General features: G+C 69.9%; 54 protein-coding genes (2 of these 54 running past the window's edge). 28 read left to right on the top strand and 26 right to left on the bottom strand.

The annotated features are described in order from the left end of the window. The 3 genes in view from WAE60_RS17680 to WAE60_RS17670 are tightly spaced (at most 57 nt apart) and all read left to right on the top strand, a layout consistent with a single transcriptional unit that may run on beyond the window. Positions 1-287: the 3' portion of a dicarboxylate/amino acid:cation symporter gene (locus tag WAE60_RS17680; RefSeq protein WP_337687719.1), read on the top strand. 1,093 nt of this gene lie to the left of the window's left edge; only the last 287 of its 1,380 coding nucleotides appear in the window; its start codon lies off the left edge, out of view; it ends in the stop codon at positions 285-287. A 57-nt stretch (positions 288-344) separates the two neighbouring features. After that, positions 345-653 carry a hypothetical protein gene (locus WAE60_RS17675; RefSeq protein WP_156035864.1) on the top strand — a complete coding sequence of 103 codons (309 nt, stop codon included), beginning with the start codon at positions 345-347 and terminating at the stop codon, positions 651-653. 48 nt (positions 654-701) lie between these two features. Next, positions 702-848, top strand: a complete 147-nt coding sequence (locus tag WAE60_RS17670) for a hypothetical protein (RefSeq protein WP_337687718.1) — start codon at positions 702-704, stop codon at positions 846-848. A gap of 61 nt (positions 849-909) precedes the next feature. Here WAE60_RS17670 and WAE60_RS17665 read toward each other — a convergent pair whose 3' ends face one another. The 4 genes from WAE60_RS17665 to WAE60_RS17650 all read right to left on the bottom strand — a co-directional run bounded on the left by WAE60_RS17665 (position 910) and on the right by WAE60_RS17650 (position 5,067). Further along, a complete protein-coding gene (locus WAE60_RS17665) occupies positions 910-2,253 on the bottom strand; it encodes a sorbosone dehydrogenase family protein (protein WP_337687717.1) in 1,344 nt (447 codons plus the stop codon). A 73-nt stretch (positions 2,254-2,326) separates the two neighbouring features. Next, the gene (gene trxC, locus WAE60_RS17660) at positions 2,327-2,770 is read right to left on the bottom strand and encodes a thioredoxin TrxC (protein ID WP_337687716.1); all 444 of its coding nucleotides are present in this window, start codon (positions 2,768-2,770) and stop codon (positions 2,327-2,329) included. Between the two features lie 49 nt (positions 2,771-2,819). Further along, entirely contained in the window at positions 2,820-3,965 is a 1,146-nt protein-coding gene (locus tag WAE60_RS17655) for a glycoside hydrolase family 88 protein (protein WP_337687715.1), read from the bottom strand. Between the two features lie 340 nt (positions 3,966-4,305). Further along, positions 4,306-5,067, bottom strand: coding sequence for a FadR/GntR family transcriptional regulator (locus tag WAE60_RS17650; RefSeq protein WP_029916073.1), 762 nt, complete (start codon positions 5,065-5,067; stop codon positions 4,306-4,308). 146 nt (positions 5,068-5,213) lie between these two features. On the opposite strand from WAE60_RS17650, the gene manD reads away from it, so the two are divergent. Both manD and WAE60_RS17640 read left to right on the top strand, forming a co-directional pair. Next, entirely contained in the window at positions 5,214-6,425 is a 1,212-nt protein-coding gene (gene manD, locus WAE60_RS17645; protein WP_337687714.1) for a D-mannonate dehydratase ManD, read from the top strand. 181 nt (positions 6,426-6,606) lie between these two features. After that, positions 6,607-8,484 (top strand): hypothetical protein, encoded by a 1,878-nt coding sequence (locus WAE60_RS17640; RefSeq protein ID WP_337687713.1) that lies wholly within the window; start codon positions 6,607-6,609, stop codon positions 8,482-8,484. A gap of 233 nt (positions 8,485-8,717) precedes the next feature. Here WAE60_RS17640 and WAE60_RS17635 read toward each other — a convergent pair whose 3' ends face one another. The 5 genes from WAE60_RS17635 to flgF all read right to left on the bottom strand — a co-directional run bounded on the left by WAE60_RS17635 (position 8,718) and on the right by flgF (position 12,392). After that, positions 8,718-9,227, bottom strand: coding sequence for a hypothetical protein (locus tag WAE60_RS17635; protein ID WP_337687712.1), 510 nt, complete (start codon positions 9,225-9,227; stop codon positions 8,718-8,720). Between the two features lie 129 nt (positions 9,228-9,356). Next, positions 9,357-10,073: a flagellar basal body L-ring protein FlgH gene (gene flgH / locus WAE60_RS17630; protein WP_029916080.1), complete on the bottom strand. Its 717-nt coding sequence runs from the start codon at positions 10,071-10,073 to the stop codon at positions 9,357-9,359. A 14-nt stretch (positions 10,074-10,087) separates the two neighbouring features. Further along, complete coding sequence (gene flgA, locus WAE60_RS17625; RefSeq protein ID WP_337687711.1) at positions 10,088-10,849, bottom strand: flagellar basal body P-ring formation chaperone FlgA; 762 nt, start codon at positions 10,847-10,849, stop codon at positions 10,088-10,090. A 4-nt stretch (positions 10,850-10,853) separates the two neighbouring features. Then, positions 10,854-11,642, bottom strand: coding sequence for a flagellar basal-body rod protein FlgG (gene flgG, locus WAE60_RS17620; RefSeq protein WP_029916082.1), 789 nt, complete (start codon positions 11,640-11,642; stop codon positions 10,854-10,856). 12 nt (positions 11,643-11,654) lie between these two features. After that, the gene (flgF, locus tag WAE60_RS17615; protein WP_029916083.1) at positions 11,655-12,392 is read right to left on the bottom strand and encodes a flagellar basal-body rod protein FlgF; all 738 of its coding nucleotides are present in this window, start codon (positions 12,390-12,392) and stop codon (positions 11,655-11,657) included. A gap of 224 nt (positions 12,393-12,616) precedes the next feature. Here flgF and fliL point away from each other — a divergent pair, with 224 nt between their 5' ends. The 6 genes from fliL (at position 12,617) to WAE60_RS17585 (ending at position 19,210) form a co-directional block, all read left to right on the top strand. Further along, on the top strand, positions 12,617-13,231 hold the full coding sequence (fliL, locus tag WAE60_RS17610) for a flagellar basal body-associated protein FliL (RefSeq protein WP_029916084.1): 615 nt from the start codon (positions 12,617-12,619) through the stop codon (positions 13,229-13,231). Between the two features lie 27 nt (positions 13,232-13,258). Further along, positions 13,259-14,395, top strand: a complete 1,137-nt coding sequence (gene fliM / locus WAE60_RS17605) for a flagellar motor switch protein FliM (RefSeq protein WP_029916085.1) — start codon at positions 13,259-13,261, stop codon at positions 14,393-14,395. Further along, positions 14,392-15,015, top strand: a complete 624-nt coding sequence (locus WAE60_RS17600; RefSeq protein ID WP_337687710.1) for a DUF6468 domain-containing protein — start codon at positions 14,392-14,394, stop codon at positions 15,013-15,015. The genes fliM and WAE60_RS17600 overlap by 4 nt, the downstream gene beginning before the upstream one ends. After that, on the top strand, positions 15,012-15,785 hold the full coding sequence (locus WAE60_RS17595; protein WP_337687709.1) for a MotE family protein: 774 nt from the start codon (positions 15,012-15,014) through the stop codon (positions 15,783-15,785). The genes WAE60_RS17600 and WAE60_RS17595 overlap by 4 nt, the downstream gene beginning before the upstream one ends. A gap of 21 nt (positions 15,786-15,806) precedes the next feature. Next, the gene (locus WAE60_RS17590) at positions 15,807-18,731 is read left to right on the top strand and encodes an endoglucanase (RefSeq protein WP_029916092.1); all 2,925 of its coding nucleotides are present in this window, start codon (positions 15,807-15,809) and stop codon (positions 18,729-18,731) included. 71 nt (positions 18,732-18,802) lie between these two features. Then, positions 18,803-19,210 carry a hypothetical protein gene (locus tag WAE60_RS17585; RefSeq protein WP_337687708.1) on the top strand — a complete coding sequence of 136 codons (408 nt, stop codon included), beginning with the start codon at positions 18,803-18,805 and terminating at the stop codon, positions 19,208-19,210. A gap of 19 nt (positions 19,211-19,229) precedes the next feature. On the opposite strand, the gene WAE60_RS17580 is transcribed toward WAE60_RS17585, so the two are convergent. Beyond that, positions 19,230-20,093 (bottom strand): sigma-70 family RNA polymerase sigma factor, encoded by an 864-nt coding sequence (locus WAE60_RS17580; protein WP_337687707.1) that lies wholly within the window; start codon positions 20,091-20,093, stop codon positions 19,230-19,232. A 175-nt stretch (positions 20,094-20,268) separates the two neighbouring features. Between WAE60_RS17580 and WAE60_RS17575 the strand changes: the two genes are divergently transcribed. The 7 genes from WAE60_RS17575 (at position 20,269) to pyk (ending at position 28,656) form a co-directional block, all read left to right on the top strand. Further along, positions 20,269-20,571, top strand: coding sequence for a hypothetical protein (locus WAE60_RS17575; RefSeq protein ID WP_029916097.1), 303 nt, complete (start codon positions 20,269-20,271; stop codon positions 20,569-20,571). A gap of 242 nt (positions 20,572-20,813) precedes the next feature. After that, positions 20,814-22,277 (top strand): glucose-6-phosphate dehydrogenase, encoded by a 1,464-nt coding sequence (gene zwf, locus WAE60_RS17570; protein ID WP_337687706.1) that lies wholly within the window; start codon positions 20,814-20,816, stop codon positions 22,275-22,277. 11 nt (positions 22,278-22,288) lie between these two features. Next, on the top strand, positions 22,289-22,981 hold the full coding sequence (gene pgl / locus WAE60_RS17565) for a 6-phosphogluconolactonase (protein WP_337687705.1): 693 nt from the start codon (positions 22,289-22,291) through the stop codon (positions 22,979-22,981). A gap of 4 nt (positions 22,982-22,985) precedes the next feature. Further along, the gene (edd, locus tag WAE60_RS17560; protein WP_029916102.1) at positions 22,986-24,800 is read left to right on the top strand and encodes a phosphogluconate dehydratase; all 1,815 of its coding nucleotides are present in this window, start codon (positions 22,986-22,988) and stop codon (positions 24,798-24,800) included. 13 nt (positions 24,801-24,813) lie between these two features. Beyond that, entirely contained in the window at positions 24,814-25,803 is a 990-nt protein-coding gene (glk, locus tag WAE60_RS17555; protein ID WP_029916104.1) for a glucokinase, read from the top strand. 146 nt (positions 25,804-25,949) lie between these two features. Further along, positions 25,950-26,969 carry a LacI family DNA-binding transcriptional regulator gene (locus WAE60_RS17550; RefSeq protein WP_029916106.1) on the top strand — a complete coding sequence of 340 codons (1,020 nt, stop codon included), beginning with the start codon at positions 25,950-25,952 and terminating at the stop codon, positions 26,967-26,969. A 256-nt stretch (positions 26,970-27,225) separates the two neighbouring features. Continuing rightward, complete coding sequence (pyk, locus tag WAE60_RS17545; RefSeq protein ID WP_029916108.1) at positions 27,226-28,656, top strand: pyruvate kinase; 1,431 nt, start codon at positions 27,226-27,228, stop codon at positions 28,654-28,656. A gap of 151 nt (positions 28,657-28,807) precedes the next feature. On the opposite strand, the gene WAE60_RS17540 is transcribed toward pyk, so the two are convergent. From WAE60_RS17540 to WAE60_RS17515, 6 genes are all read right to left on the bottom strand, one after another. After that, positions 28,808-29,110, bottom strand: a complete 303-nt coding sequence (locus tag WAE60_RS17540) for a hypothetical protein (RefSeq protein WP_029916110.1) — start codon at positions 29,108-29,110, stop codon at positions 28,808-28,810. Between the two features lie 38 nt (positions 29,111-29,148). Continuing rightward, positions 29,149-29,883 carry a Crp/Fnr family transcriptional regulator gene (locus WAE60_RS17535; protein WP_231499532.1) on the bottom strand — a complete coding sequence of 245 codons (735 nt, stop codon included), beginning with the start codon at positions 29,881-29,883 and terminating at the stop codon, positions 29,149-29,151. A gap of 234 nt (positions 29,884-30,117) precedes the next feature. Further along, a complete protein-coding gene (locus WAE60_RS17530) occupies positions 30,118-30,618 on the bottom strand; it encodes a pyridoxamine 5'-phosphate oxidase family protein (protein ID WP_337687704.1) in 501 nt (166 codons plus the stop codon). A gap of 66 nt (positions 30,619-30,684) precedes the next feature. Continuing rightward, on the bottom strand, positions 30,685-31,818 hold the full coding sequence (locus tag WAE60_RS17525; protein WP_029916113.1) for an acyl-CoA dehydrogenase family protein: 1,134 nt from the start codon (positions 31,816-31,818) through the stop codon (positions 30,685-30,687). A gap of 1 nt (position 31,819) precedes the next feature. Then, a complete protein-coding gene (locus tag WAE60_RS17520) occupies positions 31,820-32,446 on the bottom strand; it encodes a 2-hydroxychromene-2-carboxylate isomerase (protein ID WP_337687703.1) in 627 nt (208 codons plus the stop codon). 4 nt (positions 32,447-32,450) lie between these two features. Next, positions 32,451-33,656: an acyl-CoA dehydrogenase family protein gene (locus tag WAE60_RS17515; protein WP_337687702.1), complete on the bottom strand. Its 1,206-nt coding sequence runs from the start codon at positions 33,654-33,656 to the stop codon at positions 32,451-32,453. 207 nt (positions 33,657-33,863) lie between these two features. Here WAE60_RS17515 and WAE60_RS17510 point away from each other — a divergent pair, with 207 nt between their 5' ends. Continuing rightward, on the top strand, positions 33,864-35,537 hold the full coding sequence (locus WAE60_RS17510; protein ID WP_337687701.1) for a bifunctional lysylphosphatidylglycerol flippase/synthetase MprF: 1,674 nt from the start codon (positions 33,864-33,866) through the stop codon (positions 35,535-35,537). On the opposite strand, the gene WAE60_RS17505 is transcribed toward WAE60_RS17510, so the two are convergent. Next, positions 35,497-35,709, bottom strand: a complete 213-nt coding sequence (locus tag WAE60_RS17505) for a hypothetical protein (protein ID WP_029916117.1) — start codon at positions 35,707-35,709, stop codon at positions 35,497-35,499. The two genes, WAE60_RS17510 and WAE60_RS17505, sit on opposite strands and share 41 nt — an antisense overlap. A gap of 297 nt (positions 35,710-36,006) precedes the next feature. On the opposite strand from WAE60_RS17505, the gene WAE60_RS17500 reads away from it, so the two are divergent. Both WAE60_RS17500 and WAE60_RS17495 read left to right on the top strand, forming a co-directional pair. Continuing rightward, positions 36,007-38,916 carry a peptidoglycan-binding protein gene (locus tag WAE60_RS17500; protein WP_337687700.1) on the top strand — a complete coding sequence of 970 codons (2,910 nt, stop codon included), beginning with the start codon at positions 36,007-36,009 and terminating at the stop codon, positions 38,914-38,916. 172 nt (positions 38,917-39,088) lie between these two features. After that, the gene (locus tag WAE60_RS17495; protein WP_029916120.1) at positions 39,089-39,568 is read left to right on the top strand and encodes a DUF3429 domain-containing protein; all 480 of its coding nucleotides are present in this window, start codon (positions 39,089-39,091) and stop codon (positions 39,566-39,568) included. Here WAE60_RS17495 and WAE60_RS17490 read toward each other — a convergent pair whose 3' ends face one another. The 3 genes from WAE60_RS17490 to WAE60_RS17480 form a co-directional block, all read right to left on the bottom strand. Continuing rightward, entirely contained in the window at positions 39,569-40,045 is a 477-nt protein-coding gene (locus WAE60_RS17490) for a hypothetical protein (RefSeq protein WP_029916122.1), read from the bottom strand. Between the two features lie 68 nt (positions 40,046-40,113). Next, positions 40,114-40,818, bottom strand: coding sequence for a ligase-associated DNA damage response endonuclease PdeM (gene pdeM / locus WAE60_RS17485; RefSeq protein WP_337687726.1), 705 nt, complete (start codon positions 40,816-40,818; stop codon positions 40,114-40,116). Positions 40,819-40,843: 25 nt separating this feature from the next. Beyond that, positions 40,844-43,411, bottom strand: coding sequence for a ligase-associated DNA damage response DEXH box helicase (locus WAE60_RS17480; protein WP_337687699.1), 2,568 nt, complete (start codon positions 43,409-43,411; stop codon positions 40,844-40,846). 161 nt (positions 43,412-43,572) lie between these two features. Here WAE60_RS17480 and WAE60_RS17475 point away from each other — a divergent pair, with 161 nt between their 5' ends. After that, positions 43,573-44,511 carry a tetratricopeptide repeat protein gene (locus tag WAE60_RS17475; RefSeq protein ID WP_337687698.1) on the top strand — a complete coding sequence of 313 codons (939 nt, stop codon included), beginning with the start codon at positions 43,573-43,575 and terminating at the stop codon, positions 44,509-44,511. 10 nt (positions 44,512-44,521) lie between these two features. On the opposite strand, the gene WAE60_RS17470 is transcribed toward WAE60_RS17475, so the two are convergent. Continuing rightward, positions 44,522-45,295: an SIMPL domain-containing protein gene (locus WAE60_RS17470; RefSeq protein WP_337687697.1), complete on the bottom strand. Its 774-nt coding sequence runs from the start codon at positions 45,293-45,295 to the stop codon at positions 44,522-44,524. 104 nt (positions 45,296-45,399) lie between these two features. Between WAE60_RS17470 and WAE60_RS17465 the strand changes: the two genes are divergently transcribed. The 4 genes from WAE60_RS17465 to WAE60_RS17450 all read left to right on the top strand — a co-directional run bounded on the left by WAE60_RS17465 (position 45,400) and on the right by WAE60_RS17450 (position 49,767). Continuing rightward, positions 45,400-48,216 carry an ATP-dependent DNA helicase gene (locus tag WAE60_RS17465; RefSeq protein WP_337687696.1) on the top strand — a complete coding sequence of 939 codons (2,817 nt, stop codon included), beginning with the start codon at positions 45,400-45,402 and terminating at the stop codon, positions 48,214-48,216. Positions 48,217-48,307: 91 nt separating this feature from the next. Further along, the gene (locus tag WAE60_RS17460; RefSeq protein ID WP_337687695.1) at positions 48,308-48,778 is read left to right on the top strand and encodes a hypothetical protein; all 471 of its coding nucleotides are present in this window, start codon (positions 48,308-48,310) and stop codon (positions 48,776-48,778) included. 92 nt (positions 48,779-48,870) lie between these two features. Beyond that, positions 48,871-49,137 carry a hypothetical protein gene (locus WAE60_RS17455; protein ID WP_029916135.1) on the top strand — a complete coding sequence of 89 codons (267 nt, stop codon included), beginning with the start codon at positions 48,871-48,873 and terminating at the stop codon, positions 49,135-49,137. A 72-nt stretch (positions 49,138-49,209) separates the two neighbouring features. Then, complete coding sequence (locus WAE60_RS17450) at positions 49,210-49,767, top strand: sugar O-acetyltransferase (protein WP_337687694.1); 558 nt, start codon at positions 49,210-49,212, stop codon at positions 49,765-49,767. A gap of 146 nt (positions 49,768-49,913) precedes the next feature. On the opposite strand, the gene WAE60_RS17445 is transcribed toward WAE60_RS17450, so the two are convergent. The 4 genes from WAE60_RS17445 to WAE60_RS17430 all read right to left on the bottom strand — a co-directional run bounded on the left by WAE60_RS17445 (position 49,914) and on the right by WAE60_RS17430 (position 54,539). Further along, positions 49,914-50,750: an AraC family transcriptional regulator gene (locus tag WAE60_RS17445; RefSeq protein ID WP_337687693.1), complete on the bottom strand. Its 837-nt coding sequence runs from the start codon at positions 50,748-50,750 to the stop codon at positions 49,914-49,916. Between the two features lie 72 nt (positions 50,751-50,822). Next, complete coding sequence (locus WAE60_RS17440; protein WP_337687692.1) at positions 50,823-51,572, bottom strand: DNA polymerase III subunit epsilon; 750 nt, start codon at positions 51,570-51,572, stop codon at positions 50,823-50,825. Positions 51,573-51,629: 57 nt separating this feature from the next. Next, positions 51,630-52,061, bottom strand: a complete 432-nt coding sequence (locus WAE60_RS17435; protein WP_337687691.1) for a hypothetical protein — start codon at positions 52,059-52,061, stop codon at positions 51,630-51,632. 84 nt (positions 52,062-52,145) lie between these two features. Then, entirely contained in the window at positions 52,146-54,539 is a 2,394-nt protein-coding gene (locus WAE60_RS17430) for a UvrD-helicase domain-containing protein (RefSeq protein ID WP_029916142.1), read from the bottom strand. Between the two features lie 122 nt (positions 54,540-54,661). Here WAE60_RS17430 and WAE60_RS17425 point away from each other — a divergent pair, with 122 nt between their 5' ends. Continuing rightward, on the top strand, positions 54,662-54,862 hold the full coding sequence (locus WAE60_RS17425; protein ID WP_029916145.1) for a hypothetical protein: 201 nt from the start codon (positions 54,662-54,664) through the stop codon (positions 54,860-54,862). 12 nt (positions 54,863-54,874) lie between these two features. Continuing rightward, on the top strand, positions 54,875-55,108 hold the full coding sequence (locus tag WAE60_RS17420; RefSeq protein ID WP_029916147.1) for a hypothetical protein: 234 nt from the start codon (positions 54,875-54,877) through the stop codon (positions 55,106-55,108). Here WAE60_RS17420 and WAE60_RS17415 read toward each other — a convergent pair. Then, positions 55,105-55,177: the 3' portion of a ribbon-helix-helix domain-containing protein gene (locus WAE60_RS17415; protein WP_337687690.1), read on the bottom strand. The gene runs 155 nt beyond the window's last position; only the last 73 of its 228 coding nucleotides appear in the window; its start codon lies beyond the right edge, outside the window — the gene reads right to left on this strand; it ends in the stop codon at positions 55,105-55,107. The genes WAE60_RS17420 and WAE60_RS17415 overlap by 4 nt on opposite strands.

Below are 55,177 nucleotides of genomic sequence, written 5' to 3'. Positions count from 1 at the left end.
ACGGCCTGATCGTCTTCGTCTCGGTGCTGGGCTCGGCGGCGACGGCGGGCCTGACCGGGGCGGTGGTCATGCTGACCCTGACCCTCTCGACCCTCGGCCTGCCGTTGGAAGGCGTGGGCCTGCTGCTGGCCATCGACCCGATCCTCGACATGGGCCGCACCGCCGTGAACGTCGCCGGCCAGGCCTTGGTGCCGACCATCGTGGCTAAGCGCGAGGGCATCTTGAACGAGACCGTCTTCAACGCCCCGCCGCGCGAGGTCGGGACGGAAGAGGCGGTGGCGGTCTAACACCCTTAAGGGATGACGGGACTTCGCAAGCCGCGCGTCCCGACCTAGAACTTGGCCATGGCGCGCGCTTCGATCAGAACGAGCTGGCTGGCCTGGAGCGTGGCGCTCCTGGGCGCGCTGCTGCTGGTCGCCGGTCCGCTGGCCCCCGCCATGGCCGCGCCCATGGACTGCTGCCCGGACGCGCCTTGCCGCGACATCGACAAGTCGGCCTGTCCGCAGACCTGCGTGGTCGCCTGCCAGGTCATCGTCGCCCGCGAGCACGCCTTGTCCGAACCGGTCCGTCGCGACGCCCCGGCCATCGCGCCCGAACCCGCGGCCATGCCGCCGGGACGGGCCCTGGCGCCGGACCTGCCCCCTCCACGGTGACTTCCGACTTCAGAAGACCTTCCTCAATCTGAAAATCGGAAACTCATCATGAAACGTATCTTCTCCACCGCGGCGCTGATGCTGCTGGTCTCGGCCACGGCCGCCTACGCCGCCGCGCCCGCCGCCGTGACCAAGGCCGTCCAAGCCTGCTGCGCCCTGGGCGCGGCCTGCTGCAACGGCGGTCCTTGCTGCTGATCTAGCCTGACCGGCTAGGTCGGACGCCCGCCTCGCGAGGGGCGGGCGTCTTGCGTTCGGCTCAGGGCGCGGGCTTGGGCGCCGGCGGCGGCGTGTTGGCCGCCACCCGCCAGACGGTGTTGCCGACGTCGTCGGCCACCAGCAGGGCGCCGAACCGGTCGACCGCCACGCCCACCGGACGGCCCAGGGCCTGGCCCTTGGGGTCGAGGAAGCCGGTCAGGAACGGCTCGGCCGGGCCGGACGGCATGCCGTTGGCGAACGGCACGAAGGCCACGCGATAGCCGTTGACGGGCTTGCGGTTCCACGAGCCGTGCTGGCCGACGAAGGCCCCGCCCTTGTAGCGGGCCGGGAACGCGTCGGCGTCGTAAAAGGTCAGGCCGAGCGAGGCGGTGTGGGCGCCCAGGGCGTAGTCCGGCTTGATCGCCCGGGCCACCAGGTCCGGCCGCTGCGGCTTCACCCGCGCGTCCACCGTCTGGCCGTAATAGCTGTAGGGCCAGCCGTAGAAGCCGCCGTCCTTGACCGAGGTCATGTAGTCGGGGACCAGGTCGTTGCCGATCTCGTCGCGCTCGTTGACGCTGGTCCACAGGGCGCCGCTGGTCGGCTGCCAGCCCATGCCGTTGGGATTGCGCAGGCCAGAGGCGAAGACGCGGCTGGCGCCGGTGGCCGGGTCGATCTCCAGGATCGCGGCGCGGCGCTCCTCGGCGGCCATGCCGTTCTCGCCGACATTGCTGTTGGAGCCGACGGTCACGTACAGCTTCGCGCCGTCCGGACTGGCGATGACGTTCTTGGTCCAGTGGTGGTTGATCGGCCCGGCCGGCAGGTCGGCGACTTTGCGGGGCGCGGCGGTGATCCGGGTCTGACCCGTCTGGTAGGGGAAGGCCAGCAGGGCGTCGCTGTCGGCCACGTAGAAGGTGTTCCCCACCAGGGCCATGCCGAACGGCGAGTTCAGACCCGACAGGAAGACGGTGCGGGCTTCCAGCACGCCGTCGTTATTGGCGTCGCGCAGCAGGGTGATCCGGTTGGCCGAGGGCACGGTCGCGCCGGCCTTGCCCATGATCTGCTTCTCGAACCAGCCCTTGATGCCCTTGCTGTCCTCGGGCTTGGGCGGGGCGTTGGTCTCGGCCACCAGCACGTCGCCGTTGGGCAGCACGTACAGCCAGCGCGGATGGTCCAGGCCCCGGGCCAGGGCGGTGGCGACGAAACCGGGAGCGGCGTCGGGCGTCTGGCCGTCCGCCCAGCCGACCGCCGGCGCGATCTTCATCACCGGTATGGCCTGCTTCTTGGCGGCGGGCAGGACGGGGTTGGGCCCATAGCCCTGCTCGGGCGGCAGGGACGGGCCGGCGCTGCAGTTCGACAGCAGCAGGGCCAGGGGCGGCAGGGCGATTAGGCCGAGTTCTTTGAGCATCGCGATCGTCCGACGGTGGATGCGGGAGACTTGAAGAACGCGCCGCCGCGTCCCCGGGTCCGGAAGCGCCAGTTCAGCTTACGGGAGCGTGCTCGTCCAGCCAGCGGCGGAAGAAGCCGGGATCGGGCAGGCCCGCCTGGTTGGCCGCCACCTTGCCGTCCTTGAACAGGAACAGCGCCGGGATGCCGCGCACGCCGTAGGCCTGGGCCAGGGCGGGTTCGGCGTCGACGTCGACCTTCACGAACCGGGCGCGGGGCTCCAGCTCGGCGGCGGACTTGGCGAAGATCGGGGCGATGGCCTTGCAGGGCCCGCACCAGGCCGCCCAGAAGTCGGCGACGATGGGGACCTGGCTGTTGGCGACATGCTTGCGGAAGCGGGCGGTGGTCAGGTCGATCGGCTGGCCGGTGAACAGCGGCTGGCCGCAGCGGCCGCACTTGGCCGCCCTGGCGTCGCGCGCGGCCGGCAGGCGGTTTGTGGCGTCGCAATGCGGGCAGACGATGTTGACGGTCTCGGCCATGGCTTTGTCTCAACGAAGCGGGAAACGCTTCGGTTCTGTCTTTGGGGTTCTATCGCCTGCCGACCTCGGACGCCGCCAGAAGGAACGCGCCCACGCCGTAAAGCTGGGTGTCGTCGGCCTCGACGTGGTCGGGGGCGTAGCCGATCTGCTGCACCCAGCCCAGCTTGCCGTCGGGCTGGACCGCGACGGCCAGGGCCGACCAGCCCTTGGCCATCGCCGTCTCGTACTTGGGCCCCTTCAGCAGCCCGTGGTTCAGGCCGTAGGCCAGGCCGTAGACGAAGAAGCCGGTGCCGCTGGTCTCGGGCGGGGTGTTCTCGGGCGCCAGCAGGGACGGGGGCCAGTAGCCGTCCGGCTTCTGCAGCGTGATCAGCCGGTCGGACATCCGGCGGAACAGGGCCTCGTAGCGCGACCGCGAGGGATGGTCGGCGGGCAGGGTCTTCAGGATGTCGACGATCCCGGCATAGACCCAGCCGTTGCCGCGGCTCCAGAAGATCTTGCGGCCCTTGTCGTCGCGGCGGTCGAAATAACGGCTGTCGCGGTAGTAGAGGCCTTCCTGCTTGTCGAGCAGCCAGTCGGTCGCGGCCCAGAACTCCTTGTCGCCATAGGCGGCGTAGCGCGGGTCGCCGGCAGCCTGGGTCAGGCCGGTCCAGGCGGCGGGACCCATGAACAGGGCGTCGCTCCAGCACCAGCGGACCTGGCAGGGCTGGTCCTCGGTCCCGTCGATGAAGGTCAGGTCGGCCTTGGGCGGATCGGCCAGGATGGCGTCGAAGCGGGCCTTCAGCGGCGCGATCTGGGCCGGGTCGTGGTCGCGGGCGTAGGTCCAAAGCCAGGCCTGGCCGATCACGTGGTCGTCGGCGTGCAGCGGGCGGCGACCCAGGTTCCAGTCCTGCTGGACGCCGTGGTCGCGGACGGCCTGGACCAGGGCCGGGTCGCCGGCGCGCTCGGCGAAGGCGGCCAGGCCGACGAACAGCGCGCCCTGCACCCAGCCGCGCGGATCGGGCGTGGCCCGGTGGCCGTGGGTGTAGTCGAACTTGTCCATGTGGCTCAGCTGCCAGGCCGCGACCTGGCGGCCCAGCGTCAGGGCCTGGGCGGCGGTCGCCGTCCGAGCGGCCGCCGGGCGTTCGGCGGGCGCCGCCGTCGCCGTGCCGAAGGTCAGAGCCAGGGCCGAAAGGGCGATGATCAGGCTGGCCCGCATGGACATGCTTCTCCCCAAGGCGCGTGGCTGTGCCGCCACGTCGCCGGCCAGTGCTAGGTCGGTTTAGCCGCTGGTCAAGTCAATACGGGCGGTTTTGGCGGTGTGAGCGGTATCGGTCTGGCCACATAGCGGTGTTGTACGATAAATGGTCAGGCCAATTTGCTTGCATAGCGGCGCGGCTCAGCTATGGTGGCGTTCGACGAACCTCGTCGGCCTGGCGATGAACTTGTCCTTCATCGCACCTCCTCCCGGGGCCGGCCGGCGACGGGCGGCTGGATCCTTACCTCCAGCCGCCCATCCTCTCAGCTTCGATTCGCCCAGGTCTTGCGGGGATTTGCGCCTAGATCAGCGAGCGGCGCGCCAGCTCGTTGCGGCGGGCGGCGACCTCGCTGCGGGCCTGCTGCATGGCGTCGATCTCGGTGGCGGTCAGCAGGTTGTCGATCACCCGGCCCAAATGCTCGCGCATGGCGTTGCGGGCTTCCTTGGGGTCGCGGGCCTTCAGGGCGCTGAGAATTTCCTGGTGGTCGTCGATCAGCGGCCGCACGCCCACCTGGCGGGCGCGTTCCAGCATCGCCCGGCACAGCGGCGACTTGTAGCGCAGGTCCCACAGGTTCTCGATCACGGTGACCAGGGCGCTGTTGCGGGTGGCGCGGGCGATGGTGACGTGGAACCGGCGGTCGGCCAGGTCGCCGCGCACGTCGTGCTCGTTCTCCTCGACCATGTCGTCGAGGATCCGCTCCAGGTCGATCAGTTCCTGGTCGGTGATGGTGGTGGCGGCCAGGGCGCAGGACTCGCCCTCGATCAGGCGGCGGGCCTCGGTCAGCTCGAAGGCGCCGATGTCCAGCTCGGGGGCGGGCGCCTCGACCGGCGCGGCCTCGGTCACATAGACGCCCGAACCGTGACGCGCCTCGACCAGGCCGCGGATTTCCAGGGCGATCATCGCCTCGCGCACCGTGGGACGGCTGACCTTGTATTCCTCGGCCAGGTCGCGCTCGGAGGGCAGGCGGTGTCCCGGCTGGAAGGCGCCCTCGCGGATCGATTCGGCGATCGCGTTGGCGACCTGTTGGTAGAGCTTGCGGGTTTCAGCGGTCGACGTGGTCATGAGACTTTCCCGCCCCGCGCGCATCGCCGGGCCGAAGGCAGCCTAGAGCAAGGTCGCGAAAGACGCCACGTCGCACTGGCGCATTTGTAATATGTTGTCTATGGATTGGTCAGGCCACTTAAGCGACCCAGGTAGACCAACACTCCATGCTCAAGATTATCGACGCCAAGGTTATCGTCACCTGCCCGGGGCGCAACTTCGTCACCCTCAAGATCACCACCTCGGACGGCGTCACCGGCGTCGGCGACGCCACCCTGAACGGGCGCGAGATGGCCGTGGTCAGCTATCTGCGCGACCACATGATCCCGTGCCTGATCGGCCGCGACGCCCACCGGATCGAGGACATCTGGCAGTTCTTCTATCGCGGCTCGTACTGGCGCGGCGGCCCGGTGGGCATGACCGCCCTGGCCGCGGTCGACATGGCGCTGTGGGACATCAAGGCCAAGGTGGCCGGCCTGCCGCTGTACCAGTTGCTGGGCGGCGCCTGCCGCGAGGGCGTCACCGTCTACGGCCACGCCAACGGCGAGACCATCGCCGACACCATCGCCGAGGCCCAGAAGTACAAGGCCATGGGCTACAAGGCCATTCGCCTGCAGACCGGCGTGCCCGGCCTGGCCAGCACCTACGGGGTGTCGGGCGACAAGATGTTCTACGAGCCGGCCGACGCCGACCTGCCCAGCGAGAACGTCTGGTCGACGGCCAAGTACCTCAAGCACGCCCCCAAACTGTTCGAGGCCGCGCGCGAGGCGCTGGGCGACGACGTCCACCTGCTGCACGACGTCCATCACCGCCTGACGCCGATCGAGGCGGCCCGCCTGGGCAAGGACCTGGAGCCCTACCGCCTGTTCTGGCTGGAGGATGCGGTGCCCGCCGAGAACCAGGCCGGCTTCCGCCTGATCCGCCAGCACACCACCACCCCGCTGGCCGTGGGCGAGATCTTCAGCCACGTCTGGGACGCCAACATCCTGATCCAGGAACAGCTGATCGACTATCTGCGGGCCACGGTCCTGCACGCGGGCGGCATCACCAACCTGCGCAAGATCGCCGCCTTCGCGGACCTGCACCACGTGCGGACCGGCTGCCACGGGGCCACCGACCTGTCGCCGGTGACCATGGCCGCGGCCCTGCACTTCGACATGTCGATCCCGAACTTCGGGCTGCAGGAATACATGCGCCACACGCCCGAGACCGACGCGGTGTTCCCGCACGCCTACAGCTTCAAGGACGGCCTGCTGCATCCGGGCGAGGCGCCGGGCCTGGGCGTCGGCATCGACGAGGCCCTGGCCGAGCAATACCCCTACAAGCGCGCCTACCTGCCGGTGAACCGGCTGGAGGACGGGACCATGTACAACTGGTGAGGCCTCTTCGCGCCGCCTCGGGGCGGCGCGGATTTTCTAGGTTTCCAATGGGTTGATATTGGTCTGACCGTCGTCGCTCGTATCCGCAAATTGGCTTGACAACTTGTGTGGCGCGGGTAGCTAGATGGCCTGGCCACATAAGAAATCGTCTCCGCCTAAGGCTGACGAGGGCGGGGAAACCATGTCGTTCAAGTCCATCCGCAAGCGCCTGTTGCTGGCCGCAGCTCTGGCGGCGGTCGCATCGCCGGCGCTGGCCGTCGCGGCGTCGGTCGCCGACCCCGGCGGGCGGGGGCAGGCCTACGCAACCGTCCCGCCGATGAACCGGACGGTCGAGACCCGCCTGCTGCCCCAGATGGCCGTGCTGCTCGACAAGCTGATGGTCGAGAAGCGCGACATGACGCTGGACGGCGTGCGGGTGTTCGACGCCGACGACAAGTTCCTGCCGGGCAAGGTGGCCATCGGTCTCGCCTACCTGCTGATCGACACGCCGCGCGACGACCCGAAGTTCGCGACCTACCTGGCCGGCTACCGCCAGATCGCCGACATGACGGCGGACGACACCAACAACACCTGGGGCATCTATTATTACTGCCAGGCCCTGCACATGCTGCAGCAGGCCGGCCTGCTGCAGCAGGCGGTGTCGCCCCAGACCCTGGCCAAGCTGAAGGCCAAGCTGGACTGGCGCCATTTCGTCCGCACCGACGACCTGACCCTGATCGACCTGCCCAACAACTATTACGGCGTGGCCTTCAGCGTGGCGCGGCTGCGCTACCAGCTGGGCTGGGAGGACGCCTCGGCCAGCGAGGCCCTGCTGGAGAAGACGCTCGACCACTACCGCAAATATTCCGGCGAGTACGGCTTCGCCGACGAGACCGACGGCGACGGGCGGTTCGACCGCTACAGCGTGCTGCTGATCGGCGAGATCAGCCACCGCCTGATCGAGGCGGGCATGCCGGCGACCCCGGAGGTCAAGGGCTGGCTGCGCAAGTCGGTCGACCTGATGCTGCCGCGCCTGAACCTGCGGGGCGAGGGCTTCGAATACGGCCGCAGCATCGGGACCTATGGCGAGACGGCCTTCCTGGAGGTGCTGACCGCGGCGGCCAAGCTGGACGTGCTGACGCCCCAGGAAAAGACGATGGCCTACGCCTTCTCGTCGCGCGTCACGGCCCGCTACATGGACTTCTGGTTCGATCCCAAGATGGGCTCGGTGAACCTGTGGGAGCACGGCCGGCGCACCGACGAGTATCGCGGCAAGCACCGGATCCTGGGCGAGAACCTCAGCCTGGCCCGCCAGCACATCTACACCAGCGCGATCTGGGACGAGCTGGGCTTCAAGGACAAGGAGCCCGACCCAGGCTACGCCGCCTGGCTCGATACGCTGCCCAAGCGCCGGGTGACCTGGTTCGCGCGCGGCCGGCACGACCGGCTGGTGGTCACCCTGCGCGACCGTGGCCGCGTCGTTGGCCTGCCGATCATCAACGGCGGCAAGAGCCAGCACGAGAACACGCCCTACTACCCGATCCCGTTCTCGCCCGGCATGCTGGCCGGCGTGGCCGACGGCGAGTTCCCGCAACTGCTGCCGCGCCTGACCCTGGCCGACGGCGCGCGCGTGACGCCGCTGGCCTATGCCCGGAACGTCAAGGTGACGGAGCAGGGGGCGCGGACCGTCGTCACCTACGACCAGGACCGGCTCGACAAGCTGGGGACCAGCGCGCCCATCGCCGACGATCGGGTCTCGGTGAAGACCACCTACGTCCTGGAGCCCGGCAAAATCCGCCGCACGGACGTCTTCACGCCCAAGGCGGGGCAGGGGATCAAGGCCGTGGACCTGTCGTTCGCGGGCTTCTCGTCGGCTCCGGCCACCAAGGGCGGGGCCACGACCTACGGCCAGGGCGACGTGCGGCGCTTCACGGTGACGGGACTGGGCTGCACCTCGCGGCCGCTGAAGGACGAGAAGGCCTACCGCACCCCGACCGGGGCGTTCCAAAGCCTGGTGGAATGCACGAGCGGACCGAAGGCGGGCCCGCTGACGGTCAGCTGGACGCTGAACTACAGGTAGGCCGAGGACATGCCTTTGGGCGTGTCCCCACCAAGGACTCCGTCCCTCCCCCTTGTGGCGAGGGGGAGGCGTGGGATCACACCCACTTGCCCCCACCTGACCGCTTCGCGGTCTGTCCGCCCCCGTAGGGGGCGGAGCCTCGCACCAGCGCTCTTCCCCCTCCGGGGGAAGACGACCGCGAAGCGGTCCGTAGGGGGCAAGGGTTCGGTGCAGGGCCTTCCCTGCAGGGCGATCTACTTCACACGCGTCAGGATCAGCGTCTGGTCCGGCGGGCCGGGTTTGCCGTCGATGTCCTGTTCGACCAGCAGGGTGTCGGCGTCGGTGCGGGTGACCTTCATCGACTGGCGGCGCGAGCCCTGCTCGCCGTGGGTGGTGACGGTGACGGCGGCCTGGCCGACGCGCTGCACGCTGATGGTCACCAGGTTCAGGTTGACCACGGCCTGGGTCGTGGGGCCGTCGAGCACGGCGTGGGCGAACTGCAGGGCGGCGACGCCGGCCTCATCCACCTCGACCAGGGTCCAGGCCAGGCTCTTGCCGTCGTCGATGGTGACGTCCAGCTCGCCGCTCAGCGGCGGCGGGCCGGTCAGGGCGGCGTTGAACTTCGAGCGCGGCAGGTCGATCGCCCAGCGCCCGGTCACGCCCATCGGGCCGCTGAACGGCTGGGCGTTGGCGACGACCGGCAGGGCGACCGCCAGCAGGGCGGCGCCGACCAGGGCGGAAAAGGCGCGAGCGGTCTTGCTCATGGGGTCGGCTCCGGATTCAGGCCCGACGAGTCCGGGCGAGCGCTGTGACGCAGGGTAATCTGGCCCCGCGCGCCCGCCCGATCAAGGCGTCGGCCCCAAGTCGCCCCCGGGGCGGCCGGAGCCAAGCCCTTAGAACGGCGAGAATTTCTCGACCAGGGCCTGGCCGCCCGGGACCTTCTGGACGCGGCTGATGTCGCCGCGGCCGCCGTAGCTGATGCGGGCTTCGGCGATCTGGGTGTGCTTGATGGTGTTGGCCGAGGAGATGTCTTCCGGACGCACGATGCCGGCCACGGTCAGCTGGCGGACCTCGGCGTTGGTGCGCACTTCCTGGGTGCCCTGGATCACCAGGTTGCCGTTGGGCATCACGCCCGAGACGACGGCGGCGATGGTCAGGCTGATCTTTTCCGAGCGGTTCACCGCGCCGGCGCCGGCGTTGGACGAGCCCGACTTGGTGTTGATCATGTTGGCCGGGTCGTAGCCGCCCGGCAGGATCTTCCCGAGGCTGGATTCCAGGCCCAGGAAGTTCGGCACGCCCAGATTGCTGTTCGAGGTGCGCGAGGTCGAGGTCTGGTTCTTGGTGGTGGCGCTGTCGTCGATGTCGATGTTGACGGTCAGGATGTCGCCGACCTTGCTGGCGCGCTGGTCGTTGAAGAAGGTGCGCGCGCCGGTGCGCCACAGCGAGTTGGCCGAGGCCGCCTGGGGCGGGGCGGCGTATTGCTGGGTCATCGGGGCCAGCTGGGCCGGATAGCCGACGGGGGCCAGCTCGGGGCCCTTCACGGCTTCGGTGACGGTCGAGCAGGCGGCGAGCGGGGCGAGCAGCAGGAGGGCGGCGAGGGCGGGGCGCATCGTGTGTGACCTTCTCAGCGAGCGGCGTAGCGCAGCGTGTTGTTACGGTTGGCCTTCAGGCGCATCGCCTGGGGGCCGACGGCGGTCGAGCCGGGTCCGGTGACCACGGTCTCGATGATCTTCTTGCTGGCGGTGTTCTGGACCATCAGGCTCTCGCCGATGGCCGCCGCCGACATGGCCTTGCCTTGCAATGTCAGGGCCACGCCGTCGTCCTCGTAGGTGACTGCGACGATATCGCCCGCCTTGATGACCTGCGGGGTCGAGACGTCGCGCAGGCTGGCGGCCGCGCCCTGGCGCAGCGGGCGTTTGACGGTCATGCCGATGACGTCGTCGGCGTCGCGCGGGGCGTCCGAGGGGGCCGCGGCCATCTTCACCCAGACCAGGTCTTCCGGCTGGACCATCTCGCCGGTCGCCAGGCTGCGGGCGTAGGCAAGAACTTCCACGTTGCCGCGCGGCGCGCCGGCCAGGCCGGCGTCCGAGCCCTGGCGGACGATGATCCGGCGCACGCCGTTGGCGTTGTCCCAATCCAGGCCGGCCCGGCGGGCGGCGATCTGCACCGCGCCGGCGTCCAGCACGGCCGAGGGGCCCACGCGGGTGGCGACCACCACGCTCGAGGCCGCGCCGGCCCCGTCGAACAGCTCGCCCAGGGTGATCTTGCCGTCGGCGTCGGTGGTGTCGGGCCGCAGCGAGACGCTCGCGCCGGCCAGGGCCGGGGTGGCGATCAGCAGGGCGGCGAGGGAGGAAAGGAGCATCGAAGAAAAGGCGGGCGCTTTCATGAGCTTACGACCTCAGGTTCGAAGTGGCCTGGAGCATCTGGTCGGCCGTGGTGATGACCTTGGAGTTCATCTCGTAGGCGCGCTGGGCGACGATCAGGGCGGTGATTTCGCTGACCGAGTCCACGTTCGACGCTTCGGTGTAGTTCTGCAGCAGGGTGCCGAAGCCGGGCTGGCCGGGGGCGGCGATGTTAGCCGCGCCCGAGGCCGCGGTTTCCATGAACATGTTGTCGCCGATGGCTTCCAGGCCGCCTTCGTTCATGAAGTTGGCCAGTTCCAGCTGACCGACGGTCTGCGGGTTCGGGTCGCCATCCAGCTTCACCTGCACCAGGCCGGTCTTGCTGATCGTGGTGGCGACGGCGTTCTGCGGGATCGTGATGCCCGGCTGGACGGTGTAGCCGTCCTCGGTCACCAGCTGGCCCTGGTCGTTGGTCGAGAAGTTGCCGGCGCGGGTGTAGGCGGTCTCGCCCGAGGGCAGCAGGATCTGCAGAAAGCCCTTGCCCTGGATGGCCACGTCGAACTCGTTGTTCGTCATGGTGGGCGTGCCCTGCTCGTGGATGCGGTAGACCGAGCCGGCCTTCACGCCGCCGCCGATCTGCACGCCCGTCGGGACCACGTTGCCGTCGCCCGACGACTGCGAGCCGGCGCGCTCGATCGTCTGGTAGATCAGGTCCTGGAACTCGGCCCGTTGGCGCTTGAAGCCCACGGTGTTCATGTTGGCGATGTTGTTCGAGATGACCTCGACGTTCAGCTGCTGGGCGGCCATGCCCGTGGCGGCGGTGCGGAGCGCTTGCATCTTCGTAGTTCCTTACTGGACCTTGCCCATCCGCTCGACGGCGGACCGGGACAGTTCCGAGGTTTGATCCATCATCTTGGCCACGCTCTCGTAGGCGCGGTTGACCTCGATCAGCTTGGTGATCTGGGTGATCGACTGGACGTTGGAGGCCTCAAGCATGCCCTGGTGGATCGCGGCGTCCGGGGCGGCCTGGGGGGTGTCGTTGGTGGTGTTGCGATAGAGGTTGTCGCCGTCCTTGCGGAAGGCGGCCAGGTCGGTGGGGCGCACCACGGCGATCTTGCCGGCGCGCTCGGCGCCCTGGCTGACCGTGCCGTCGCGGGCGATGGTGACGGGGCCCTTCAGCGGGTCCAGCAGGATCTCGCCGCCGCCGTCGTCCAGCACCGGCTGGCCGTTCTGGGTGACCAGCTTGCCGTCCGGGGCCATGGTGAAACGGCCGTCGCGGGTGTAGCGCTCGCCGCCGACGGTGGAGACCTTGAAGAAGCCCTGGCCTTCCAGGGCCAGGTCGAAGTCGCCGCCCGTCTGGGTCAGGGCGCCCTGGCTGAAATCGCGCGCCACGCCGTCGTCCAGCACGAACTTGACGGGGTTCGTACCGCCGGCGGTGCGGGCCGGCTTCGCCGGCTCGGTGCGGACCATCAGCTCCTCGACCTTGAAGCCGGTCGTGTTGGCGTTGGCGATGTTGTTCGCGACGATGTCGAGTTCGCGGCGCAGGGTCATCTGCCGCGAAAGTCCGACGTAAAGTGCGTTGTCCATGACCGGTTACCGAGACGGCTGGCGCGACAAATGCGCCGCAATCCTGCTAGCAACCCTCGTGCCAACTCGAAAAGTTCTGTAAAAACAACGAATATGAAGGTTAACGGGCCGTCGGTGACGGAGTCTGCCGGGCAGATTCAGCCTGCGGCGAAATGGCCTTCAAAAGACATCGTTAACCATGTCCCACGCATGAGTAGACCCGTAGATTCCAAGGAACCGCGCGCGTGGCCAACAAACCCCCCAAGGATGCTCCCGCCCCGGAAGGCGAAGAGGGCGCTGTCGAGGGCGAAGCTCCGGCTAAGAAGAAGCCGCCGATGATGATCATCATCGCGGCCGCGGCGGCCGTCGTCCTGGTCGGCGGCGGGGTGACCACGTTCCTGCTCCTGAAGCCCAAGCCCGAGGCCTCGGCCGAGAAGGGCCACGAAAAGCCGAAGAAGAAGGAAAAGAAGAAGGAAGAGAAGGGCGGCCATGGCGGCGGCGGCGAAGGCGCGGCTCCGGCCGCCGGCGCGCCGGTGATCAAGGAAGGCCCCGACGGCGTGGTGTTCTACACCCTGCCGGACATCGTCGTGAACATGCAGGCCGCGGACGGCCGCTCGACCTTCCTGAAGCTGAAGCTGACCTTCGAACTGCCCGACGAGGAGACGGCCGAGGCCCTGACGCCGAACCTCCCGCGTCTGCAGGACATGTTCCAGACCTTCCTGCGCGAACTGCGTCCGGAAGACCTCAACGGCAGCCAGGGCAGCTATCAACTGCGCGCCGAGCTGCTGCGTCGCGTTAATCTGGTCGCCGCGCCTTCCCACGTGAACGCGGTGCTGATCGAGGAGATGCTGATCAACTAGCCCTCGGGCTGGTTGAGGCGAACCGACATGGCTGACGAAATCGACGATCAGGCCGCGATGGCCCAGTGGGCCTCGGAGAATCCGCCGAACGACTTCGGCGGCGAGGCCGGCGGCAACGAGTTTGGCGACTTCAGCGGCGGCATGGGCGGCTGGGACGACGGCGGCGGCGACGGGATGGGCGCCGAGCGCATCCTGAACCAGGACGAGATCGACAGCCTGCTGGGCTTCGACATGTCCGGCGACGGCAACGACGACCGCACCGGCATCCGCGCGATCATCAACTCGGCGCTGGTCTCGTACGAGCGCCTGCCGATGCTGGAAATCGTCTTCGACCGCCTGGTGCGGTTGATGACGACGTCCCTGCGGAACTTCACGTCCGACAACGTCGAGGTCAGCCTCGACAACATCAGCTCGATCCGCTTCGGCGACTATCTGAACTCGATCCCGCTGCCGGCCATCCTGGCGGTGTTCCGGGCCGAGGAACTGGACAACTACGGCCTGCTGACGGTCGACTCCAACCTGATCTACTCGATCGTCGACGTGCTGCTGGGCGGCCGTCGCGGCACCGCGGCCATGCGCATCGAGGGCCGTCCCTACACCACCATCGAGCGGGTGCTGGTGCAGCGGATGGTCGAGGTGGTGCTGCACGACGCCAAGGCGGCGTTCGAGCCCCTGCATCCGGTGTCGTTCAGCCTGGACCGCCTGGAGACCAATCCGCGCTTCGCCGCCATCGCCCGGCCGGCCAACGCCGCGATTCTTGTGAAGCTTCGGATCGACATGGAAGACCGCGGCGGCAGAATCGAGCTTCTGCTGCCCTATGCGACCCTCGAACCCATCCGGAAGATGCTGCTGCAGCAGTTCATGGGCGAGAAGTTCGGCCGCGACAACATCTGGGAAGGCCACTTGGCCACCGAACTCTGGACCACCCAGATGGAGGTGCGCGCCGTGCTCGACGAGCAGCAACTGCCGTTGTCCAAGGTGCTGAACCTGCAGGTGGGCGACACCCTGATGCTAAACGCCACGCCCGACAGCCCGGTGGAGCTGCGCGCCGGCTCCATCCCGCTGACCCGCGGGCGCATGGGCCGCCGCAACCACTCGATCGCCGTGCGCGCCGACGCGCCCCTGACCCCGGCGGCCAAGAAGGCGGTTCAGAAGCTGAAATGAGTCTGACGGCCATCGTCCTCAACGGTCTGCTCGCGGTGCTGCTGGTGGTGGCGCTGGGCTACGGCATGCGCCTGGAGCGCCGGCTGAAGGCCCTGCGCGACAGCCACGAGGGCTTCGCCAAGGCCGTGGCCGACCTCGACCGCGCCGCCATGCGCGCCGAGCAGGGCCTGGCCGACCTGCGCGCCGCCACGGACGAAGCCGCCGACACCCTGGGCGACCGCATCGCCAAGGCCCACGCCCTGGCGGCCCAGCTGGACGAGCGCCTGAACCAGCCGATGATCACGCCGCCGCCCGCCGCGACGGGCCGCGCCGCCGTCGAGCGGCGTCTGTCGGCCGAGCCGCGCCATTCTGTCGAACAACGTTTGGCCGCCGAGCCGCGTCCGATGCGCGCACCCGAACCCGAGCCGGAGCCGCAAAGCCAACGCCGCCTGCGGGCCGAGGACTTCGAGAAGCTGCTGGACCGCGAGGCCCGCATCCCCCGCGACGCCCCGCCGCCTTCCGCCGCGCGCCCTTCCGCGTCAAAGGAAACCCCGCGTTCACGGGCGCGAATAGATGATGACTTGTTCGAGGGCCCGGAAGATCCGCCGCGCCCCGGTTCGACCTTTAGGGGCCGTCGATGAAAAATGTTCCGCGCATCCTGCCGATCGTCGGGGTCGCCGTGGTCGGCGTGCTGGCCGTCAACGCCCTGGCCGGCGCGAAATCCCTGCCGGACATGATCAGCGGCGCCAAGGCCTTCGCCGAGGGCGTGGCCAAGCCTGACGCCAAGGACGGCGACAAGACCGCCTCGGCCGCCGACGCCGGCAAGGACGCCGCCGCCAAGGCCGCGCCTCCGGCGGTCTGCGCGCCGTCGTCCAGCGAACTGGCCAAGGAAGCCGGCCTGTCGCCGGCCGAACTGCGCGTGCTGCAGAGCCTGGGTCAGCGCCGCGGGCAGCTGGACCAGCGCGAGCAGGACATCGACGTCCAGCTGCAGCTGCTGGCCGCCGCCGAGGCCAAGCTCGACGCCAAGATGAAGGCGCTGAACGGCATGAAGGGCGAGATCCAGGGCCTGCTGGGCCAGGCCGACGCCCAGAAGGAAGCCGAGGCCAACCGCATGGTGCTGGTCTATTCGGCCATGAAGCCCAAGGACGCCGCCGCTCGCATGAGCGTGCTGGACGACAGCGTGCGCCTGCCGATCGCCTCGAAGATGAAGGAGCGCACGCTCAGCATGATCCTGGCCAACATGTCGCCCGGCGACGCCAAGATCCTGACCGAGCGCCTGGCCAACCGCTTGTCGGCCGACGCCATCGCCAAGCAGCGCGCCGCCCTGGCCGCCGCCGACAAGCCCGCCGCCGATCCCTCGGCCCAGGCGGCGGCCGCGCCGCCCTTGGCCGGCGGCAAGAAGGCCGGATAGGACAGGAACGGAAGCGGGGGCATGAAGCTGGGGGGGATCCTGAGATCGACCGTCGCGGCGATCTGCATCCTCGGGGTCGCGACCCCGTCGGTGTCGATCTCGGCCGCGCCGCGTCACGTCTCGAAGTCCGCCCAGCATAAGCCCGCGCCCCGCAAGGCGGCCGCGCGCAAGCCCGCCGCCAAGCCGGCTCCGGCCGCGCCCGCCGGCCTCCAGGTCCGCATCGCCCAGGCCCCCGACTTCACGCGGCTGGAATTCCCGGGCTCGCGCGGCATGCAGGCCCATCGCGAAGGCACGGCCGTCGTCCTGCGCTTCCCGCGCGACGCCAATCCCAACCTGTCGTCCCTGAACGTCGGTCCGCCGCGCTGGGTGAAGGGCGCCCAGGCGCGCCATGTCGGCGGCGTAGTCGAGATCGTGGTCGCGCTGAGCGACGACGCCGACTTCCGGGCCGGCAACGCCGACGGCGACGACTTCATCAACCTGTTCGCCCGCCAGGCGCCCGCTCCGGCGCCGGCGGCCGCCGCGCCCGTGGTCGCTCAGCGTCCCAACCCGATGCCGGCCGGCGGCGTCGTGCCGGTCAAGTTCTCCAAGGTCTCGGGCCAGGTCCAGCTCAGCTTCGACTGGGCCAACCCGGCCGGGGCGGCCGTGTTCCGGCGCGGCGAGGCCGTCTGGGTGGTGTTCGACGCGCCCGCCCGGCTGGACATCGGCAAGCTGCCCGTCAGCACGCCGCAATACCGCAACATCCAGGCCTTCAAGGGCCCCGATTACGCGGCGCTGCGCATCAGCACACCGCAGGGCGCGCCGTTCTACGCCGAGGGCGTCGGCTCCAACTGGACGATCGCCTTGGGCGCGGGCAGCCAGGACGCGCCTGACCTGGTCCACGTGGCCCGCGACGACAACGCCAGCCCGGCCACCCTGACCGCCACCGTGGCCGGCACCACCAGGATCGTCTGGGTCGGCGACCCGGCCGTCGGCGACCGCATCGGCGTCGCCACGGCCCTGGCCCCGTCCAAGGGCCTGCCGTCGCGCCGCGACTATGTCGAGATGGCCCTGCTGCAGTCGGCCACCGGCCTGGCGGTGGAAAGCTATTCCGGCGACCTGCAGATGAGCGCCGACGGCGACATCGTGCGCATGGGCCGACCCAAGGGTCTCCTGCTGTCCTCGACGTCCAGCGGCCAGGCCCAGGCCGACGCCGGGGCCGGCGCGCCTCAGGCCATGTCGATGCCGGCCCTGATCGATCCCGAGCACTGGTCCAAGACCGGGTCGGGCGGCTTCATCGCCCGCTACGACGCCCTGCTGGGCGCGATCCCCGCCGCGGGCGGCCCCGACGGCAAGGGCGACGACACCGCCGCCCGCATGGCCTTGGCCCGCTTCCTGGTCGGCTCGAACCTGTCGTTCGAGGCCATCGGCGTGCTGAACGCCGCCGGCCGCGCGCACCAGACCCTGATGGGCGACGGCGAGTTCCGCGGACTGCGCGGCGTGGCCAAGGTGATGGCGCGCCGCTACGCCGAGGCCGAGGCCGACTTCTCATCGCCCGTGCTGACCGACGACCCCTCGGCCGCCCTGTGGCGCGGCTATATCGCCAGCAAGACCGGCCAGTGGACCGACGCCAACCAGCGGTTCGTCGAGGGCGCGCGGGCCCTGAACATGTTCCCGGCCCTGTGGCAGGCCCGCTTCCTGGGCGCCCAGGCCGAGGCGGCCGTGGGCGTCGGCGCGCCCGAGACCGCCATCCGCCTGATCAACCAGGCCCTGAAGCTGCCCAACATCCCGGTCGAGGACCAGCTGGAGCTGCGCCTGACCCTGGCCAAGGCTTTCGAGGCCAAGAACGACGCCCGGGCGCTGCCGGTGTTCCAGGCCATTTCCAAGTGCGGCATCGACCGCCTGGCCGCGCCGGCCACCCTGCACGCCATCCAGCTGCGCCTGGCCAAGAACCAGATCAGCGCCGACGTCGCCGCCAAGGGCCTGGACGCCCTGCGCTTCCGCTGGCGCGGCGACGGGGTCGAGCTGGACACCATCCGCGCCCTGGGTCAGCTGCAGATCAAGCAGGGCCGCTATCGCGAGGCGCTGGAGGTCCTGCACTCGGCCAACAACGTGCAGTCCGACCTGCCGCAGGCCGTGGCCCTGCGCAACGACCTGAACGGCGCCTTCCGCGCCCTGTTCCTGGACGGCCTGGCCGACGGCATGCAGCCGATCCAGGCGGTGGGCCTGTTCTACGACTTCCAGGACCTGACCCCGATCGGCGCCGACGGCGACCAGATGGTCCGCAACCTGGTGCGCCGCCTGGTCGACGTCGACCTTCTGGACGAGGCCGCCAAGCTGCTCAAGTACCAGGTCGACAACCGCCTGAACGGCGTGCCCAAGGCCCAGGTCGCCACCGACCTGGCCTGGATCTACCTGATGGACCGCAAGCCCGAGACGGCGCTGGACACCATCAACGCCACCCGCACCACCATCCTGCCGCCGGCCCTCAACGCCGAGCGCCGCCTGGCCACCGCCCGCGCCCTGATGGGCCTGGGCCGCTACGACGCGGCGCTGGAGGTGATCGAGGCCGACAAGACCCGCGACGCCGAGGACGTCCGCGCCGAGATCGCCTGGAAGCAACACACCTGGCCCCAGGCCGGCGCGCTGTACGAGCGTTCGCTGGGCGACCGCTGGAAGACGCCGGGCATCCTGAGCCCCGCCGACGAGTCCAAGCTGCTGCGTTCGGCCGTGGCCTTCAGCCTGGCCGACGACGACGCCTCGCTGGGCCGCCTGCGCCAGCGCTACGGCGGCTTCGTCGAGAACGCCCGCAATCCCGACGGCCTGCGCGTGGCCCTGGCCGGCGCCGACCCGGGCAGCCTGTCCAGCAGCGACTTCAGCAAGGTCACCGCCGACAACGAGGCCTTCAACGGCTGGGTGGCCAAGATGAAGGATCGCTTCCGGGCCCAGGCCAGCAGGAAGCCAGCCTAGGCTATACCTCCGCCATTGTGGAGATCGCGCCTTTGGCTAGGCTGGTTGCGATCGATATGTCGGGGGGCGTCATGAGATTCCAGACCGTGCTGCTCGTCGCGGCCGCGACAATGCTGAGCGCCTGCGGCGGCAAGCCGTCGTTCGTGTGGTGGAGCTCGTGGCGACCAAGCGACGCCTATGTGGCCAAGGCGGACGCCGCCTTGGACCGCTTTCAGGCCGATCCGCGGTACGCCTCGACCGGCTTCGGACCCCGCGCGGCCTATCACCGGCTCTACTATGGCGTCGTGGAGCACGGGGAGCCGACGATCCACGTCTTGTTGTCGGCCCAGCGCGTGCGACCGCTAGTGCCCAACACCCATTATCGGACGCGTAACCAGCCTCCGCCGTCGCCAAGCGCGTGTCCACGCTATTCAGTGACCTACCGCCTGATCAACGACGCGGTCAGCGAAGAGCTGTGCCTGTCGGAAATGGCCCGATAGCGTCCTATCCCCTGGCCGGTCACGCGATCGCCAGGCTCTCGGCCACGTACGGCGCGTAGAAGTAATCCTGGATCCTGGCGATCTCGCCGTCCCGCCAGTCCAGCAGCACCACGTAGCGGAGCGGCGCGCCCGGCGCGGCCCGCACCAGCAGGGCGGGGCGGCCCTCGGCCAGGCCGGGCTCGAGCCACCAGCCGGTCGTATTGCCGTAGTGCGTGAAGTACATCGACACGTCCGTGCGGCCGTCCAGGCGGCGGCGATTGGCCAGGTCCAGCCGGACGTCCTCGCTGAGCAGGGCGCGCAAGGCGTCGAAGTCGCGGGCGTTGAAGCGGTCGGCATAGGCCCGCAGGCGGTCGCGCTCGGCGGCGTCCAGGCGGGGAGGGGACGCATCCGGCGCCTCGGCCAGGCCCTTCAGGCGCTCGCGGCCGCGATGCAGGGCGGCCTTGGTCGCGGCCAGGGTCAGGTCCAGCAACTGGGCGGTCTCGTCCGCCGAGTGGCCCAGCACGTCGATCAGCGCCACGCACGAGCGCTGGGCGACGGGCAGGCGCAGCAGCACCGCCAGGCTGGCGGTGGCCGCCACCCGGGCGTCGGCGGCGGCGGCCGGGTCGACGATCTCCTCGAACGCCTCGTCGAAGGTGGCCTGGCGCTTGCGGGCGCGCAGGGCGTCGAGGGCCGTGTTGTGGGCGATGCGGAACAGCCAGCGGTCAGGGCGCTCGATCGGCTCGGCCGACGGGAAGGCGATCGCCGCCTTGGTCAGGGCCTCCTGCACCACGTCCTCGCCCTCGAAGGCCGAGCCGACCATGCGCGCGCAGTAGCGATGCAGGCTGGGGCGCAGCTCGGCCATCAGCTGGCTGAACGCCTCGGGGCCCAGGTTGCCGTCGGCCATGTCTCGTTCTCCCGCGCCGGCCCGAACGGCGGCCTCATCCCCAAGACGTCCGGTGAGCGCCAAAGGATTCGCGGCCCCGGGAATCTTTTTTCGACCGAATCCTTCGCGGCCGCCGCCGCGTCCTTTGCCCATGACGGCCGCATCCCGCGCCGTTCCAAGCCAAGGACCAAGGATCATGCAGAGGGTTACACTGGTGCGCTACGCCGCCAAGCCGGATCGCGCCGACGAGAACGAGGCGCTGTCGCTCAAGGTGTTCGAGGAACTTAAGACCGTCCGGCCCGACAACGTCGCCTACGCGCTGTTCCGCGACGGCGTCGACTTCGTCCACCTGTTCGTCAATCTCAGCGAGGACGACGCCGGCGTCCTGATCGACCTGCCCACGTTCCAGGCGTTCGCCAAGGACGTGAACGAGCGCAGCGAAGCGCCCCCGGATGCGATGCGTCTGAGCGTGAAGCTGCTGGCCTCCTACGGCCTCTAGGGGCGATTCCACCGTTCCACCCTGTCCGCGCGGTCGCCTCTTGCCGAGGCGGCCGCGTTTCGCCTGCCCAGAGGTGAACCTTCGCGCGCGAAAAGCGATTGGTCTTCTGGCGGCGGCGCCCCAAACCCCTTAGTTAGTCGCCGCGCGCGCGGTCCTGTCGGAAGGTCGACACCGACTTTCCGGAGGCCGCTTGCATTGCTCCGACGGGCGTGTCATGACAACGTTGTCATAGGGTGGAAGCATTGACCAAAGAGACGAACGCCGACCAAGCGGGTCGAGAAGTGCTGGTGCTGCTGGGCGGCGCGGGCGACCTGGCGCTGCGTATGTTGTTGCCTTCGCTGTACTTTCTCGAAGTCGACCGCCTCCTGCCGCATGACCTGCGGATCATCGGCCTGGCCCGTCACGACCACACCCCCGACAGCTACCGCAAGCTGGTCCGCGAGCAGCTGGGCAAGCGCGCCACCGTCGAGGAATCGGCCTGGAATCGTCTGGCCGCCCGCCTGGACTACCTGTCGGTCGACATCACCAAGGAAGAGGGCGCCAAGGCCCTGGCCGAGAAGGTCGGCAAGCACGGCGACCTGGTGGTCTATTTCGCCCTGTCGCCCAGCCTGTACGGCTCGGTCTGCACCGCCCTGCAGGCGGCCGACCTGACCGGTCCGAAGACCCGGCTGGTGCTGGAAAAGCCGATCGGCAAGGACTTCGCCAGCTCGTGCGTGATCAACGGCGCGGTCGGCGCGGTGGTCGACGAGAGCCAGATCTTCCGCATCGACCACTATCTGGGCAAGGAGACGGTCCAGAACCTGACCGCCCTGCGCTTCGGCAACGTGCTGTTCGAGCCCCTGTGGGACAACAAGCACATCGACCACGTGCAGATCACCATCGCCGAGACCGAGAAGGTCGGCGAGCGCTGGCCCTATTACGACGAGTACGGCGCGCTGCGCGACATGCTGCAGAACCATCTGCTGCAGCTACTCTGCCTGGTGGCCATGGAGGCCCCGTCGGGCTTCGATCCGGACGCCGTCCGCGACGAGAAGGTCAAGGTGCTGCGGTCCCTGCGGCCCTTCACCAAGGCCAATGTCGCCCACGACACCGTGCGCGGCCAGTACGTGGCCGGCGTGGTCGAGGGCACGGCCCGCGAAGGCTATCTGGAAGAGGTCGGCAAGGCCTCCAAGACCGAGACCTTCGTGGCCATGAAGGTCGACATCGACAACTGGCGCTGGGCCGGCGTGCCGTTCTTCCTGCGGACCGGCAAGAACCTGCCCGACCGCCGCACCCAGATCGTCGTCCAGTTCAAGCCCGTGCCGCACAACATCTTCGGCGCCGCCGCCCAGGCCGAGACCAAGGCCAATCGCCTGGTCATCGACCTGCAGCCGGACGAGGACATCTCGCTGACCGTGATGACCAAGCGTCCGGGCCTGTCGGAAGAGGGCATGCGACTGCAGTCCCTGCCGCTGTCCCTGGCCATGAGCTCGGCCGGCAGCCGCCGCCGGATCGCCTACGAGAAGCTGCTGCTGGACGTGTTCCGCGGCGACCGCACCCTGTTCGTGCGCCGCGACGAGGTCGAGCAGGCCTGGAAGTTCGTGGACGGCGTGTCGGCCGCCTGGGCCGAGGCCAAGATCGAACCGGCGCCCTACGCCGCCGGCACCTGGGGCCCGCACGGCGCCAACGCGCTGATCTCGCCGCAGGGCCGGGCCTGGAACGAATAGGCGTGGAGACGATGACCCTTCCCAAGATCGAGGCCTTCCCGACCCGCGAGGCGCTGTACGACGCCGCCGCCTCGGTCGTGGCTTCGGCCCTGACCGACGCCGTGGCCAAGCGCGGCCAGGCCGGGTTCGCGGCCACCGGCGGCTCGACGCCGGCGCCGGTCTATGACCGGCTGGCGACCATGACGGTTCCCTGGGACAAGGTCGTGGTCACCCTGACCGACGAGCGGTTCGTGCCGCCGACCGACCCCAGCAGCAACGAGGGCCTGGTCCGCCGGCACCTGCTGCAAGGGGAGGCGGCCAAGGCCGGCTTCGCGCCGCTGTTCTTCGACGGCGTCGCCCAGGACGCGGTGGCGGCCAAGGCCGAGGCCGGGGTCGCCGCGATCCTGCCGTTCGGCGTCACCCTGCTGGGCGTGGGCCCCGACGGCCACTTCGCCTCGCTGTTCCCGGGCAACCCGAAGTTGGCGGAAGGCCTGGACCCCAAGTCGGCGCGCACCGTCATCGCGGTGCCGGCCGGCCAGCCGGCGCCGGACCTGCCCCGGATCAGCCTGACCTTCCAGGCGTTGATCCGGTCGTCGCTGATCGTCCTGCTGATCACCGGCGGCGCCAAGAAGACGTTGCTCGAAGGCCCGGTCGATCCAAGCCTGCCGATCGCCGCCATCCTGAACCAGGACCGCGCCCCGGTCCGTATCCTGTGGGCGGAGTAGCACCATGGTCGCCTTGAACCCCGTCATCGCCGAAGTCACCGCCCGGATCATCGAGCGCAGCCGCGACAGCCGCGCGACCTATCTGGCCAATCTGGACGCCGCCGCGGCCGCCCAGCCGGGCCGCGCCAAGCTCAGCTGCGCCAACTGGGCCCACGCCTTCGCCGCCTCGCCGGCGGTGGACAAGGTCCGCGCCCTGGACGTCAACGCCCCCAACCTGGGCATCGTCTCGGCCTATAACGACATGCTGTCGGCCCACCAGCCGCTGGAGGAGTATCCGGCGCTGATCAAGGAAGCCGCGCGCGAGGTCGGGGCCACCGCCCAGTTCGCCGGCGGCGTGCCGGCCATGTGCGACGGCGTCACCCAGGGCCGTCCGGGCATGGAGCTGTCGCTGTTCTCGCGCGACGTGATCGCCATGGCCACGGGCATCGCCCTGACCCACGACGCCTTCGACGGCGCGCTGTATCTGGGCGTCTGCGACAAGATCGTGCCGGGCCTGCTGATCGGCGCCCTGACCTTCAGCCACCTGCCGGCGGTGTTTGTCCCCGCCGGTCCGATGACCTCGGGCCTGCCCAACTCGGAGAAGGCGCGCATCCGCGCCCTCTACGCCGAGGGCAAGGTCGGCCGCGAGGAACTGCTGGCCGCCGAGAGCGCCAGCTACCACGGCCCGGGCACCTGCACCTTCTACGGCACGGCCAACACCAACCAGATGCTGATGGAGCTGATGGGCCTGCACCTGCCGGGCTCGGCCTTCGTCCATCCGCACACCCCGCTGCGCACGGCCCTGGTCAAGGAAGCCGCCAAGCGGGTGGCCGCCATCACCCACAAGGGCAACGACTGGCTGCCCGTGGGCCGGATCATCGACGAGAAGGCCGTGGTCAACGGCGTGGTTGGCCTGATGGCCACCGGCGGCTCGACCAACCTGGCCCTGCACCTGGTGGCCATGGCCCACGCGGCCGGCATCATCCTGACGCTGGAAGACCTGGACGACATCTCGAAGAACACGCCGCTGCTGGCCAAGGTCTATCCGAACGGCTCGGCCGACGTGAACCAGTTCCACGCCGCCGGCGGCATCCACTTCGTGGTCAGGGAACTGCTGAAGGCGGGCCTGGCCCACGAGGACGTCCTGACCGTCGCCGGCCCCGGCCTGTCACGCTACACCCAGGAGCCGGTCCTGGTGGACGGCGAGCTGTCCTGGCGCGAGGGCGCCGAGGAGTCGCTGGACCTCAACATCCTGCGCCCGGCTTCGGATCCGTTCAGCCCGGAAGGCGGCCTGCGCCTGCTGACCGGCAACCTGGGGCGCGGCGTGATCAAGGTCTCGGCCGTGAAGCCCGAGCATCAGGTGATCACCGCTCCGGCCGCCGTGTTCCAGGAACAGGAAGACTTCATCGCCGCCTTCAAGCGCGGCGAGCTGGACCGCGACGTGGTCGTGGTGGTCCGCTTCCAGGGGCCGTCGGCCAACGGCATGCCTGAGCTGCACAACCTGTCGCCGTCGATCTCTGTGCTGCTGGACCGCGGCTTCAAGGTGGCCCTGGTCACCGACGGCCGGATGTCGGGCGCTTCGGGCAAGACCCCGGCGGCCATCCACGTCACGCCCGAAGCCGCCAAGGGCGGCGCCCTGGCCTATGTCCAGGACGGCGACGTGATCTCCCTGAACGCCCACACGGGCGAACTGAAAATCCTGGTGGACGAGGCGGTCTTGCGCGCTCGCACGCCGGCGAGCGTCCCGGCGTCCAAGCCGGGCTTTGGGCGGGAATTGTTCGGCTGGATGCGGGCGGGGGTCGGCGCGGCCGACCACGGCGGCTCCGTGCTGTTTGCTTAGGAAGAAGACGAAGATGAGCGGCTTGAACTCCATCGGGCTTGGCCTGGTCGGCGATATCGGCGGAACCAACGCGCGGTTCGCCCTGGTCGATTTCGACGGGGCCGACCCCAAGCTGATCGAGCCGACCTCGTACAAGGGCGAGGACTACGGTCAGGCCGAGGACGCGGTCGAAGCCTATCTGGCCAAGATGGGCCTCAAGCACGCCGACCAGGCGGTGGTGGCCGTCGCCGGTCCGATCGAGCACGGCTCGGTGCACTTCACCAACAGCGACTGGAAGCTGTCGGAAGACAGCCTGCGCCGGGCGGGCGGCTTCCGCTCGGCCAAGCTGATCAACGACTTCACGGCCCAGGCCCTGGCCGCCCCGCGCCTGGCGCCCAAGGACCTGCGCCAGATCGGTCCGCACCAGACCTCGGGCGAGGGCGACCTGGCGATCATCGGCCCCGGCACCGGCTTCGGCGCGGCGGGCATGGTGCGCCGCCACGGCGTCGAGACGCCCCTGACCACCGAGGGCGGCCACATCGCCTTCGCGCCGTTCGACGACGTCGAGATCGAGATCCTCCGTGCGCTGAACAAGCGGTTCGGCCGCTGCTCGATCGAGCGCATCCTGTCGGGTCCGGGCATGGAGGACCTGCACGTCATCCTGGCCGAGGTGGAGGGCCGCAAGGCCGAGGAACTGACGGCCAAGCAGATCACCGAGCACGGCGTGGCCGGCGACGAGTGCTGCAAGGTCACCATCGACCGCTTCTGCGCCATCCTGGGTTCGGCGGCCGGCGACCTGGCCCTGGCCCTGGGCGCCCGGGGCGGGGTGTTCATCGCCGGCGGCATCGCGCCGCGGATCGTCGATCTGCTGGAGAAGGGCGAGTTCCGCAGCCGATTCGAGTCGAAGGGCCGCCTCAGCGACTACACCCGCGCCATCCCGACCCACGTGGTGATGAACCCCCACACCGCCCTGATCGGGGCGGCCGTGGCCATGACCCCGGACGGCAAGGCGGCCATTTCCTAAGGCCTTAAGGGGGCTTTCCGCCCCTTGAGCCGCGTTTCTTATCCCTCGGGGCGAGTTTTCCGCGTGAAGTGGGCTCGCCTTGACAAGGCTGTCATGCCTTTATTGCGTCGCTTGTCGATTTTCGACGCTTCGCGAGGCCGGCTGTCTTGAGTTCCAAGGTTACGATCCACGAGGTCGCCCGTCTGTCGGGCGTATCGATCAAGACCGTTTCGCGGGTGCTGAACCGCGAGCCGAACGTGAAGAACGACACCCGCGTGCGGGTGCAGGAAGCCGTCGCGGCCCTGAACTACCGGCCCAACATCTCGGCCCGCAGCCTGGCGGGGTCGAAGGCCTATCTGATCGGCGTGTTCTTCGACAACCCGAGCCCGGCCTATGTGACCGACGTCCAGCTGGGCGCGATCGCCCGCTGCCGCGAGGAGGGTTACCACCTGATCGTCGAGCCGCTGGACTCCACCGGCGACGTGGCGGCCCAGGTCGAGCCGATGCTGCACACCCTGCGCATGGACGGCGTGATCCTGACCCCGCCCGTCTGCGACAACGCCGCGGTGCTGGACGTGCTGGAGGCCGAAGGCGTGCCTTATGTGCGCCTGTCGCCCGACCAGGACCTGGGCCGTTCGGCCAGCGTGCGCATGGACGACGTGCGCGCCGCTTACGAGATGACGGCCCACCTGATCAGCCTGGGCCACACCGACATCGGCTTCATCAAGGGCCACCCCGAGCACGGCGCCTCGCACCTGCGCTACGAGGGCTATGCGGCGGCGATGAAGGAGCACGGCCACGCCGTGCGCGAGGACCATGTGGAGCAGGGCTGGTTCTCGTTCCGCTCGGGCTTCGAGGCGGCCGAGCGGCTGCTGGACCGCCCCGACCGTCCCACGGCGATCTTCGCCTCCAACGACGACATGGCCCTGGGCGTGATGGCGGTGGCCAACCGCCTGCGCCTGGAAGTGCCCCAGACCCTGTCGGTGGCCGGCTTCGACGACACGCCGGGCGCCAAGGTGGTCTGGCCGCAACTGACCACCGTGCGCCAGCCGATCCAGGCCATGGCCGCCGCCGCCGCCGACCTGCTGCTGGGCGGCGCGACCCAGGCCGAAGGCGACGGGGCGCCGCCCTCGCGCCTGCTGGATTTCGAACTGGTGGTCCGCGAGTCCACCGGCCCCATCGGCTAGGGTTTTCCACGCGCCCCATGGATCGGAAGTCGCTCCAGGCGTTTAAAATGGGGTGACCTCGACGTTCAGAGGTCTTCAAGGTGGAAAGGCTTGGTGGTTGACGCTAAGTCATCGGTGGCGAATCCGAACCCTTGGCGCTAGACAACGTTGTCAGGCGCGAAATTCGGGAATGACGTTCGCCCTGAGCAAATCCTTTCCGCTTTGCGGCATTTTCTTGCCGCATCGCAGCATAATCTAGCCTCTCCGGAGCAGCTTCATGATCCGCGCGCGCCGCTCCCGCATCGTCGCCACCATCGGTCCGGCCAGCAGCTCGCATGAGATGATTGTGAGACTGGCCAAGGCCGGAGCCGACGTCTTCCGCCTGAACTTCAGCCACGGCAGCCACGAGAACCACAAGGCCTCGTACGACGCGATCCGCGCCGCCGAGAAGGTGGTCGACCGGCCGCTGGGCATCCTGGCCGATCTGCAGGGGCCGAAGCTGCGCGTGGGCAAGTTCGCCGACGGCCCCGTGACGCTGAAGGCCGGTCAGGCCTTCCGCTTCGACGACGACCCCAAGCCGGGCGACGAGACGCGGGTGCACCTGCCGCACCCCGAGATCCTGGTGGCCATGCGTCCCGGCGCGACCCTGCTGCTGGACGACGGCAAGCTGCGGATGACGGTGACCGACGCCGGCCCCGGCTACGCCAACACCACGGTCGTCAACGGCGGCAAGCTGTCGGAACGCAAGGGCGTGGCGGTGCCGGACGTCGTGATTCCGATGTCGCCCCTGACGCCGAAGGACCGCGAGGATCTGGCCTTCGCCCTGCGCCTGGGCGTCGACTGGATCGCCCTGTCGTTCGTGCAGGCCCCCGAGGACATGGCCGAGCTGCGCCGCATCGTCGAAGGCCGCGCCGCCGTCCTGGCCAAGATCGAGAAGCCCCAGGCGCTGGAAGTGCTGGGCCCGATCCTCGACCTGTGCGACGGCGTGATGGTGGCTCGCGGCGACCTGGGCGTCGAGATGGCCCCGGAGGAGGTGCCGGTGGCCCAGAAGGTCATCCTGCGCGCCGCCCGCGAGCGCGGCATTCCGGTGATCGTCGCCACCCAGATGCTGGAGTCGATGACCAGCTCGCCGACCCCGACCCGGGCCGAGGCCTCGGACGTGGCCAATGCGGTCTACGAAGGCGCCGACGCGGTCATGCTGTCGGCCGAGAGCGCCGCCGGCGACTATCCGGAAGAGGCCGTGACGATGATGAGCCGCATCATCGAGCGGGTGGAGCGCGATCCGCGCTGGCCCGAGCTGATGCAGGCCGAGCAGCCGCACAACGACGAGGACGCCGACGTCCTGGTCGTGGCCGCGGCCCAGGCCGCCAAGGCCGGTTCGACCAAGTGCCTGGTGGCCTTCACCACCACCGGCGCCACCGCCCGCCGCCTGTCGCGCGAGCGGCCGCTGCAGCCCGTGCTGGCCCTGTCGCCCCGCGTCGAGGCCGTGCGCCGCATGTGCCTGGTCTGGGGCGTGGAGGCCCGCGTCAGCGGCCAGCCCGACAGCCTGGAGGTGGTCACCTCGGACGCCGTCGCCAAGGCCGTGGAGTTGGACCTGGTCGGACCGGGCGAGCGCGTGCTGATCGTCGCCGGCACCCCGTTCGGCGCGCCCGGCGCGGCCAATCTGCTGCGCCTGGCCCACGCGCCGTTCCCGACGCGCAAGCGGTAGTAGTAAGCGGTAATAGAAAGCCGCTCATCCCGGCGAATGCCGGGACCCAGATGGAATGACTGCGAGGCTGACGCCAATGGCGCCGAGCCCCTCCAATCATCCTCTCCGCCATAGGATCTGGATCCCGGCATTCGCCGGGAAGAGCGGACTTTTACTCGCTCACCGCCTGATAGTGCCGCACGAAGGGTTCCTGCTCGAGCAGGAACTCGGCGTCGAAGTCGTAGTACTTGGCGTGCTCGAAGTCCTCGCCGGCGAAGCGCTTGATCGCGTCCAGATCGCTCCAGAAGGTCAGCATCTCGAAGTGCACGACCTCGCCCTCGGGCCGGGTCAGGCACCAGGCGCCCAGGTTGCCGGGCGTGGACTTGTAGTCGGGCAGGGCGACCTCGCGCATCAGGGCCAGATAGCGGTCGCTCAGCGACGCGGGTACGCGGCCATGCCAGTTGCGGACGATCATGCGGGCCTCCTCTCCAACGCGGTGGAGATGGGGAGGCTTCAGCCGAAGGGAAGCGGCAGCAGGCGCTCGTAGCCGCGCCGCACGGCGGCGTAGCATTCGCAGGTGATGGCTTCCAGGCCCGCGCGATCCAGGATGTCGACCACCCCGCGGCGATAGCGGATCAGGCCCTTGGCCTGCAGCGAGCCGGCCACCGCCGTGACCGTGGTGCGCTGGACGCCCAGCATGTCGGCGAGGAATTCCTGGGTCAGGTTGATGGTGTCGCCGTCGATGCGGTCGCGGCACGACAGCAGCCAGCGGCAGAAGCGGGCCTCCACGCCGTGCAGGGCGTTGCAGGCCACCGACTGGATCGCATGGCCGAACAGCGCCTCGTTGTGGCGGTCGACCAGGTCGCGCAGGGCGGCGCTGCGGCTCCAGGCCTCGTGCAGGGCCGTGGCGTTGATCCGCGAGGCGAAGCCGGGGGCCTGGACGATGGCCCGCACCAGCGACTGGCGCGGCGCCACGGCGGCCATCAGGCCCAGGGCGCCTTCGCGGCCCACCGGCGCGGACTCGATCGCCGCGCCGTTCTCCATCAGCGTCATCAGCGAGATGACGCAGTCGTGGGGGAAGTAGACCACCTCGATCGGATCGCCCGGATCGCACAGGTGCCGGCCCTTTTCCAACTCGTGGTGGGTGAGATGGGGCGCGATCAGCCCGAAATCCTCGGACGGCAGGGCGGCGAGCAGGCGATTTTTCAAGGGTGCGGCGGTCCCGTCGGGCGAATCAATCACCGGCATGCGGTAGAGTTTCGAAGCTATAGGTTGGAAGCTGGCCCGATGTTGTCGAGTAGCCGACACAAATGCAGAACCCTTATCCGGGGTTCCCAAAGTGCTATTGATTGCGTCGGGAACCCGACATTGCAGGAATAGTTGGAGAGCCCGGCGCCGTGTACCCGGGTTGGGGTTTGGCTGAACTTTTGCCGGGTTCCAACATCCGGAACCTTTGCTTCCCGAGGACGGTGAGAGCCGACCTCAGCCCAGGTTGACGTGAACCTTGTCGCCCAGATCGGGGGTGCTGTCGGTCAGGTTGGCCTTGGCGGTCTCCCAGGCGAAGCGGATCGCGCCGCCCTTTGAGATCCACAGCTCGGCGTCCTTGGCGTCCAGCCGCAGCAGGGTCAGGGACGGGTCGTCCTTGCCGTCCGGAAACCAGGCCGCGACCATGGGATTCCAGTACTTGTCGATGCGGGCGGTGTCGCGGGCCGTGGACAGCACGCCGCCGATGCAGGCCTGGAAGTCCTGGTCCTTGGCCTGGACGATGAACATGGCCTGGGCTCCACCGCCGGCGCTCTTGGCCAGGTCGGTGTCGTCCTTGGTGAAGAACCAGATCTGGCCGTGCTCGGGCTCGGCGAAGGCGGTCATCGGCTGGAAGTGCTGGTGGCTGTCCGTCAGGCCCAGCATGCCGAACCGGGTGTGGTCCAGCTCCTTCCAGAGGCGTTTCTCGACGGCGGCCTTGTCGTTTGGATCGGTGCTCATGACGGTTCTTCCTGTGCGGGGAGCAGGAAGAACCGTCGTGGGGAACAGCGGTTCCTAGGGCTAAGCCTAGAAGCCGGACAGCCGCGCGTAGCGGTCGCGGTGGAACGAGGCCGAGCCGAACAGGGCTTCGGCGACGCGAGCGCGCTTCATGTAGAGGCCGGCGTCGTGAGCGTCGGTCATGCCGATGCCGCCGTGCATCTGGACCATCTCGTTGGACGCCAGGTGCAGGACCTCGGACGCCTTGGCCTTGGCCAGCGAGGCCAGCAGGCGGGTGTCGCCGCCGGCGTCGGCGGCTTCGAGGGCGGCCTCGACGCAGGAACGGGTGGTCTCCAGGTCGGTGAACAGCTTGGCGGCGCGGTGCTGCAGGGCCTGGAACGTGCCGATCACCTGGCCGAACTGGGTGCGGGTCTTGATGTAGTCCAGGGTGATCTCGAAGGCGGCGGTGGCCGTGCCCAGCATCTCGGCGGCCAGGCCGGCATAGGCGCGGTCCAGCACCGGCTCCAGGATCGCCCAGCCCTTGCCGACCTCGCCCAGGACCGCATCGGCACCGACCTCGACCTTGTCGAAGGCGATTTCGGCGGCGCCCCGGCTGTCGATCAGGGCCAGATGCTTGCGGGTGACGCCCTTGGCGTCGCCCGGCACGAGGAACAGGGTGAGGCCGTCGCTGTCGCCGGCCGCGCCCGAGGTGCGGGCCGCGACGATCAGCAGGTCGGCGGCCTCGCCGTCCAGCACGAACGTCTTGGAGCCGTTCAGGACGAAGCCGGCGCCGCCTTCCTTCGCTGTCAGCGTGGTGTTGAGCGGGGCGTGGTGCGCGCCCTCGTCGATCGCCAGGGTGGCCACCGCCTCGCCCGTGGCGATCTTCGGCAGCCAGGCGGCCTTCTGGGCGTCCGAGCCGCCCAGCGCCAGGGCCGAAGCGCCGACCATGGCGGTGGAGAGCAGGGGAGAGGCCACCAGGTTGCGACCGGTCTCCTCGAGGATCAGGCCCAGGCCCAGATAGCCGAAGGCCGAGCCGTCGAAGTCTTCCGGCACGATCACCCCGGCCCAGCCCATGGCGCCCATCTCGCTCCAGGCGGCCGGATCGAAGCTCTGCTTGGAGCCGCCGTCGCGCAGCTTGCGCAGGGCGGCGACGGGCGCGCTGTCCTGCGTCCAGCCTTTGGCGGCGTCGCGCAGCATGGTCTGTTCTTCGGTCAGGACGGCCATGTCAGGCTTGCTCCCCAATGGAATGTTCAAAGTTCTGATGACGGACGGCCCAGTCCAGGGCCTGTTCGAGACGGTCGTTGCCCCAGAAGAGCTCGCCGTCGGCGGTGACGAACGAGGGCGCGCCGAACAGGCCGCGCTCCCGGGCCTGGCGGACGTGGTCCTTCAGGCGGGCCTTGATCGGATCGGTGGCGGCCGCGGCCAGCACCTCGTCGGGACCCGCGCCGACCGAGGCGATCAGCGGGGCCAGCACCTCGGGTCTGGAGATGTCGTGGTCGTCGACGAAATTGGCCTGGTAGACCGCGCGGCTGAAGGCCGGCGTCCACCCGTCCTCCAGCCCGACGATGGCGACGCGCGCGGCCAGCAGCCCGTTGCGCGGGAACTGGCTGGGATGGACCAGCGGCAGGCCCTCCAGGTCGCAGACCCGCTGCAGGTCGCGCCACATGTAGTCGCCCTTGACCGGGAAGGCGTTGAACGGGCTGTCGTTCAGGCCCTGCTGGTCATGGAACAGCGGCCCCAGCAGGAACGGTCGCCAGGCCACGGCCACACCCGCCGCCTGGGCCAGGCGCTCGACGCGCATGGCGGCTGGGTAGCTGTAGGTGCTGCCGAATTCGTACCAGAACTCGATCATGGCTCTATTGATGGTCCAGCAGCCCGAGGACGCGCTTGGCCACCACGTTGAGGTTCACCTCGCTGGTGCCGCCCTCGATCGAGTTGCCCTTGGCGCGCAGCATGGCGCGCGGGACGGCCAGTTCGTCCTTGGCGAAGCCTTCGCCCTCCCAGCCCAGGCCCTGCAGGCCCAGGGCCTCGACCAACAGCTCGGTGCGCTCCTGGTTCATCTTGGCGGCGGCGTACTTGATGATCGAGACGGCGGCGCTGGGGCCCGAGCCCTGCTTGGACTCCGCCTCGGCCCGGCGCACGGTCAGCATGAAGGCGTGGGCGTCCATGCGGTGATGGGCGATGCGGGCCCGCAGGTCGCCGTCGGCCAGGCGGCCCTGGGCGTCGACCCCGACCTCCTTCTTGGCCGCCTCGACCAGGTCCAGCCCGCCGCCGCCGCCGAAGCCCGAGGCCGAGATGTTCTGGCGCTCGTACTGCAGCAGCCGCTTGGCGATGTCCCAGCCGCCGTTGACCTTGCCCACCAGCTGTTCCTTGGGGACCTTCACATTGTCGAAGAAGGTCTCGCAGAACGGCGAGGAGCCGCTGATCAGCTTGATCGGCCGCGCCTCGACCCCGGGCGAGGTCATGTCGAACAGCACGAACGAGATGCCCTCGTGCTTCTTGGTGGTGTCGGTGCGCACCAGGCAGAAGATCCAGTCGGCCTGGTCGGCGTAGCTGGTCCACACCTTCTGGCCGTTGATCAGCCAGTGGTCGCCCTTGTCCTCGCACTTGGTCTGAAGGCTGGCGAGGTCGGAGCCCGCGCCCGGCTCGCTGTAGCCCTGGCACCAGCGGGTCTCGCCGCGCACGATCTCGGGCAGGAAACGCTTCTTCTGTTCCTCGGTGGCGTATTCCAGCAGCACCGGGCCCAGCATCCAGATGCCGAAGCTCATCAGGGCGGGGCGGGCCTTGATGCGGCGCAGCTCCTGCTCCAGCACCTTGTTCTGGGCCTTGGACAGGCCGCCGCCGCCGTATTCCCTGGGCCACATCGGGGCGGTCCAGCCGCGCTCGGCCATGCGGTCCAGCCACAGCTTGGCGTCGGGGTTCTTCCACTTGTACCGCTTGCCGCCCCAGGGTGCGTCGTCCTCGGTCATCGGGGCGTTCAGGGACGCGGGGTAGTTGGCCTCCAGCCAGGACCGCGTCTCGGCCCTGAAGGCGTCCAGGTCGCCGCCGCCGAAATCCGCCATGGCCGTTCTCCCTCGTCTCGTCGTGTCTCGCGGCGCTTTTCCGCGCCGCCATTTGGCTTCCTTGGTCGTCAGACTACGCCATGGATCGACGGGGGCAAGCTGATTCAAACGCCTGTTCGTCACGCGGCGGGCGACCATTCGAGGGGAGGCGCGCTATAGAGGACACCGATGACGTGTCCCGCCGGGATTCGCCGATCAGGGGTCTTGATGTCCGCGCCGCAACTGAGGCCAGCCTTCCTCGCCGTAGCGCCGACGCTGTCGGCCATCCTGGCGGCCTGCGCCGGCATCCTGCTGCTGGCCTCGGGCGCGACGCCGTCCGAGCCGACCCGCTTCGCGATCTGGGTGGCCGTCGCGCCCGGGCCGCTGATCGAGGTCAGCCACTTCGTCTCGTCGATCCTGGGCCTGGTCCTGATCCTGCTGGCCTTCGGCCTGCGCTCGCGCCTGGACGCGGCCTGGTGGGCGGCGCTGTTCGCCCTGGCCGGCGGCGCGATCCTGGCCCTGTTCAAGGGGCTGAACTGGGAAGAGACGGTGATCCTGACCGGCATCATGCTGGCCATGCTGCCGTTCCACGAAGCCTTCCCCCGCAAGGCGGCCCTGACGCGGATGGAGATCACCCCCGGCTGGCTGCTGTCGGCGGCGGCGGCCCTGGTCGGGGTGGCCCTGTGCGGCTGGTGGACCTTCGCCCACACCGAATACGCCTCGCAGTCGGTGATGAAGACGATCGGCGACCGCGAAGTGGCCCGGGCCATCCGTTCGTCGGCCGCGGCCGCCATCGTGCTGATGGCCATCGGCGTCTGGCGGCTGATCGCCACCCCCGCCACGCCGCCGGTGGTGGACGACACCGACCCCGACTTCGACCGGGTCCGCGCCATCCTGGCCAAGGCCGAGAGCGCCGAGCCGCCGTCGAACCTGGCCCTGCTGGGCGATAAGCGCTTCCTGTTCTCGGCCTCGGGCGAGAGCTTCCTGATGTTCGGCGTGCGCGGCCGCTCGTGGATCGCCATGGGGCCGCCGGTCGGGCGCGACGACGAGCGCATGGAGCTGTTCTGGCGCTTCCGCGAACTGGCCGACGCCCACGCCGCCCGCGCCGGCTTCTACGCCCTGGGTCCCGCCGACCTGCCCGACAGCGTCGACTTAGGGTTGGCCATCCAGAAGACCGGCGAGAGCGCCGCGGTGCCGCTGGAGGCCTTCTCGCTGGCCGGCCGACGTCGCGAGGTCCTGCGGCGCAACTGGCGCAAGGCCGGGGAGGGCGGGGCGGCCTTCGAGGTCCTGCCCGCCGACCAGGTCCACACCATCATGCCCACGCTGAAGACGATCTCGGACGCCTGGCTGGCCCACCACGCCGGCGGCGAGAAGGGCTTCTCGATGGGCGGCTTCGACGAGCGCTACGTGGCCGAGTTCCCGGTCGCCCTGGTGCGGGTCGAGGACCAGATCGTCGCCTTCGCCACCCTGTGGACGACGGCCAACAAGGTCTCGTTCTCGATGGACCTGATGCGCTATTCCGACGACGCGCCCAAGAACGTGATGGACTACCTGTTCGTCGAGCTGCTGGGCTGGGGCAAGGAGCAGGGCTACCAGGCGTTCGAGTTCGGGGTGGCCCCGCTGGCCGGCCTGGAGGATCGCCCGCTGGCGCCGATCATGTCGCGCGTGGGCCGCCTGCTCTACGAGCGCGGCGAGGAAATCTACAATTTCCAGGGCGTGCGGCGGTACAAGGACAAGTACGATCCGGTTTGGCAGCCGCGCTACATTGCCGCGCCTCACAAGTGGGCCATACCCTTTTTGCTTGCGGACATCGGCCTGCTGTCGTCCGGCGGCGTCTCCGGACTGACGAAAAGGCCGCGACCTAGTAGCGCGGGTCGCCCGTCTTCATCCCCAGCAGATTGAGGATATGGGCCGCCATCAGCAGGGCCACGACGGCGCCGGCCACCATCAGCGGGCGCCACGGCATCATGCGCGGGCCCTTTAAAACATTGATCGGACGGGCCCCGCGCCAGCCGCAGAAGACGGCGAACAGCAGGGCGGCGACGGCGACGGCGATGGTGGTTTGAAGCTCCATTCGCCTCTCATGGCCTGCGACAATCAGCCATGCAAATCGTTAACGCGCGTTAACCACGTGCAGCCGAATCTTAGGTACACACGTTGGAGAAGTGTGCCTGTTAACCATCCACAGTTAATCTTGACCATTGCTATATGTAGCGGTTGAGGTCGCGTTTACACGCTAGGAATCGGTGTCTAGCGTTGGTTCCCAGGTGCATAGGGAACGATTCGGATGACGGCCGCCGCGCCATGGAGCGTTAAGGGGATCGACCCCAAGGCCCGTGAGGTCGCTAAAGACCTCGCGCGTCGCTCCGGCATGACGCTGGGCGAATGGCTGAACCGGATGATCATCGAGGGCGAGGGTTTCGACGCCGCCGCCCTGGAAGCTTTCGGCGAGCCCAGCCGTCCGTCCCTGGCCGTCAACAACGACCGCGCCAACCCCTCCTATTACGAGACCGACCGTCGCGGCGCGCCGTCGCGCATCGAGGCGCGCGAGCATCCCGCCGATGAGGTCGGCCGCGTGGCCGTCGCCCTGGACCGCCTGACCGACCGCATCGAGGCGGCCGAGAAGCGTTCGGCCCAGGCCATCTCCGGCATCGACGAATCCGTGCGCGGCGCCCTGCAGCGCCTGGTGGCCGCCGAGCGCGAGCAGGTGGCCGTGGCCGCCCGCTTCGAGGGCGCGGTGGACGAGATCAAGACCGACCAGACCCGCGCCGCCGAACGCCTGCGCCGGATCGAGGCCGAGGCCGCCGGTCCGCGCTCGGCCGAGGCCCTGCGCGCCCTGGAAGGCGCGCTCGGCAAGGTCGCCGGCCACCTCTACGAGGGCGAGGCCCGCACCCGCGAGACCATCGCCCACCTGGAACAGCGTCTGGACAATCAGGCCGGCGTCGGGGCGGGCGACCCCTCGGCCCTGGTCGAGGAAGTCGTGGCCCGCCTGGGCCAGCGTCTGGAAGCCGCCGAGGCCCGCACCGCCGAAGCCCTGCAGGCCCTGACTACTTCGTTCACCGCCCTGGACGGCCGCCTGCGCACCGTCGAGGACAGCAATCCGGGCGAAGGCGTCCAGAAGCGGCTCGACGACCTCTCCAACGGCCTGACCCAGCGCATGGAGGCCGCCCGCATGGAGATGGCCGCCAAGCTGCGCGAAAGCGCCGACGGCCGCTTCGACCGCATGGAGCGCAAGCTGGGCGAGATGACCGCCCACGTGCAGGCCGCCGAGCAGCGCTCGGCCCAGGCCATCGAGCGCATGGGCCGCGAGGTGGTCGGCATGGCCGACGCCCTGAACCGCCGGGTCCAGACCTCGGAAGCCCGCGCCAACGCCGCCATCGAGCAGGTCGCCGCCAGCATCGACCAGAAGCTGAACCGCGCCGACAGCGTCCAGGCCCAAGCCCTCGAGAAGCTGGGCGCCGAGATCGCCCGCATCACCGAGAAGCTGGCCGAGCGGATCGGCAACGCCGAGCGCCGCAACGCCCTGGCCATCGACGACGTCGGCGACCAGGTCACCCGCGTCACCGATCGCCTGAACCAGCGCCACGAGCGCACGTCTCAGGAACTGGTCGACCGCATCCGCCAGAGCGAGGAGCGCACCGCGCGCCTGCTGGAGGAAGCGCGCGAGAAGATTGACACCAAGCTGGCCGACGCCCAGCGCCGCCTGGCCGAGCAGGCCGCCGCGGCCGCGCCGCCGGCCCGTCCCGCCCCGTCGCCGTTCGACGACGGCGACCGCTTCTCGTTCGGCGGCGAGGCCGTCCCCGAGGACGTCTTCCACCAGCCGGCCGCCTTCATCCCGGCCCAGACCTCGACCCCGGCCCGCACGGCGGCGCCCGCCGCCTTCGAGGCCCCGGCCTACGAGGCTCCGGCCTTCCCGACCGCCGAGCCGCCCGCCCTGGAGTTCGGCGACGAGGATTTCGAGGCCGCCGACGGCTTCACCTCGGCCCTGGAGCCGGAAGCCGCGTTCGAGCCGGAAGCCGACTACGACAGCGACTTCTCGGCCCCCGAGTTCGGCGCCTCCGGCTTCTCGGCGCCGGAAGAGCCGTCCGCGCCCGGACGCCCGCTGTCGACGCGCGAAGTGATCGAGCAGGCCCGTGCCGCCGCGCGCCAGGCCGCCCTGGCCGGCGACGCCAAGGGCAAGGACAAGACCAAGGCCAAGAAGCCCGCGACCTCGCTGTTCGCCGGCTTCGGCGCCAAGGGTTCCGAGAAGAAGGCCAAGAAGGGCGGCATGAAGACCGCCCTGATGGTCTCGGCCGCCGCCGCCTGCCTGGGCGTGGGCGCGGCCAGCTTCTTCGTCAATTCCGAAGGCGCGGGCGGGCCGCTCCCCGACCGCGTGGCCAAGGGCATCGCCAACAAGTCGGGCGGCGAGATCCGTTCGGCCGAGGTCGACACCAGTCCGGCCGGCGCCCGCGCCGCCGTGGCCCTGACCGCAGGCGCCGCGACGCCCGTCGAGGCCGTTCCGATCGAGTCCGCGCCCGTCGCGCCGCCGGCCGAGAACGCCCAGGCCCTCTACGAGGACGGCGTGCGCCGCATCGAGGCCAAGGACCGCTCCGGCCTGGAAAACCTGCGCAAGGCCGCCAACCTGGGTCTGCCGCGCGCCCAGTTCTACCTGGCCAAGATGTACGAGGTCGGCGAGGGCGGGGTGAAGAAGGACCTGGGCGAGGCCCGCCGCTGGACCGAGCGCGCCGCCACGGCCGGCGAAGCCCGCGCCATGCACAACCTGGCCCTCTACTACTACAAGGGCGAGGGCGGCGAACGGAACTCGACCAAGGCCGCCAGCTGGTTCCGCAAGGCTTCGGACCTGGGTCTGGTCGACAGCCAGTTCAACCTGGCCCAGCTCTATGAAGGCGGGTGGGGCGTCAGCCAGAACCCGACCGAAGCCTACAAGTGGTACCTGATCGCCGCGCGGTCGGGCGACACCGCCTCGCGCGCCCGGGCCATGGCCCTGCGCGCCCAGCTGACGGCCGAAGGCCAGCGGATCGCCGAGCGTTCGGCCAGCGCCTTCCGCTCGCAGGCCGCCGCGCCCGTCCAGGCCGTGGCTTCGGCCGCCGCCCCCAGCGCCGGCCTGGCCACCGCCCAGCGCGCGCTGTCGAAGCTGGGTTACTACCAGGGGCCCCAGGACGGCGTGACCTCGCCGGCCCTGCAGATGGCCATCGCCGCCTACCAGCGCGACCAGAACATGCAGCCGTCGGGCGCCCTGGACGGCGACACCCTCAGCCGCCTGTCGACCTGGGCCCGCTGAGCCTAAAGGCCAAGCTTCCCAAACCCTTCCGGGTGTGCGAGCGTCCGCACTCATCCACAGGCTGTGTCCTGTGGTCAAATATCGTCCGTGGACCTATGGGCTGACCTCGGTAATAGTCAGTCCCTTCCGGGGGGAAGGGCGCGCGTCGGAGCTCGCGCCCGAAGGAGTAGACATGGCGTTCGAAGCAGCGACGGCCGATCATACGCAGGATCGCGTGCCGGTGCCCCCCGCCGTATGGGTTTGCGGCCTAGCCACCCTGGTCCCGTTCATCGTCTGCTCGGCCCTGTTCTGCTACGGCCCCATCGACATGCGGCAGGTCGCGCTGATCAGCCTGCTGGCCTATTCCAGCGCCATGATGTCGTACCTGGGCGGCGTGCGCTGCGGTCTCGAGATCGAGCGCGCCAGCCCCCGCTGGCTGACCCTGGGCCTTTCGCTGCTGTTCCCCCTGGCCGGCTTCGGCCTGCTGCTGGGCGGCCTGAAGTTCGAGCCCGCGTGGCAGCTTTCGGGCTTCCTGCTGGTCTTCATCCTGCAATGGCTGTGGGACGTGACCAACCATGACGGCCCCGCCTGGCGTCCGCGCCTGCGCACCCTGCTGACCTCCGGCGCGGCCATCTCGCTGGCCTTCGCCCTCGAGCAGGCCCTCCACCTCTAGCTACTGGTTGGTGGCCACCGCCTCGGTCGCCGCCGCGTCCGCCGCCGCGCCCGTGGCGACATCGGCCACCGGGGCGCTGACCACGACCGTCGAGGCGGCCTCGTCCTTGGCCTTGGGCGCATTGATAAACGGCGTCGCCTCGTTCAACGGGTCGGACACGCAGGCGGCGGCCACCTGCTTGCTCAGCTTCTCTTCCTTGGTGTTCTGCTGCATGCCCAGCGCGGCCGAGGCCACGGTGCCCGCGAACGGCACGACGGCGTTGCCGCCCATGCCCACCGCCTTCTTGAGCAGATTGGGCTCTTCGTAGTCGATGGCCTTGGCGCGCAAGGCCTTGCAGGTCTCGGTGTCGTATTTCGGGTCCTTGGCGTCGAGCTTGGCCACGGTCTTGACCGGGGGCTCGCCGGCCACGGCGGCCTGCGGGGTCGCCAAGGGCGACAGGGCTAGAACGGCGCCGATGCCGATCAGGATCGGTCGCATCACGAATCTCCATTGTCCAACGTCCCGGGGATCAAACGCCCGGACGCGGAGGGTGATCCGTCGGACTGCTAGTCGGGCCGCAGCGACTTCCAGCCCACCGCGTGCACGCGGCGAGGGCCCAGGGCGGCGGCGAGGGCCGGGCCGCCGAACAGCGGGGCGAAGGCCGGGTCCAGGATGTTCAGTCCGCCCGTGAACGCCCCGAACGCCGGCAGGACCAGGCGGGCGCCGTCGGTGACGAAGCAACGCCGCCGCACCGTAGCCCGGCCGCTGGTCACCTTGGCGGCCGGATGCAGATGCCCCGCCACCTCGCCGGGCTGGGCGCCGCGCAGGGGCTCGTGGCGGAAGGTCAGGCCGGCCAGCTGGGCCTCGTCGACCACGTCGCCGGGCAGGGTCCGGGGTCCGTCCTCGTCGTGGTTGCCCACCGCCCAGACCAGCCGGCGGCCCAGGGCCAGGGCGGCGATGCGCATCCGGTCATCCTCCGGCAGGCGATCCTCGCCCGCGCCGTCGTGGAAGCTGTCGCCCAGGAAGACCAGGGTGGCCGGCGACAGCGCCGCCAGTTCGCGCTCCAGCCGGTCCAGGGTCTCGCGGGTGTCGTAAGGCGGCAGCATCTGGCCGAACCGCGCGGCGTAGCTGCTGCCCTTCTCGAAGTGCAGGTCGGCCACCACCATCGTGCGCTCGGCCTCCAGCCACAGGGCGCCGGAGTGGCGCAGGACCGCGCGTGTCCCCGCGATCTCGAGCCGCAGGCCGCCGCAGTCGCCGATCTGGAACGCCAGTTGGGTCACGGAACAGATACTCTCACTATGCCATCGCCTCGGCGATCAGGTCTTCCTCGGCCTCGGCCAGCACCATTTCCCCGGCCGCGTCGCCCGGCGCGCGCTCACGGCCGATCTCCAGCATGATCGGCACGGCGAAGGGCGAAACGTGGTCCAGGGGCGCATGGCGGATGCGGCCGCCGCCGATCCGCGCCAGCATGTCGCCCAGCCGCGCCACGTCCAGCGAACCGGTCGCCGCATCGGCCCGGGCGCAGCGCAGCAACAGGTGGTCGGGCTGGTGGCGGCGCAGCACGTCGTAGATCAGGTCGGTCGAGAAGGTCACCTGGCGGCCCGACTTCTCCATGCCCGGATGGCGGCGCTCGATCAGGCCCGAGATCAGGGCGCAGGCCTTGAACGCGCGCTTCATCAGGAAGCTCTCGTCCAGCCAGGCTTCCAGGTCATCGCCCAGCATGTCCTGGGCGAACAGCTCGTCCAGGTCCAGCTGGTCCATCGGCTTCAGCGACCAGATGGCCACCGCGTAGTCGTTGGCCACGAAGCCCAGCGGCCCGACGCCCAGCCGGTCCAGCCGACGGGTCAGCAGCATGGCCAGGGTGGTGTGGGCCAGGCGTCCCTCGAACGGATAGCACACCAGGTGGAAGCGCTTGCCGTGCGGGAAGGTCTCCAGCAGCATCTCGTCCTGGTCGGGGATGATCGAGCGGACCTTCTGGTAGTTCAGCCACTCCTGAACGTCGGGGGGCAGGGCGGGCCATTCGCGCTCGTCGTGCATCATCGCCCGCACGCGACCGGCCAGATAGGTCGACAGCGGGAACTTCGAGCCGCCCCAGCTGGGCATCTTCGGGTCCTTGTCCGGGGCGGGCGTGACGAAGGCGTCGGCCCCGACCAGGCTGTTGAAGCGCCAGACCTGGCCGGCGAAGACGAAGGTGTCGCCGGGCGTCATGGCCTCGAAGAAGCCTTCCTCGGCCTCGCCGACCTTGCGGCCGCCCATGGGGCGTTTGCCGCCGCCGATGCGGACATTGATCATGGCGGGCGAGACGATGGCCCCGACGTTCATCCGATGGGCCAGCACCGCCTGGGCGTTGCGCGCCCGCCAGAGCCCGTCCTGGCCCGGCACGATGCGGCGGAACTTGTCGTAGGTGCGCAGGGCGTAGCCGCCGGTCGAGACGAAGTCGACGACCGTCTCGAAGTCCTCCCACGACAGGTCGGCGTAGGGACCGGCGGCGCGGACCTCGTCATAGAGCTCGGTGGGGGCGAAGGGCTCGGAGCAGGCGCAGCCCATGATGTGCTGGGCCAGGACATCCAGCGCACCGATGCGAGCCGGCTCGCCGTCCAGGTGCCCGCCCAGGATGGCGTCGGCGGCGGCGCGGCACTCCAGGAACTCGAAGCGGTTGGCCGGGGCCAGGATGGCGCGCGAGGGCTCGTCCAGGCGGTGGTTGGCGCGGCCGATCCGCTGGACCATCCGCGAGGCCCCCTTGGGCGCGGCCAGCTGGATCACCAGGTCCACGTCGCCCCAGTCGATGCCCATGTCGAGGGTGGAGGTGCAGACCACGGCCCGGATCTCGCCACGGGCCATGGCCGCCTCGACCTTGCGCCGCTGCTCGGCCGCCAGGCTGCCGTGGTGCAGGGCGATGGCCAGGCCGTCGTCGTTCAGTTTCCACAGCTCCTGGAACGCGAACTCGGCCTGGAAGCGCGTGTTGACGAAGACCAGGGCGGTCCTGGCGCCTTTGATGATCTCGTAGATCTCGGCCATGGCGTGCTCGGCCGTGTGCCCGGCCCAGGGCACGCGGCCGCCCGAGACCAGCACCTCGACGATCGGCTGGGCGCCGCCCTGGCCCAGGACGAGGTCGACGGAGTGGGAGATCCTCCCCTCTTGGGGGAGGTGGCCCGAAGGGCCGGAGGGGGCCTGCTGAAGATCGGCCTCGCTACCCCCTCCGTCGCTCCGCGACACCTTCCCCAAAGGGGGAGGATCTGGAAGGTTCACGCCCAGCCACCGCCGCACCAGGTCCGGATCGTCCACCGTCGCCGACAGCCCCACCCGCCGCATGTTCGGCGCGAAGCGCTGCAGGCGCGCCAGGCCCAGCGACAGAAGGTCGCCGCGCTTGGAGGGCCAGATGGCGTGGGCCTCGTCGATGATCACGCAGGACAGGTCGGCGAAGTACTCGCGCGCGCCCTCCCAGGCGCAGAACAGGGCCAACTGTTCGGGCGTGGTCAGCAGGATGTCCGGCGGCCGCAGGCGCTGGCGCTGCTTGCGGGCCTCGCCGGTGTCGCCGGTGCGGCTCTCGGCCACGATGTTCAGGCCCATCTCGCGGATCGGCGTGGCCAGGTTGCGCTCGATGTCGACCGCCAGGGCCTTGAGCGGGGAGATATAGAGGGTGTGGACGCCGGCCGGGGTGTTGCGCGGCGCGCGCTCGGAGAGCTCGATCAGGCTGGGCAGGAAGCCGGCCAGGGTCTTGCCGCCGCCGGTGGGGGCGATCAGCAGGGCGTCGCGGCCCTGCCGGCCCTTCTCGACCATGGCCAGCTGATGCGGCCTGGGCGCCCAGCCGCGCGCGGCGAACCACTGTTCAAAGCGGGGAGGAAGGGCGGTCGCCGCGAGCATTGCCCACGCCTATAGCATGTTCCCGTTCCGTTTCCATGCGGCTACCTGCCGCTTTCCGGTGTTTTGACAACAGTGGTACGCGAGACTACCCGAAGGACGGGATCGTTAGGGGCGTGACGCAGATGGCATCGATGGCTCGCAACAGCTTTGCAGGCTTGGCCTTGGCGACGATCCTCGCGATCGGCGCGCCGGCCCTTTCGGCCCCGCTTCCGGCGGCGTTCGCCGCGGCCGCCGAGCCGAGCCGGGCCGAGCTCCTCCGCCGCGCCCAGGCCGGGGACGTCACCGCCTACGACCTGCTGGCCAGCAGCTATCTGGACGCTGACGGCGACCAGCGCGACGTCAACGCCGCCGTGCGCTGGTTGGAGAAGGGGGTCAAGGCCGGCGACACCGACTGCATGATCGCCCTGGGCAACCTCTATTTCGAAGGCGGCGACCTGGATCAGGACCAGGCCAAGGCCCTGTCGCTGTACAAGGCCGCCGCGGCCGAGGGCGACGCCCTGGGCGCCTACAACGCCGGCCTGGTCTACGAGACCAGCGTCGACGACCTGACCCAGGCCCTGGGCTGGTACTGGCGCGCGGCCATGGGCGGCGACGAGGGCGGGATGTACAAGCTGGCCCTGGCGTATCAGCTGGGACAGGGCGTGCCCACGGACGAGACCCAGGCCGTGACCTGGATGCGCAAGGCCGCCGCCGCCGGCTCGGTCGACGCGATCAACGACCTGGGCTCCTACTACCTGCAGGGCTACGGCGTGCCGGTCGACGAGGTCCAGGCCCTGAAGCTGTACGTGGACGCCGCCCAACGCGGTTCGGCGGTGGCCCTGGCCAACGTCGCCGCCGCCTATCACAACGGCGAGGGCGTCCCGGTCGATTTCGAGAAGGCGCTCAGCCTCTACGCCCAGTCGGCCAGGGCCGGCAACCTGACGGCCTATTACGATCTGGGCCAGATGTACGAGGACGGCGAAGGCGTGAAGGCCAGCCGCGCCAAGGCGGTGCAGCTGTACCGCCTGGCCGCCGAGAGCGAGGACGACGAGGTCGCCGAGATGGCCGAGGACGCCGTCGAGCGTCTCGAAGGCGGGTCCTCGGAAACCCCGATCGCCTGATCGACCCCGACTAGGGCAGCAGGCTGTAGACCGCCGTCACCCGCGCCGTGCGCGTGATCGGCGGGGGAGCCATCGTCAGGGGCGCGGCCAGCTTGGACGCCGTGACGACGATCTCGGCGCGCGCCGGCGGGGGCGGCGGCGGCGGCGGGGGAGCCCCGAAGGCGCCGATATTGACCGCCTGGGAATCCTGGATCCGGACGAGCGGCCCCAGCTTGCCGCCCGAACTCTCGGCGATCAGCTGAGCCTGACGCTTGGCGTCGGCGATGGCCGAACGCATCGCCTTGTCCTCCAGCGGCTGGTCGTCGATCAGTCCGCCATTGCTGACGTTGATGTCGGAGCCGCCCACTTGGGCCGCCAGGGAGGCGACGTCGCCGACCTGTTTGGCCGGGGTCACCTTTATCTGGAAACCGACCGTGGCCACGCTGCCGATCACCGCGCACTCGCCGGTGCTGAGATTGGGCGCGCCGTAGCTGGTGGCGTTGCAGGCCTTGGGGCGGACTTCACGGATCGACAGCGTGCTGCTGCGCACGTCCAGCGTCGGCTTGCTGGCCAGGGCCGCCAGGCTGGCCTCCAGCTTGCCCCGGGCGGTCGACAGGGCCGAGACCGCGTCCGGCGAGCTGGGGCCTTCGCCGCGCAGGTTGAACGACAGCCAGGCGTAGTCGGCCGGCGCCTCGGCGCGGCCGTTGCCAATCACCGTGACGGTCGGGCCGGTCGGCTCCGGGGTCTGGGCGAGGACGGCCGAGGCGGGGACGCAGGCCAAGGCGGCGACAAGCAGAAGACGCATGCGAAAGCTCCATTTGAGGTTGTGACCATGGCAGAGCCTGATCTCTTCGCCAAGCTGTGGATTGTTCCCGTTCCGTTTCTGTCGCCGATCCGCTAAAAGGGCGCGTGACCGCACAGATTCCCGCCCTCGATCTCGCCCCCGCCCTGGTGGTGCTGCCCGGCCCGCGCGCCGGCGTGGCCGACGGCTCGGGCGAGGGGCGGGTGCTGCGCACGCCCGACGCCCGCGACCTGTTCGAATACGGCCCGGTGCTGGTGGCCCACGCCTCGATGACCGCCAAGCGGCTGAACCTGCAGGCTCCGGCCCGCGGGCGAGGGGTGTTCGACGTGCTGGAGCTGTACGCCTTCACCCGCCCGGCCACCTTCTGCGCGCCCTCGGCCGTCGGACTAGCCACCGCCCTGGGCCTGCCCGAGCCCAAGGGCGCGGCCGCCCAGGCCCAGACCCTGCGCGACGCCGCCTCGGCCCTGCTGCACGAACTGGGTCTGACGCCCAGGCCGTCGCGCGAGGAGGCCTTGGCGGTGGCCGAGACCCTGGCCCGGGCCGGCTGGTCGTGGGGGCCGGCGGTGGTCGGCGCGCTGCGCTCGGCCCCGGTGGGCAACCAGTTCCGCAGTTCCGGCCTCGACGTCTGGGCCCGCGCCGTCGAGTGGGAAGACCAGGCGCCGGCCGGCGAGCCGGGCAGCCGTCCCGTCGACCCCGAACGCGCCAGCGAACGCCTGCGCGAGCTGCTGCACCGCTCGGGCCTGGACGAGGTGCGCGAGGCCCAGGACACCTTCGCCCGCGAGGCCGCCTACGCCTTCGCCCCCCGCGACCGCGAGGGCGAGCCGCAAATGATGCTGGCCGAGGCCGGCACCGGGGTCGGCAAGACCCTGGGCTATCTGGCGCCCGCCTCGGTGTGGGCCGAGATGAACGGCCCCTCCGTCTGGGTCAGCACCTATACCCGCGCCCTGCAGCGCCAGATCGAGCGCGAGAGCCAGTCGATCTATCCCGATCCGCTGGTCCGGGCCCGCAAGGCCGTGGTCCGCAAGGGGCGCGAGAACTACATCTGCCTGCTGAACTTCCAGGAGCAGGTGAACACCGCCCAGCTGGGCAATGGCGACCTGATCGGCCTGGCGCTGGCGGCCCGCTGGGCCCGCGCCAGCCGCGACGGCGACATGACGGGCGGCGACTTCCCGGCCTGGCTGCCGACCCTGTTCGCCATCGCCCCCTCGGCCCAGGCGGGGCCCGCCAACCTGGTCGACCGGCGCGGCGAGTGCATCCACGCCGGCTGCCAGCACTATCGCGTCTGCTTCATCGAAAAGGCCGTGCGGGCGTCCAAGCGGGCCGACATCGTCATCGCCAACCACGCCCTGGTGCTGAGCCAGGCGGCCTTCGACGGCGCCCGGGCGGCGCGGGGCCTGAAGGGCGACAACGAGACCACGTCGCTGAAGCGCATCGTCTTCGACGAGGGCCACCACCTGTTCGACGCCGCCGACAGCGCCTTCTCGGCCGCCCTGTCCGGAGCCGAGGCCGCCGAGCTGCGGCGCTGGCTGCGCGGGCCGGAAGGACGGGGGCGGCGGGGCAGGGGGCTGGAGGCCCGGCTGCTGGACATCATCGGCGAGCGCGAGGGCGCGCGCGGCGCCCTGAACGCCGCCCTGCAGGCCGCCGCCGCCCTGCCGGGCGAGGGCTGGTCGGGCCGCATCGCCCCGCCCGACGGCCAGGTCAATCCGATCGGGCCTATTGAAACCTACCTGGTCTCGGTGATTGAACAGCTGCGGGCTCGAGTCACCGACCGTCCCGGCGCGGCGGAGCAGGGGCTGCAATGCGCCGCCCGCCCGGCCATCGACCTGGTCCGCGAGCGGGCCGGCGAGGCGGCCAAGGCCCTGGCGGCCATCGAGGCCCCGCTGCTGGCCCTGGCCCGCCACCTGGAAGACGTGCTGGACGAGGAGGCCGACACCCTGCCGACCAGCGAGCGGGCGAGGATCGAGGGCGCGTTGCGCGGCCTGGACCGCCGGGCCCGCATGACCCTGCCGGCCTGGCGCTCGATCCTGAAGGCCATCGACGAGGACGCCGAGGACGACCCCGAGTTCGTCGACTGGTTCGAGGCGACGTTCCTCTACGGCCGCGTCGTCGACGCCGCCTGCCGCCGCCACTGGGTGGACCCGACCGAGCCGCTGCGCGCGGCGGTCCTCAGCCCCGCCCACGGCGTGCTGGTGACCAGCGCCACCCTGACCGACCCGGCCCTGGAGGATCCGTTCGCCCTGGCCGAGATGCGCACGGGCGCCGCGCGTCTGCCGCAGAGCCCCAAGGTCCTGCGCCTGGCCTCGCCGTTCGACTACGAGAAGAACGCCCGGGCCTTCGTGGTCACCGACGTGGGCAAGGACGATCCGCGCCAGGTCTCGGCGGCCATGCGCGAACTGTTCCTGGCGGCCGGCGGCGGCGGGCTGGGCCTGTTCACGGCCATCCGCCGGCTGAAGGCGGTGCACGAGCGGATCGCCGGACCCCTGGCCGACCAGGGCCTGGCGCTCTACGCCCAGCACGTCGACCCGCTTGAGGCCGGGGCGCTGGTCGACATCTTCCGGGCCGAGGAGGACGCGTGCCTGCTGGGCACCGACGCGATCCGCGACGGCATCGACGTGCCGGGGCGCAGCTTGCGCCTGCTGGTCTTCGACCGCGTGCCCTGGCCGCGTCCGGACGTGCTGCACAAGGCCCGCCGCGCGAGATTCGGCGGCAAGGGCTATGACGACTCGACGGCCCGCGCCCGCATCAGCCAGGCCTTCGGCCGCCTGATCCGCCGGGCCGACGACCGCGGGGTGTTCGTGATGCTGGACGCCGCCGCCCCGACGCGGCTGTTCTCCGGCCTGCCCGAGGGCGTGACCATCGAGCGGGTGAGCCTGGTCGAGGCCATCGAGGCCACCGCCGCATTTTTGTCGGAAGATCGTTCTTAATCAGAACCCTGAGGGGTTTCAGTGAAGCTTGCTCCGCCTATATGCGGGGCGTTCGTCGTCGGGATGTTGCAAAGTGGCGTTGGGTAGAGGTTTGGCGGCCTTGTCGGTGGTCGCGGCGCTGGGTGTCGCGCCGGTCGCGCGGGCCGGCGAATTCGTGCGCGCGGACTGCCGCACGGTGGTCAAGCCGACCGACGCCCTGCGGTTCGACACCGACGAGCACCTGCGCTGGTACAAGCGGTTCTGGACCGGGACCTGCGATCACCTGACCTTCTGCTTCCCCGGTTCGCCCAACTGGAACGACATCGTCGGCAAGCTGCTGGTCAAGGGCGGTCCCGCCGAACAGCCGGCCCTTCTGCCCAAGGCCTGCCGCCTGGGCCAGCTGATCGGTCTGGAATGGGCCAAGGACAAGGACGTCCAGAAGATCAGCACCAAGGACCTGAAGGTCTTCAACAACATCCTGGAGGCGGCCGGCGACCCGCTGAAAGGCGTCGAGGCCGTCGACGCCAGGGCCCGCGCCCTGGCTTCCCAGCCGGCCAGGCCGGCGGCGTCGCAAAAGCCCTGATAGAGTCGCCTGTCCGACGCATTCGCGTCGAATTCCTGCAACGGAACTCGGCTAAACACCCTGGCGTCGGGGGGAAGTGCCAGGAGCGTTGCATGACCAGGTCCCAGATCACCGCCGACGTCGCCGTCGACGACCAAGCCGATCCCGGTCACGCCCGCTCCGCCCGGGCCCTGGTGCAGGGCGTGCGCTGGCGCAGCGGCCTCTCGCAGGGCGAGTTCGCGCGGGCCTTCTGCATTCCCCTGGACCTGTTGGCGGCGCTCGAGCTGGGACAATCGCGGCCCGACGAGGCCCTGACGGCCTATCTGCGGGTCATCGACCATGCGCCCGACACGGTGCGCGAGGCCTTGGAGCGCCACTAGGACGCCGGGCCAAGATTTGTCGTCCGGTCCCGCGTCTGGCATGGAGGGGGCGAGTAAGGAGCCTTTCGCCTCGTGACCGACGCCCGCACCCAGAAGCAGCGCATGCTGGCCGGCGACCTGTACAGCCCCATCGATCCGGAGATCATGGCCGACCACGAGGCGGCCGTGGCCTGGATGGGGCGCTACAACGCCCTGGACCTGCCGCCGTCGGAACGCCACGCCCTGCTGCGGGAATTGTTCGCCGAGGTCGGCGACCGGGTCAGCATCCGGCCGCCGTTCCACTGCGACTACGGCTACAACATCTCGGTCGGCGAGGGGGTGTTCCTCAACTTCAACTGCGTGATCCTGGACGTCACCAAGGTGACCATCGGGGCGGCGACGACGATCGGGCCGCACGTGCAGATCTACACCGCCGAACACCCGCGCGACCCGGTCGAGCGTCGCACCGGCATCGAGTATTCCCGGCCGGTGGTGATCGGCGAGAACGTCTGGATCGGCGGCGGCTCGATCATCCTGCCGGGCGTGACGGTCGGCGACGACGCCATCATCGGGGCCGGCAGCGTGGTCACCCGCGACGTGCCCAAGGGCGCGACCGTCGTGGGCAACCCCGCGCGGGTGCGGGGCAAGTAGCTTTCCTCACTGTTGTCATCCCGGAAAGCGCGCAGCGCTTGTCCGGGACCCAGGTGAACCGCAAAGCGCTGGCCCAGTCCCCTGGGTCCCGGACAGCCCCTGCGGGGCTTCCGGGATGACAACCGTTCAGGGGCGTTGAAGGGGGACTACTTCGGCTTCACCGGGATCCACGCCTCCAGCCCGCCGTCGCCGGTGCGCGGATCGAACTCCGACCCGTAGCGCTCGAAGAAGGGGGCGTCGGCCGGCTCGTAGTCCGACTCCGGCAGCCACTGGGTGTAGATCGTGTGCATGGTCCGGCGGATGGTCGAGACGTGCTCGGCGTGGTGGAACACCGCGTACAGATGGGCCGGGACCCGCACCGAGACGAAGCCCTCCGGCAGGTCGGAGAAGTCGGCCACCTCGACGCCGCTGACATAGTCGAAATTGCCCAGGTCGTCGCCGTTCAGCACCACGCCGTAGGCGACGTCTCCGATCTCTCCGGGGATGTGGCCGATGTGCTCGCCGAAGCGCTGCCACTGGGCGGGGATGCCGCCGGGGCCCTCGCAGCCGTAGCGGCCGGTCAGGCCGGCGATCAGCAGGGCGCGGCCCTGCTCGATACGCGGCGGGGGAAGGTCGGTTCGAAGGCTTGCATCCAGCACGATGGGCTCCACGAGCTTGAGGGGGTCCAGGTCGCGCGTCGCCCGCACCTGCTCGGGGGTGATCCCGAACTGGTCGCGGAACGCGCGGGTGAACGCCTCGTGCGAGCCGTAGCCGGCCTCCAGGGCCACCGACAGGATGTCGGGAGCCCCCTGGGCCAGCTGCCGCGCCGCCTCCGTCAGCCGCCGCGCGCGCAGATAGCCGATCACCGGACGACCGGTGGCGACGACGAAGGCGCGGGACATGTGGAAGCGCGAAACCCCGCCGGCGTCGGCGATCTCGTCCAGGTCCAAGGGCTGGGCGAAATGGCTTTCGATGAACCAGATGGCTTGTTCGACGGGGTTCATGGGCGGGTCTCGCGACGAAGCGTGCGATCTGGATAGCGTGGGCTTCGCCAGCCTATTTGATCGCGATTGCGCTCAGAGCAAAGTCCGCTGCGCCGGTTCGGCCTCCGCCGCGGCGGGCGCTTCGCCCCGACGGCGCAGTTCGGTCTCGGCGCTGAAGCGGATGTTCGGATCGCGATCCTGCGCCAGCGTCGAGAGGGCTTCGGCGGCGAGACGGTCCCAAGGCCTGCCGCGCTCCGGGCCGGTCGGGACCCGTGGCAGCAGGCCGGGCTCGCGGCTCCAGGCCAGGAGTTGCTCCAGCGAGGCCGCGTCGAGCATGTCGCGCAGGTGATGGGCCGTGACATAGGCGTCGGGCAGGGCCCGGTGGGCCGGCAGGCCCAGCTCGTGGACCAGGCCCTCGGGCATGCGCTGATAGCGCAGCATCTGGTTGGAGAAGCCGGTCAGGTGCGGCCAGACCCGCAGGGCGCACTTCCAGGTGCAGATCCACGCCGCGCCGCCCGTGAACCTCGGCGTGCAGTAGCGTTGTTCGAACGCCGCGCGGTGGGCGGCCAGGGCGTGGACGCCGCCTTCCGGCTTCAGGACGCCGCCCGCGACGTCTTTCCAATACGGCGCGCCGGCGACGTCGGCGTCGAGGATGTGGTGGATCGACATCGTCTCGGGCGTGATCGGGCGGCCGGGATTGACCAGCAGCGATCCACGGCCTTCGTCGACCCGCCAGCGGCCGCTCGAGTCCTGCGTGACGTCCTGCCAGCCGACCTCGCAGACGGCGTGCGGGCCGTCGCCGGCGGTCTCCAGGTCGACGACGCGGATGCGGGGAGGGGCCATCCCAGGGATATGGGAAGCGGCGGCTCCCGATCCAACGCGCCGCACCGCGCCCTGTCGTCAGGGCAGTCGTGGCGCGGCGGGCTGCTTGAACAGCCAGCCCGCGATCGGCCGGCCGGGGATTTCATGCCGCGTCCAGATGCGGGTGCCGCCGTCGAAGACGGTGAAGCTGTTGGACCCCAGGCTGGGGCCGAAGTTCAGGAGGCCCGACTTGCCGTCGGGATTGGAGGTGCACTTCACGCCGGAATAGGGGCTTTGGACCGCCGCCGTGCTGGCGGGGTCGTAGGCGATCACACCCCGTCCTGCACCGACGCCGTGTTCGTCGAACGTGAGGCTGACGCCGGCGAAGGCGTCCGGATGGGCGTCGAACTTGCCGCGCATGATCCCGGCGTAGGTGACGTTCTTCAGGCCGTCGCAGGCCTTGCCCTCGGCGTGGGCCGCGCAGGGCAGCAGCAGGGCGACCGCGGTCGCGATCAGGGCGGCGGATTTCAAGGCGAGTCCTCCAGAGGTTTTCGACCTGTGGTGACGCTCCGCCCTGTCCAGGGCCCCGTCAATCAGCCGTAACCCGCCCCTGCCTCAGGCCTTTTCCACGAAGCTGTCGATCACCTTCTTGTCGCCGGCCTTGTCGAACGACACCGACAGCTTGTTGCCCTCGACGCCCGTGACCTTGCCGTAGCCGAACTTGACGTGGAACACCCGGTCGCCGCGCTTGTAGGCGCTGGCCGCCGAGCTGGCGGAGACGGCGACCAGCCGGCCCTCGCCCTCGATCGGGGCCGAGCGCGCGGCCGAGCCGCCCGAACGCCAGGTCGAGCCGCGCTCGCTGAAGCCCGACGCCCGTTCCTGGGCCCGTTTCCAGCCCGGGCTGTCATAGCTGCCGGCCGTGAAGGTGCTGGTCCCCGGGTCGTCCCAGCGCGACGACACCGTCTGCTGCATGCCCGGACCGCCGCCGTAGTAGCCGGTCTCGGACGCCGCATCGACGTGGGCCAGGGGCAGTTCGTCGACGAAGCGGCTGGGCAGCTGGCTGGTCCAGCGGCCGTAGACCTGGCGGTTGGCCACGAAGCTGATCCGGGCCTCCTCGCGGGCCCGGGTGATGCCGACATAGGCCAGGCGGCGCTCTTCCTCGAGGCCCTTCTCGCCCTTGTCGTCCATGCTGCGCTGGCTGGGGAACACGCCTTCCTCCCAGCCGGGCAGGAAGACCAGCGGGAACTCCAGGCCCTTGGCCGAGTGCAGGGTCATGATCCAGACCGCGTCGTCGCCGGCGCCCTTGTCCAGGTCCATGACCAGCGACACGTGCTCGAGATAGGCCTCCAGCGTGTCGAAGGCGCTCATCGACTGGACCAGTTCCTTCAGGTTCTCCAGCCGGGTCTGGCTGGTGGGGCCCTTGTCCAGGCGCAGGGCGTCGGTGTAGCCGCTCTCCTCCAGCACCTGCTCCAGCAGGCGCTGGTGCGGGATAACCGTGGCCTGCTGGCGCCAGCGGTCCAGGTCGCGCAGGAAGTTGCTGAGCGCCGTGCGGGTGCGGGCGGGCAGGTCGTCGCCGCCGATGATCACCCGGGCCGCCTCGACCGTGGAGATGCCCTCCAGTCGGGCGATCTGCAGCAGCTTCTGCACCGAGGTGTCGCCGATGCCGCGCTTGGGCACGTTGACGATCCGCTCGAAGGCCAGGTCGTCGTCGGGCGACTGGATCAGGCGCAGATAGGCGTGGGCGTCGCGGATTTCAGCGCGCTCGAAGAACCGCGGGCCGCCGACCACCTTGTAGGGGATCTGCAGCATCACGAACCGCTCTTCGAAGGCCCGCATCTGGAACGAGGCGCGGACCAGGATGGCCATGTGGCTGTACTTGCGGCCGGCGCGCTTGGCCTTCTCGATCTCGTCGGCGACCATCCGGCTTTCGGCCTCGCCGTCCCAGACGCCGCTGACCTTGACCTTCTCGCCGCCCGAGGCCTCGGTCCACAGGGTCTTGCCCAGCCGGCTCTTGTTGGCGTCGATCAGGCCCGAGGCGGCCGCCAGGATGTGCTCGGTGGAGCGGTAGTTGCGCTCCAGCTTGATGACCTTGGCGCCGGGGAAGTCGCGCTCGAAGCGCAGGATGTTGTCGACCTCGGCCCCGCGCCAGCCGTAGATCGACTGGTCGTCGTCGCCCACGCAGCAGACATTCTGCCGGCCCTGGGCCAGCAGCCGCAGCCACAGGTACTGGGCCACGTTGGTGTCCTGGTACTCGTCGACCATCACGTACTGGAAGCGCCGCTGGAAGTCGGCCAGCACGTCCGGATTGGCCGTGAAGATCGTGATGTTGTGCAGCAGCAGGTCACCGAAGTCGCAGGCGTTCAGGATGCGCAGCCGCTCCTGGTACTGGCGGTAGAGGGTGATGCCCCGGCCGTTGGCGAACTCGCCGGCCTCGCTCTGCGGCACGCGGTCGGGCGTCCAGCCGCGGTTCTTCCAGGTGTCGATCAGGCCGGACAGGGCGCGCGGCGTCCAGCGCTTGGCGTCGATGTTCTCGGCCTCGATCAGCTGCTTCAGCAGCCGTTCCTGGTCGTCGGTGTCGATGATCGTGTAGCTGGACTTCAGCCCCACCAGCTCGGCGTGGCGGCGCAGGATCTGGGCGGCCACCGAGTGGAAGGTGCCCAGCCAGCGCAGGCCCTCGGCCTCGTCGCCGATGATGTGGGTGATCCGCTCGCGCATCTCGCGGGCGGCCTTGTTGGTGAAGGTGACGACCAGCAGCTCCCACGGCCGGGCGCGGCCCGTCGCCAGGATGTGGGCCAGGCGGGTGGTCAGCACCCGGGTCTTGCCCGTGCCCGCGCCGGCCAGCACCAGCACCGGGCCTTCGGTGGCCTCGACGGCGGCCCGCTGTTCGGGGTTCAGCCCCTCCAGATAGTTCAGGGGCGCGCTCTCCGGCGCGCGCGGGCGGGCCAGGTCGGAGATGCGGGGGGCGGGGAGATCACCGGGGAAGTCGGACGAGTCGAAGGCGGAAGACATGGAACATATGTAGCACAAAGTTCCGCCGGCTTAAGCCCTCGCGCCATCGGCCGCGTCTGTGTCGGAACCTCGACCCCCACCTTCCGTTTGTTCGGCGGGGATGGACATCACAGGAGACTGACGTGGCAGAAGAAACCAACACGGGCGGGGGCGGCAACGCCGGCATGGCGTTCATCATCGGCGCCCTGGTGGTGGTCGTGGCGGTGATCGCCTACTTCGTCTTTACAGGCGGCATGACCCAGAAGAAGAAGGTCGACATCAACGTTTCCGCGCCGCAGCTGGAAGCGCCCAAGGTTCCGGACGCGCCCAAGCCCGCGGGCTAAGGGAGGGGCTCCATGGCCCGTCATAACGAAATCCGCCCACAGCACGTGGGCGTGGCCGGGCTGGCGATGCTGGGGGTGCTGCTGCTGATCATCGCCTTGGTGATCGGCGGCTGGCGCTCCGGTCTGCTGACCGTGAAGACGACCGATCTGTCGATGCGGTTGCCGGAGCGGCCGGCCTTGCCCCGGACGCCCAATCCGGCGCCGATCCCGCTGCCCAAGCCCGGGCCCGGCGTCGAGCAGGGCTAGACGGTTCCGGCGTCGGCGCCCTGGGCGTGCTGAAGGGCGAACACCCGACAGGCCGAGGCCAGTGGGCGC

It is taken from the genome of Caulobacter sp. CCG-8 (assembly GCF_037402475.1).
GTDB lineage: Bacteria > Pseudomonadota > Alphaproteobacteria > Caulobacterales > Caulobacteraceae > Caulobacter.
This window is presented reverse-complemented; position numbering and strand designations above follow the sequence as displayed.

Excerpts from the sequence above, each read along its gene's own strand:
- WAE60_RS17490 (WP_029916122.1), bottom strand. The coding sequence starts at position 40,045 with ATGCGACCGATCCTGATCGGCATCGGCGCCGTTCTAGCCCTGTCGCCC.
- WAE60_RS17455 (WP_029916135.1), top strand. The coding sequence starts at position 48,871 with ATGACCAGGTCCCAGATCACCGCCGACGTCGCCGTCGACGACCAAGCC.
- WAE60_RS17510 (WP_337687701.1), top strand. The coding sequence starts at position 33,864 with ATGTCCGCGCCGCAACTGAGGCCAGCCTTCCTCGCCGTAGCGCCGACG.
- WAE60_RS17540 (WP_029916110.1), bottom strand. The coding sequence starts at position 29,110 with ATGATCGTCCGCAACTGGCATGGCCGCGTACCCGCGTCGCTGAGCGAC.
- WAE60_RS17530 (WP_337687704.1), bottom strand. The coding sequence starts at position 30,618 with ATGAGCACCGATCCAAACGACAAGGCCGCCGTCGAGAAACGCCTCTGG.
- WAE60_RS17495 (WP_029916120.1), top strand. The coding sequence starts at position 39,089 with ATGGCGTTCGAAGCAGCGACGGCCGATCATACGCAGGATCGCGTGCCG.
- WAE60_RS17500 (WP_337687700.1), top strand. The coding sequence starts at position 36,007 with ATGACGCTGGGCGAATGGCTGAACCGGATGATCATCGAGGGCGAGGGT.
- WAE60_RS17420 (WP_029916147.1), top strand. The coding sequence starts at position 54,875 with ATGGCCCGTCATAACGAAATCCGCCCACAGCACGTGGGCGTGGCCGGG.
- WAE60_RS17595 (WP_337687709.1), top strand. The coding sequence starts at position 15,012 with ATGAAAAATGTTCCGCGCATCCTGCCGATCGTCGGGGTCGCCGTGGTC.
- WAE60_RS17525 (WP_029916113.1), bottom strand. The coding sequence starts at position 31,818 with ATGGCCGTCCTGACCGAAGAACAGACCATGCTGCGCGACGCCGCCAAA.
- pyk (WP_029916108.1), top strand. The coding sequence starts at position 27,226 with ATGATCCGCGCGCGCCGCTCCCGCATCGTCGCCACCATCGGTCCGGCC.
- WAE60_RS17635 (WP_337687712.1), bottom strand. The coding sequence starts at position 9,227 with ATGAGCAAGACCGCTCGCGCCTTTTCCGCCCTGGTCGGCGCCGCCCTG.
- WAE60_RS17650 (WP_029916073.1), bottom strand. The coding sequence starts at position 5,067 with ATGACCACGTCGACCGCTGAAACCCGCAAGCTCTACCAACAGGTCGCC.
- WAE60_RS17575 (WP_029916097.1), top strand. The coding sequence starts at position 20,269 with ATGCAGAGGGTTACACTGGTGCGCTACGCCGCCAAGCCGGATCGCGCC.
- flgA (WP_337687711.1), bottom strand. The coding sequence starts at position 10,849 with ATGAAAGCGCCCGCCTTTTCTTCGATGCTCCTTTCCTCCCTCGCCGCC.
- flgG (WP_029916082.1), bottom strand. The coding sequence starts at position 11,642 with ATGCAAGCGCTCCGCACCGCCGCCACGGGCATGGCCGCCCAGCAGCTG.
- manD (WP_337687714.1), top strand. The coding sequence starts at position 5,214 with ATGCTCAAGATTATCGACGCCAAGGTTATCGTCACCTGCCCGGGGCGC.
- edd (WP_029916102.1), top strand. The coding sequence starts at position 22,986 with ATGGTCGCCTTGAACCCCGTCATCGCCGAAGTCACCGCCCGGATCATC.
- WAE60_RS17430 (WP_029916142.1), bottom strand. The coding sequence starts at position 54,539 with ATGTCTTCCGCCTTCGACTCGTCCGACTTCCCCGGTGATCTCCCCGCC.
- WAE60_RS17520 (WP_337687703.1), bottom strand. The coding sequence starts at position 32,446 with ATGATCGAGTTCTGGTACGAATTCGGCAGCACCTACAGCTACCCAGCC.
- glk (WP_029916104.1), top strand. The coding sequence starts at position 24,814 with ATGAGCGGCTTGAACTCCATCGGGCTTGGCCTGGTCGGCGATATCGGC.
- WAE60_RS17675 (WP_156035864.1), top strand. The coding sequence starts at position 345 with ATGGCGCGCGCTTCGATCAGAACGAGCTGGCTGGCCTGGAGCGTGGCG.
- flgH (WP_029916080.1), bottom strand. The coding sequence starts at position 10,073 with ATGCGCCCCGCCCTCGCCGCCCTCCTGCTGCTCGCCCCGCTCGCCGCC.
- WAE60_RS17640 (WP_337687713.1), top strand. The coding sequence starts at position 6,607 with ATGTCGTTCAAGTCCATCCGCAAGCGCCTGTTGCTGGCCGCAGCTCTG.
- WAE60_RS17445 (WP_337687693.1), bottom strand. The coding sequence starts at position 50,750 with ATGAACCCCGTCGAACAAGCCATCTGGTTCATCGAAAGCCATTTCGCC.
- WAE60_RS17515 (WP_337687702.1), bottom strand. The coding sequence starts at position 33,656 with ATGGCGGATTTCGGCGGCGGCGACCTGGACGCCTTCAGGGCCGAGACG.
- WAE60_RS17600 (WP_337687710.1), top strand. The coding sequence starts at position 14,392 with ATGAGTCTGACGGCCATCGTCCTCAACGGTCTGCTCGCGGTGCTGCTG.
- WAE60_RS17670 (WP_337687718.1), top strand. The coding sequence starts at position 702 with ATGAAACGTATCTTCTCCACCGCGGCGCTGATGCTGCTGGTCTCGGCC.
- WAE60_RS17440 (WP_337687692.1), bottom strand. The coding sequence starts at position 51,572 with ATGGCCCCTCCCCGCATCCGCGTCGTCGACCTGGAGACCGCCGGCGAC.
- fliM (WP_029916085.1), top strand. The coding sequence starts at position 13,259 with ATGGCTGACGAAATCGACGATCAGGCCGCGATGGCCCAGTGGGCCTCG.
- WAE60_RS17535 (WP_231499532.1), bottom strand. The coding sequence starts at position 29,883 with ATGCCGGTGATTGATTCGCCCGACGGGACCGCCGCACCCTTGAAAAAT.
- WAE60_RS17505 (WP_029916117.1), bottom strand. The coding sequence starts at position 35,709 with ATGGAGCTTCAAACCACCATCGCCGTCGCCGTCGCCGCCCTGCTGTTC.
- WAE60_RS17590 (WP_029916092.1), top strand. The coding sequence starts at position 15,807 with ATGAAGCTGGGGGGGATCCTGAGATCGACCGTCGCGGCGATCTGCATC.
- WAE60_RS17470 (WP_337687697.1), bottom strand. The coding sequence starts at position 45,295 with ATGCGTCTTCTGCTTGTCGCCGCCTTGGCCTGCGTCCCCGCCTCGGCC.
- WAE60_RS17655 (WP_337687715.1), bottom strand. The coding sequence starts at position 3,965 with ATGCGGGCCAGCCTGATCATCGCCCTTTCGGCCCTGGCTCTGACCTTC.
- WAE60_RS17585 (WP_337687708.1), top strand. The coding sequence starts at position 18,803 with ATGAGATTCCAGACCGTGCTGCTCGTCGCGGCCGCGACAATGCTGAGC.
- flgF (WP_029916083.1), bottom strand. The coding sequence starts at position 12,392 with ATGGACAACGCACTTTACGTCGGACTTTCGCGGCAGATGACCCTGCGC.
- WAE60_RS17480 (WP_337687699.1), bottom strand. The coding sequence starts at position 43,411 with ATGCTCGCGGCGACCGCCCTTCCTCCCCGCTTTGAACAGTGGTTCGCC.
- WAE60_RS17580 (WP_337687707.1), bottom strand. The coding sequence starts at position 20,093 with ATGGCCGACGGCAACCTGGGCCCCGAGGCGTTCAGCCAGCTGATGGCC.
- WAE60_RS17665 (WP_337687717.1), bottom strand. The coding sequence starts at position 2,253 with ATGCTCAAAGAACTCGGCCTAATCGCCCTGCCGCCCCTGGCCCTGCTG.
- pgl (WP_337687705.1), top strand. The coding sequence starts at position 22,289 with ATGACCCTTCCCAAGATCGAGGCCTTCCCGACCCGCGAGGCGCTGTAC.
- trxC (WP_337687716.1), bottom strand. The coding sequence starts at position 2,770 with ATGGCCGAGACCGTCAACATCGTCTGCCCGCATTGCGACGCCACAAAC.